This is a genomic window from Ruegeria sp. AA6 (assembly GCF_056542865.1).
Window position 1 is genome coordinate 1 of the sequence record NZ_JBQGAN010000009.1, and the last position, 56,544, is coordinate 56,544.

The 56,544-nt window shown below is 56.8% G+C and carries 55 protein-coding genes (1 of these 55 only partly in view); 33 read left to right on the plus strand and 22 right to left on the minus strand.

The genetic code is table 11. The features are described from left to right. Window positions 1–167 precede the first annotated feature (167 nt). Window positions 168–1,112 carry a PDR/VanB family oxidoreductase gene (locus ACR0LN_RS12340; protein ID WP_480430015.1) on the minus strand — a complete coding sequence of 315 codons (945 nt, stop codon included), beginning with the start codon at window positions 1,110–1,112 and terminating at the stop codon, window positions 168–170. 262 nt (window positions 1,113–1,374) lie between these two features. On the opposite strand from ACR0LN_RS12340, the gene ACR0LN_RS12345 reads away from it, so the two are divergent. From ACR0LN_RS12345 to ACR0LN_RS12360, 4 genes are all read left to right on the plus strand, one after another. Beyond that, window positions 1,375–2,280 (plus strand): LysR substrate-binding domain-containing protein, encoded by a 906-nt coding sequence (locus tag ACR0LN_RS12345; RefSeq protein ID WP_480430016.1) that lies wholly within the window; start codon window positions 1,375–1,377, stop codon window positions 2,278–2,280. Between the two features lie 102 nt (window positions 2,281–2,382). Beyond that, entirely contained in the window at window positions 2,383–3,540 is a 1,158-nt protein-coding gene (locus ACR0LN_RS12350) for an aromatic ring-hydroxylating oxygenase subunit alpha (protein WP_480430017.1), read from the plus strand. After that, window positions 3,537–4,988 (plus strand): aldehyde dehydrogenase family protein, encoded by a 1,452-nt coding sequence (locus ACR0LN_RS12355; RefSeq protein WP_480430018.1) that lies wholly within the window; start codon window positions 3,537–3,539, stop codon window positions 4,986–4,988. Before ACR0LN_RS12350 ends, ACR0LN_RS12355 begins: the two co-directional genes overlap by 4 nt. Window positions 4,989–4,990: 2 nt before the next feature. After that, window positions 4,991–5,230, plus strand: coding sequence for a hypothetical protein (locus tag ACR0LN_RS12360; RefSeq protein ID WP_480430019.1), 240 nt, complete (start codon window positions 4,991–4,993; stop codon window positions 5,228–5,230). 187 nt (window positions 5,231–5,417) lie between these two features. Here the strand turns inward: ACR0LN_RS12360 and ACR0LN_RS12365 are convergent, their stop codons facing one another. Together ACR0LN_RS12365 and ACR0LN_RS12370 are read right to left on the minus strand one after the other, a co-directional pair. Next, on the minus strand, window positions 5,418–5,750 hold the full coding sequence (locus ACR0LN_RS12365; RefSeq protein ID WP_480430020.1) for a hypothetical protein: 333 nt from the start codon (window positions 5,748–5,750) through the stop codon (window positions 5,418–5,420). A 189-nt stretch (window positions 5,751–5,939) separates the two neighbouring features. Next, complete coding sequence (locus ACR0LN_RS12370; RefSeq protein ID WP_480430152.1) at window positions 5,940–6,095, minus strand: hypothetical protein; 156 nt, start codon at window positions 6,093–6,095, stop codon at window positions 5,940–5,942. On the opposite strand from ACR0LN_RS12370, the gene ACR0LN_RS12375 reads away from it, so the two are divergent. Continuing rightward, window positions 6,036–6,428 (plus strand): hypothetical protein, encoded by a 393-nt coding sequence (locus ACR0LN_RS12375; protein ID WP_480430159.1) that lies wholly within the window; start codon window positions 6,036–6,038, stop codon window positions 6,426–6,428. The two genes, ACR0LN_RS12370 and ACR0LN_RS12375, sit on opposite strands and share 60 nt — an antisense overlap. Before the next feature lie 882 nt (window positions 6,429–7,310). Beyond that, window positions 7,311–9,731 (plus strand): GcvT family protein, encoded by a 2,421-nt coding sequence (locus ACR0LN_RS12380; RefSeq protein WP_480430021.1) that lies wholly within the window; start codon window positions 7,311–7,313, stop codon window positions 9,729–9,731. 871 nt (window positions 9,732–10,602) lie between these two features. Here ACR0LN_RS12380 and ACR0LN_RS12385 read toward each other — a convergent pair. The 3 genes from ACR0LN_RS12385 to ACR0LN_RS12395 form a co-directional block, all read right to left on the minus strand. Continuing rightward, the gene (locus ACR0LN_RS12385) at window positions 10,603–11,097 is read right to left on the minus strand and encodes a lactoylglutathione lyase family protein (protein ID WP_480430022.1); all 495 of its coding nucleotides are present in this window, start codon (window positions 11,095–11,097) and stop codon (window positions 10,603–10,605) included. A gap of 578 nt (window positions 11,098–11,675) precedes the next feature. Continuing rightward, window positions 11,676–12,230: an ActR/PrrA/RegA family redox response regulator transcription factor gene (locus ACR0LN_RS12390; RefSeq protein ID WP_480430023.1), complete on the minus strand. Its 555-nt coding sequence runs from the start codon at window positions 12,228–12,230 to the stop codon at window positions 11,676–11,678. A 76-nt stretch (window positions 12,231–12,306) separates the two neighbouring features. Then, complete coding sequence (locus tag ACR0LN_RS12395) at window positions 12,307–12,927, minus strand: SCO family protein (RefSeq protein WP_480430024.1); 621 nt, start codon at window positions 12,925–12,927, stop codon at window positions 12,307–12,309. 92 nt (window positions 12,928–13,019) lie between these two features. On the opposite strand from ACR0LN_RS12395, the gene regB reads away from it, so the two are divergent. From regB to trxA, 8 genes are all read left to right on the plus strand, one after another. Beyond that, on the plus strand, window positions 13,020–14,417 hold the full coding sequence (gene regB, locus ACR0LN_RS12400; protein WP_480430025.1) for a sensor histidine kinase RegB: 1,398 nt from the start codon (window positions 13,020–13,022) through the stop codon (window positions 14,415–14,417). A 64-nt stretch (window positions 14,418–14,481) separates the two neighbouring features. Next, window positions 14,482–15,987: a PAS-domain containing protein gene (locus tag ACR0LN_RS12405; protein WP_480430026.1), complete on the plus strand. Its 1,506-nt coding sequence runs from the start codon at window positions 14,482–14,484 to the stop codon at window positions 15,985–15,987. Window positions 15,988–16,028: 41 nt separating this feature from the next. Then, window positions 16,029–16,502, plus strand: a complete 474-nt coding sequence (tsaE, locus tag ACR0LN_RS12410) for a tRNA (adenosine(37)-N6)-threonylcarbamoyltransferase complex ATPase subunit type 1 TsaE (RefSeq protein ID WP_480430027.1) — start codon at window positions 16,029–16,031, stop codon at window positions 16,500–16,502. Then, window positions 16,499–17,503, plus strand: coding sequence for an aminoglycoside phosphotransferase family protein (locus ACR0LN_RS12415; RefSeq protein ID WP_480430028.1), 1,005 nt, complete (start codon window positions 16,499–16,501; stop codon window positions 17,501–17,503). Before tsaE ends, ACR0LN_RS12415 begins: the two co-directional genes overlap by 4 nt. Then, window positions 17,500–18,186, plus strand: coding sequence for a nucleotidyltransferase family protein (locus tag ACR0LN_RS12420; RefSeq protein ID WP_480430029.1), 687 nt, complete (start codon window positions 17,500–17,502; stop codon window positions 18,184–18,186). The genes ACR0LN_RS12415 and ACR0LN_RS12420 overlap by 4 nt, the downstream gene beginning before the upstream one ends. Then, the gene (addB, locus tag ACR0LN_RS12425) at window positions 18,179–21,106 is read left to right on the plus strand and encodes a double-strand break repair protein AddB (protein ID WP_480430030.1); all 2,928 of its coding nucleotides are present in this window, start codon (window positions 18,179–18,181) and stop codon (window positions 21,104–21,106) included. Before ACR0LN_RS12420 ends, addB begins: the two co-directional genes overlap by 8 nt. Further along, window positions 21,103–24,462 (plus strand): double-strand break repair helicase AddA, encoded by a 3,360-nt coding sequence (gene addA / locus ACR0LN_RS12430; protein WP_480430031.1) that lies wholly within the window; start codon window positions 21,103–21,105, stop codon window positions 24,460–24,462. The genes addB and addA overlap by 4 nt, the downstream gene beginning before the upstream one ends. 60 nt (window positions 24,463–24,522) lie before the next feature. After that, a complete protein-coding gene (gene trxA, locus ACR0LN_RS12435) occupies window positions 24,523–24,843 on the plus strand; it encodes a thioredoxin (RefSeq protein WP_068339912.1) in 321 nt (106 codons plus the stop codon). Window positions 24,844–24,941: 98 nt separating this feature from the next. Here the strand turns inward: trxA and ACR0LN_RS12440 are convergent, their stop codons facing one another. Next, window positions 24,942–25,298: a hypothetical protein gene (locus ACR0LN_RS12440; protein WP_480430032.1), complete on the minus strand. Its 357-nt coding sequence runs from the start codon at window positions 25,296–25,298 to the stop codon at window positions 24,942–24,944. A 185-nt stretch (window positions 25,299–25,483) separates the two neighbouring features. Here ACR0LN_RS12440 and ACR0LN_RS12445 point away from each other — a divergent pair, with 185 nt between their 5' ends. Beyond that, entirely contained in the window at window positions 25,484–25,834 is a 351-nt protein-coding gene (locus ACR0LN_RS12445; RefSeq protein WP_480430033.1) for a Lin0512 family protein, read from the plus strand. After that, window positions 25,831–26,193, plus strand: coding sequence for a Lin0512 family protein (locus tag ACR0LN_RS12450; RefSeq protein ID WP_480430034.1), 363 nt, complete (start codon window positions 25,831–25,833; stop codon window positions 26,191–26,193). Before ACR0LN_RS12445 ends, ACR0LN_RS12450 begins: the two co-directional genes overlap by 4 nt. 56 nt (window positions 26,194–26,249) lie before the next feature. Here the strand turns inward: ACR0LN_RS12450 and ACR0LN_RS12455 are convergent, their stop codons facing one another. Further along, window positions 26,250–26,444, minus strand: coding sequence for a DUF1127 domain-containing protein (locus tag ACR0LN_RS12455; protein ID WP_480430035.1), 195 nt, complete (start codon window positions 26,442–26,444; stop codon window positions 26,250–26,252). Window positions 26,445–26,641: 197 nt separating this feature from the next. Between ACR0LN_RS12455 and hslV the strand changes: the two genes are divergently transcribed. Next, complete coding sequence (hslV, locus tag ACR0LN_RS12460; protein ID WP_170334334.1) at window positions 26,642–27,199, plus strand: ATP-dependent protease subunit HslV; 558 nt, start codon at window positions 26,642–26,644, stop codon at window positions 27,197–27,199. On the opposite strand, the gene ACR0LN_RS12465 is transcribed toward hslV, so the two are convergent. Together ACR0LN_RS12465 and ACR0LN_RS12470 are read right to left on the minus strand one after the other, a co-directional pair. After that, window positions 27,191–28,432, minus strand: a complete 1,242-nt coding sequence (locus ACR0LN_RS12465) for an MFS transporter (protein WP_480430036.1) — start codon at window positions 28,430–28,432, stop codon at window positions 27,191–27,193. The two genes, hslV and ACR0LN_RS12465, sit on opposite strands and share 9 nt — an antisense overlap. 106 nt (window positions 28,433–28,538) lie before the next feature. Next, window positions 28,539–28,940, minus strand: coding sequence for a DM13 domain-containing protein (locus tag ACR0LN_RS12470; protein ID WP_480430037.1), 402 nt, complete (start codon window positions 28,938–28,940; stop codon window positions 28,539–28,541). A 201-nt stretch (window positions 28,941–29,141) separates the two neighbouring features. On the opposite strand from ACR0LN_RS12470, the gene hslU reads away from it, so the two are divergent. The 3 genes from hslU (at window position 29,142) to ACR0LN_RS12485 (ending at window position 32,872) form a co-directional block, all read left to right on the plus strand. After that, entirely contained in the window at window positions 29,142–30,449 is a 1,308-nt protein-coding gene (gene hslU / locus ACR0LN_RS12475; protein ID WP_480430038.1) for an ATP-dependent protease ATPase subunit HslU, read from the plus strand. A gap of 99 nt (window positions 30,450–30,548) precedes the next feature. Continuing rightward, window positions 30,549–31,655 carry an alpha/beta hydrolase gene (locus tag ACR0LN_RS12480; protein WP_480430039.1) on the plus strand — a complete coding sequence of 369 codons (1,107 nt, stop codon included), beginning with the start codon at window positions 30,549–30,551 and terminating at the stop codon, window positions 31,653–31,655. Then, on the plus strand, window positions 31,652–32,872 hold the full coding sequence (locus tag ACR0LN_RS12485; protein WP_480430040.1) for an MFS transporter: 1,221 nt from the start codon (window positions 31,652–31,654) through the stop codon (window positions 32,870–32,872). The genes ACR0LN_RS12480 and ACR0LN_RS12485 overlap by 4 nt, the downstream gene beginning before the upstream one ends. Here the strand turns inward: ACR0LN_RS12485 and ACR0LN_RS12490 are convergent. Genes ACR0LN_RS12490 through ACR0LN_RS12500 form a run of 3 tightly spaced genes read right to left on the minus strand, consistent with a single transcriptional unit; the run spans window position 32,869 to window position 35,152 of the window. Beyond that, window positions 32,869–33,456, minus strand: coding sequence for a Smr/MutS family protein (locus ACR0LN_RS12490; RefSeq protein WP_480430041.1), 588 nt, complete (start codon window positions 33,454–33,456; stop codon window positions 32,869–32,871). The two genes, ACR0LN_RS12485 and ACR0LN_RS12490, sit on opposite strands and share 4 nt — an antisense overlap. Then, window positions 33,456–34,496: a murein transglycosylase A gene (gene mltA, locus ACR0LN_RS12495; RefSeq protein WP_480430042.1), complete on the minus strand. Its 1,041-nt coding sequence runs from the start codon at window positions 34,494–34,496 to the stop codon at window positions 33,456–33,458. Before mltA ends, ACR0LN_RS12490 begins: the two co-directional genes overlap by 1 nt. Beyond that, window positions 34,493–35,152, minus strand: a complete 660-nt coding sequence (locus ACR0LN_RS12500; protein WP_480430043.1) for a Tim44/TimA family putative adaptor protein — start codon at window positions 35,150–35,152, stop codon at window positions 34,493–34,495. The genes mltA and ACR0LN_RS12500 overlap by 4 nt, the downstream gene beginning before the upstream one ends. A 107-nt stretch (window positions 35,153–35,259) precedes the next feature. Here ACR0LN_RS12500 and ACR0LN_RS12505 point away from each other — a divergent pair, with 107 nt between their 5' ends. Together ACR0LN_RS12505 and secB are read left to right on the plus strand one after the other, a co-directional pair. After that, a complete protein-coding gene (locus ACR0LN_RS12505) occupies window positions 35,260–35,757 on the plus strand; it encodes an FxsA family protein (protein WP_480430044.1) in 498 nt (165 codons plus the stop codon). A gap of 53 nt (window positions 35,758–35,810) precedes the next feature. Beyond that, window positions 35,811–36,308, plus strand: coding sequence for a protein-export chaperone SecB (secB, locus tag ACR0LN_RS12510; protein WP_480430045.1), 498 nt, complete (start codon window positions 35,811–35,813; stop codon window positions 36,306–36,308). A gap of 27 nt (window positions 36,309–36,335) precedes the next feature. Here secB and dnaQ read toward each other — a convergent pair whose 3' ends face one another. The 4 genes from dnaQ to ACR0LN_RS12530 are packed head-to-tail and all read right to left on the minus strand — an operon-like array spanning window position 36,336 to window position 39,070. Beyond that, window positions 36,336–37,058: a DNA polymerase III subunit epsilon gene (gene dnaQ / locus ACR0LN_RS12515; RefSeq protein WP_480430046.1), complete on the minus strand. Its 723-nt coding sequence runs from the start codon at window positions 37,056–37,058 to the stop codon at window positions 36,336–36,338. After that, window positions 37,051–37,644, minus strand: coding sequence for a dephospho-CoA kinase (coaE, locus tag ACR0LN_RS12520; protein ID WP_480430047.1), 594 nt, complete (start codon window positions 37,642–37,644; stop codon window positions 37,051–37,053). Before coaE ends, dnaQ begins: the two co-directional genes overlap by 8 nt. Continuing rightward, window positions 37,641–38,474, minus strand: coding sequence for a shikimate dehydrogenase (locus tag ACR0LN_RS12525; protein WP_480430048.1), 834 nt, complete (start codon window positions 38,472–38,474; stop codon window positions 37,641–37,643). The genes coaE and ACR0LN_RS12525 overlap by 4 nt, the downstream gene beginning before the upstream one ends. Next, window positions 38,471–39,070 (minus strand): Maf family protein, encoded by a 600-nt coding sequence (locus tag ACR0LN_RS12530; protein WP_480430049.1) that lies wholly within the window; start codon window positions 39,068–39,070, stop codon window positions 38,471–38,473. The genes ACR0LN_RS12525 and ACR0LN_RS12530 overlap by 4 nt, the downstream gene beginning before the upstream one ends. 404 nt (window positions 39,071–39,474) lie before the next feature. Between ACR0LN_RS12530 and ACR0LN_RS12535 the strand changes: the two genes are divergently transcribed. The 7 genes from ACR0LN_RS12535 (at window position 39,475) to ACR0LN_RS12565 (ending at window position 46,838) form a co-directional block, all read left to right on the plus strand. Then, on the plus strand, window positions 39,475–39,924 hold the full coding sequence (locus tag ACR0LN_RS12535) for a CopD family protein (protein WP_480430050.1): 450 nt from the start codon (window positions 39,475–39,477) through the stop codon (window positions 39,922–39,924). Between the two features lie 122 nt (window positions 39,925–40,046). Next, a complete protein-coding gene (rho, locus tag ACR0LN_RS12540; RefSeq protein WP_480430051.1) occupies window positions 40,047–41,318 on the plus strand; it encodes a transcription termination factor Rho in 1,272 nt (423 codons plus the stop codon). Window positions 41,319–41,349: 31 nt separating this feature from the next. Then, on the plus strand, window positions 41,350–42,636 hold the full coding sequence (gene mnmE, locus ACR0LN_RS12545; RefSeq protein ID WP_480430052.1) for a tRNA uridine-5-carboxymethylaminomethyl(34) synthesis GTPase MnmE: 1,287 nt from the start codon (window positions 41,350–41,352) through the stop codon (window positions 42,634–42,636). A 3-nt stretch (window positions 42,637–42,639) separates the two neighbouring features. Further along, complete coding sequence (gene mnmG / locus ACR0LN_RS12550) at window positions 42,640–44,517, plus strand: tRNA uridine-5-carboxymethylaminomethyl(34) synthesis enzyme MnmG (RefSeq protein WP_480430053.1); 1,878 nt, start codon at window positions 42,640–42,642, stop codon at window positions 44,515–44,517. Continuing rightward, the gene (gene rsmG / locus ACR0LN_RS12555; RefSeq protein WP_480430054.1) at window positions 44,514–45,128 is read left to right on the plus strand and encodes a 16S rRNA (guanine(527)-N(7))-methyltransferase RsmG; all 615 of its coding nucleotides are present in this window, start codon (window positions 44,514–44,516) and stop codon (window positions 45,126–45,128) included. Before mnmG ends, rsmG begins: the two co-directional genes overlap by 4 nt. After that, window positions 45,121–45,924: a ParA family protein gene (locus tag ACR0LN_RS12560; protein WP_480430055.1), complete on the plus strand. Its 804-nt coding sequence runs from the start codon at window positions 45,121–45,123 to the stop codon at window positions 45,922–45,924. Before rsmG ends, ACR0LN_RS12560 begins: the two co-directional genes overlap by 8 nt. 20 nt (window positions 45,925–45,944) lie before the next feature. Beyond that, window positions 45,945–46,838, plus strand: coding sequence for a ParB/RepB/Spo0J family partition protein (locus ACR0LN_RS12565; protein ID WP_480430056.1), 894 nt, complete (start codon window positions 45,945–45,947; stop codon window positions 46,836–46,838). Here the strand turns inward: ACR0LN_RS12565 and ACR0LN_RS12570 are convergent. Genes ACR0LN_RS12570 through rph form a run of 4 tightly spaced genes read right to left on the minus strand, consistent with a single transcriptional unit; the run spans window position 46,828 to window position 49,653 of the window. Continuing rightward, the gene (locus ACR0LN_RS12570; protein WP_480430153.1) at window positions 46,828–47,181 is read right to left on the minus strand and encodes a YbaN family protein; all 354 of its coding nucleotides are present in this window, start codon (window positions 47,179–47,181) and stop codon (window positions 46,828–46,830) included. The two genes, ACR0LN_RS12565 and ACR0LN_RS12570, sit on opposite strands and share 11 nt — an antisense overlap. A 3-nt stretch (window positions 47,182–47,184) precedes the next feature. Then, window positions 47,185–48,339, minus strand: a complete 1,155-nt coding sequence (hemW, locus tag ACR0LN_RS12575; protein ID WP_480430057.1) for a radical SAM family heme chaperone HemW — start codon at window positions 48,337–48,339, stop codon at window positions 47,185–47,187. After that, complete coding sequence (gene rdgB, locus ACR0LN_RS12580; RefSeq protein WP_480430058.1) at window positions 48,329–48,943, minus strand: RdgB/HAM1 family non-canonical purine NTP pyrophosphatase; 615 nt, start codon at window positions 48,941–48,943, stop codon at window positions 48,329–48,331. The genes hemW and rdgB overlap by 11 nt, the downstream gene beginning before the upstream one ends. Beyond that, window positions 48,940–49,653 carry a ribonuclease PH gene (rph, locus tag ACR0LN_RS12585; RefSeq protein WP_480430059.1) on the minus strand — a complete coding sequence of 238 codons (714 nt, stop codon included), beginning with the start codon at window positions 49,651–49,653 and terminating at the stop codon, window positions 48,940–48,942. The genes rdgB and rph overlap by 4 nt, the downstream gene beginning before the upstream one ends. 112 nt (window positions 49,654–49,765) lie before the next feature. On the opposite strand from rph, the gene hrcA reads away from it, so the two are divergent. Next, window positions 49,766–50,830, plus strand: coding sequence for a heat-inducible transcriptional repressor HrcA (gene hrcA, locus ACR0LN_RS12590; protein WP_480430060.1), 1,065 nt, complete (start codon window positions 49,766–49,768; stop codon window positions 50,828–50,830). Between the two features lie 10 nt (window positions 50,831–50,840). After that, window positions 50,841–51,404, plus strand: coding sequence for a nucleotide exchange factor GrpE (locus ACR0LN_RS12595; protein ID WP_480430061.1), 564 nt, complete (start codon window positions 50,841–50,843; stop codon window positions 51,402–51,404). Window positions 51,405–51,435: 31 nt separating this feature from the next. Here ACR0LN_RS12595 and mutS read toward each other — a convergent pair whose 3' ends face one another. Next, window positions 51,436–54,051, minus strand: coding sequence for a DNA mismatch repair protein MutS (gene mutS / locus ACR0LN_RS12600; RefSeq protein ID WP_480430155.1), 2,616 nt, complete (start codon window positions 54,049–54,051; stop codon window positions 51,436–51,438). Window positions 54,052–54,213: 162 nt separating this feature from the next. On the opposite strand from mutS, the gene ACR0LN_RS12605 reads away from it, so the two are divergent. Both ACR0LN_RS12605 and ACR0LN_RS12610 read left to right on the plus strand, forming a co-directional pair. Next, the gene (locus ACR0LN_RS12605; RefSeq protein WP_480430062.1) at window positions 54,214–56,478 is read left to right on the plus strand and encodes an NADP-dependent malic enzyme; all 2,265 of its coding nucleotides are present in this window, start codon (window positions 54,214–54,216) and stop codon (window positions 56,476–56,478) included. Continuing rightward, on the plus strand, window positions 56,475–56,544 hold the start of the coding sequence (locus ACR0LN_RS12610; protein ID WP_480430063.1) for a ribokinase. 800 nt of this gene lie beyond the right edge of the window; 70 of the gene's 870 nt are visible here — the first part of the coding sequence; it begins with the start codon at window positions 56,475–56,477; its stop codon lies off the right edge, out of view. Before ACR0LN_RS12605 ends, ACR0LN_RS12610 begins: the two co-directional genes overlap by 4 nt.

The following is a 56,544-nucleotide window of genomic DNA, read 5'->3' on the forward strand; positions in this document are numbered from 1 at the left end:
AACGCTGTAGTTTTCATAGAAACCGGCATCCGCCGTTTCTATCTCTACATCCGTAAAGGGTTCGGGTACCGACATTCTTTCCTCCGTGTTGGGATTTTTGTTGCGCCACGGTTTAAAAAACACGCGTGTTTGCACCGGAACGCATTGGGTTGGCACAAACCGTGCGATTATAGCGCCAGAACCAAACGGTCAGACTTGGCGCGTGAGACGCACGTACACATGTAGCTGTTGGAGGCTTGCTCTTCGGGTGTCAGAATACCGTCTCGATGATCCACCTCACCTTCCAAGACATCGACCATGCACGATCCGCACAGACCTTCCGAACAGCCGAAATCGACGTGCACGCCATTGCTCTTGAGAACTTCGAGAATGGTTTCATCTTTTGCGACCGTATAAACTGCACCAGTCGATTGAACTTCAATTTCGAAGCTGTCATTGGGCGCGTGTTCGATATCCGATGCAGCCGCGAAACGTTCAAAGTGAATTGAGCCGCCGCGCAGGGCAGCGCCCGCTTCCAGTACAGCATTCAACATTGGTTCGGGACCGCAGGTATACACGTCCGCACCCATCGGCATGGATTGCATAACCGCCGACAAATTGAACTGACCGTCTGTTTCATCGCAGTGTAGATGATACCATTCGTCCAGACCCAAGGCGCGAAATTTGTCGTCCATTGCCGCCAGATCCTTCGAACGGACGAGATAATAAACCCGAAAATCCTGCCCGCGGTTCAGTAACTCTCTTGCCATGGCGACCATCGGGGTCGCGCCGATTCCGCCAGCGATTAGCGTTACGTGGCGGTCATGGCTTTCCAACTTGAAATGATTGCGTGGCCCCCCAATGGACACCTGGGCACCTTCCTGCAGCTCATGCATCGCCACAGATCCGCCGCGTCCGTCGGGTTCACGTTTGACCGCAACATTGAGCGTTCGGCCATCCTGGCTCCAACTCCACAAGGAATATTGGCGAACCAGATCGTCGCTGAGGTGCACATCCACATGGGCTCCGGGCTCAAGACCAGTAAATCGGCCGTCAGCAATCTCAAAACAGAAATCCGAAGTGTCCGGGCTAAGTTCAGTTTTCCTGACCAGACGCGCAATCTGTGTGTTCATCGGATCTCTCATTTTTTTTGCTCATGACTTAACGCGCCGAAGAGTGCGGGGTTTAAGTCGACTTTGGCGTTTACCTTTGCCCGGCCTAAACCAGGTTGAGTCCCGAATGGACGATGCTGAATAACTGCCGTTGGTATAGTTGATGTGGGGCAAGTTCTCAGCCGGTGCCAAACCTGCAGAAAAAAAGATAGATTTCAATTGCAATTTTTTTCACACTCAGATGAAGTGAGCTCAAGTTAGCCAGCGAAGCCACACAACACTCATGTCCCGACGCCACTATAACCTTCCGCCGCTTGCGACTCTTTCTTCCTTTGAAGCCGCAGCGCGCCATCTCAGTTTTAAAGAGGCTGCGAGTGAATTGTCGGTTACGCCCGGAGCAGTAAGCCATCAGATCAAAGCGCTAGAGACTGAGCTATCTGTCGCCCTTTTCATCCGAAAACATCGTGGTGTTGAACTGACCGATGAAGGAAACGCACTTTACGAAGCCTTGGGTCACGCATTCATGACAGTATCCAGAGTGCTGGAACAGATTCGCAGCGGCGACTCGGAGAACCAGGTAACTGTCGGATCCACCACGGCGGTTGCAGCTTTGTGGTTGTCCCCTTCCGTCATTCGGTTCTGGCAGGACTACCCACATGTCAAGGTCAACCAAATGGCGCAGGATACCTCATTTTCTGATCGCTCGGATGTTGATTTTTACATTCGCTATGGGAAGGATTCAAACACGTCGCTTCCTCATACGAAACTCTATCGCGACACTCTGACCCCAGTTTGCAGCCCCGAGCTTGCATTTGAGCTTAGGGGAGCCAGCCTGGAAGACCTGACGCAACATCGCCTGATCCATCTGGACAGCAAGGACAACACTTGGACAACCTGGCCAGACTGGTTTCAAACGCTTGGGTATACTAAAAGTATTCCGGTTCAGTCGCGGGTGAATAGCTACGCTCTGGCCTTGCAAGTTGCCCGCAAGGGGGCTGGTCTGGCCTTGGGCTGGAGACGCCTGATACAACCGATGCTTAACTCAGGTAAACTTGTCGCTCTTGAAGAGTACAGCGTACCCGCGCCGAACAATTTTTATCTGGTAGGGAAGCAGGACGAGAAGCTGTCTGATGGAGCGCTGGCTCTCAAGAACTGGCTTATAGACGAAGTTCAAGAGCATTCGGTTTAGTCAAGCTCATCCACCGGTTAGGTTTTTTAGTATTGAAGACAGACCACTCGCCCTGCCATCTGAGCCCAAGCCAATTGCCATTCAAAAGCTTAGGAGTGACTGATGAACAAGCACACACCGCTCTCGTCCGTTCTGACCCCGGTAAACACTGCAAACGGGCTGCCGAACGCGCACTATATTGACCCCGAGGTTTTTGCCGAAGAACGTGAGTCGGTTCTGTTTGCGAACTGGTCCGGTATTGGCTTTGGCAAAGATGTGCCCGAGGCCGGCGACGCAAAACCTGTCGATTTTCTGGGCGTACCCCTTTTGATGGTGCGTGATCGGACGGGCGAAATCGGCGTGTTTCAGAACACCTGCCGCCACCGTGGCATGATTTTGGTAGACAAACCGCAGAAGATCCGCGGCGCGATCCGCTGCCCGTACCATAGCTGGTGCTATGGTCTGAATGGCGAACTGCGTACGGCGCCGCATGTTGGCGGCCCGGGTCAGAATACGCACGAAGATCTGGATTTCTCCGAATTGGGCCTGATCCGCATTCGCTCTTACGTCTGGCGTGATGTGGTCTTTGTCAACATGGATGGCAATGCTCCGGAATTTCAAGAAGTGCATGGTGAACTGATGGAGCGCTGGAAAGAGTTCGAGCAGCCCATGTACCATGGCGGCTCGGGCGCGTCGGTTCTGCTTGAACTAGATTCCAACTGGAAACTTGCAGTTGAGAATTTCTGCGAAAGCTATCACCTTCCCTGGGTTCACCCTGGTCTGAACAGCTATTCGCGTCTTGAGGACCACTACAACATCAACGAACTGGGCAAATATTCGGGTCAGGGGACGCTGGTGTATCGCCAGTTTGAAAGCGAGACCGGCGAAAAGCTCAAAGACTTTGACGGTCTGAGCAGCAAATGGGCTGAGGGCGCAGAGTATATCGTGGTCTACCCAAACGTGATGTTGGGCGTGCAGCGTGACCACGGCTTTGCCTTTATTCTTGAGCCCGTCAGCTGCGAAAAAACCCGTGAGCACATCGAACTCTACTATGCTGAAAAACCGGAAGACTCACCGCAACATGAGGAGTTGCGACAAAAGAACGCCGAACTCTGGGGCGACGTTTTCCAAGAAGACGTGTTTGTCGTGGAGGGCATGCAAAAAGGCCGCCATGGCGTCAAATTCGACGGTGGGCGCTTCTCGCCTGCTATGGATGGCCCCACCCACTGCTTCCACCACTGGGTAGCAACACAAATTGAAAAGGGCCGTGCTGAGGCATGAGCGAATTTATCAAGGACGGGCTGGCCAGAAACTTTCTGGCCGGCGCTTGGGTCGAAGGTGATGGCGGCGCGGTTGTAGCGGTTGAAGATCCCGGCAAAGCCGAACACGTTGCGGACTGCGCGCGCGCAGGTGAGGAATCTCTGGCTAAGGCTTTGGATGCGGCCCGTGCCTCTTTTGAACGGGGTGATCTTGCGGATATGAAACCGGACGCACGCGCGCGTCTGATGTACCGTATAGCGAAAGAAATCCGCAATATCGCGGATGAAGGTGCCGTATTGCTGTGTCGCGAAAGCGGCAAGTCGCTGGACGCTGCGCGGGACGAGTTCATCGAAGCCGCGCAGTATTTTGAATACTACGGCGGCGTGGCTGACAAGATCGAAGGCAAATCCATTCCTCTGGGGCCAGACTACGCGGACTATACCGTATACGAACCCTTTGGGGTGTCTGCCCAGATCGTTCCGTGGAATTTCCCTGTCTCAATCGCAGGCAGGTCCCTTGCGCCTTCGATGGCGGCGGGAAATTCGACGATCATCAAATCACCCGAGCTGGATCCGATCGGGCTTGCCCTGCTGGGCGTTGCGTTGGAACGGGCCGAGGTTCCGGCAGGATCGGTCTCCATCCTGAACGGCACCGGATCAGATATTGGCGCAAAACTGGTCGCCAGTTCTCAGGTAGACCAGATCGTTTTCACCGGATCTGTGCCCACCGGCCAACGCATCCTGCGGTCGGCCGCCGACAACGTGATACCGTCTCTGATGGAACTGGGTGGAAAATCCGCCGCCGTAGCTTTTGAAGACGCGGATCTGGACACGCTCATGTCCAGCCTGCAAAGCGGCATTTTCTACAACGCTGGCCAGGTTTGCTCTGCTATGGCGCGGGTGCTGGTCCACCGCTCGATCTATGAGTTCGCTATCGAACGCGCAGCTGAATTGGCAAATGGTTTGCGCGTTGGTCACGGGCTGGATAACCCCGAGCACACACCTGTGATTTCAGCCAATCAGCTGGATCAGGTAGAGGCGCTGACCTCGACCGCGCGACAGGATGGGGCACGGATTGCCGCTGGTGGCACCCGTCTGGATCGAAAAGGCTACTTCATGGCGCCGACCATTTTGGCAGATGTCGACCCTTCCAGTCGTGTTGCACAAGAAGAGATCTTTGGACCCGTCGCTTGCTTCACTCCGTTCGACACCGAAGCCGAAGCGATCGCCATTGCCAATGGTACGGAATTCGGACTCGTAGCAGGGGTGTTCACTCGGGATCTGGCACGTGCGCATCGCGTATCGCGCAGACTGCGTGCGGGTCAAGTGTTTGTGAACGAATGGTTTGCAGGTGGCATTTCAACCCCGTTCGGGGGTGTCGGAAAGTCCGGCTTTGGTCGCGAAAAGGGACTTGAGGCTCTCTATAACTATGTGCGCACAAAGAACATTGCGATCTCGCTGAAAGGCTGACCATGGATCTGGAAGATCTAGATAAACAACTGTTGCAGGCACATGCTGAACATGATGTGCCTGCGTTGATCCGCCTGTATCGTGAGGCGGCCAATCAGGCTGAGCAACGTCAAGATCATGACGCGGCCTGTTTCTATCTGACCCATGCCTTTGTGTTCGCGCTGGAGTACGGCGCGCCCGAAGCTGACGCCCTAAACCTCATGCTTTATGAGCGCGGGCGGGCGCACCGCTTGGCCTTTTGAGTCCAACGCGACTTCGGGGGACTATCCCAAAAAGCGGGCGAAAAATGACACATTTCGCCTTCTTATATTCGAAAGTTTTCCTGGTTGCCGCGCTGTCTACGGCGAGCGGTTCAAACCATTGCGAGCAGCCAGGCTGGTGGCGTGTCAGCGGAACGTTGGCGTTTCAGCCTTCGAACGACCGCAGATCTCAAGCTGCTGCGACTGGCCGTTGACCATCTGCAGCGTGACAGATTTCAACCCCGGACGAGCCGGTGTCCGTAGCCGGCACACCTGCCATCACATCGCACTCGGCAATCCGGGGGATTGTTGCGCGGGTAGTCCACGACGATAACCTCGAACCCTCACAATCGGTGATCAGAAACCCACCCATCTGGTTTTCCTTACCCGCAAGAATGACGTTTGCGTCGGACCGTGTTGCGCTCAGGGCCACAATCGGACCTGACGGCCCTGCACATATAATCAACACATCACAAGGCAGATATCGTTTACCGTAAATGTCCGGGTCCGCCTCTTTGGTCACGCTTCCCAACCTGGCGGCATTTCAGATCATATGCCCTTAAAGTTTTTTTCAGAACACAGTCGTCCGCATGAAGTCTTGTAGTAGAACTTCGCGGTCAGAAACGGCGACACCAGGTCGTTGATTGAACGCGCGTCAGAAGCGAGTGAAGGCCATCGTTTCTGCGATGTAGCGGCCAGACCATCACACAGCTCAACTGTCGTCGCTCGAGTGTTGGGGTATTTCCGATTGCCCGCGCGTAACTGAACCAGCGTATTTGGCTCTTCCGAACCCAACGTCAGAACACCGATGGTATTGGAAGCTGCGACCTACCAGACGCACATTGTTGGCCAGCGGTGCCGGGGCCAGCGTATCGCCCTGGTGGCCCTCATAGAGTTTTCTGTCGAAGGAAAAGGTCATCTTTTTCAAGCGATTAATCAGGCCGCGCTGCTATCGATTGGTCTGAAACACTTTTCCCGCACGACATCCGGAGCTAACAATCCCGCCCGATCATCTGCAGCAAGGACATACCGGCTTGGGCCACGACTCGACCACCGGAAGATTGGCGCGTTGCGCATGGGTGTTGTAGCAATCGATATCGTCACCGAAGACCAAACCTCCTTTGTCGGATTGGCTGACGTAGAAATGTCCCGCACCATAGGTGATCACGCCGTCCAGCATCGGCTTCAATCCTTTGGTTAAAAAAGCCTGCAGAACGTTTTGATGGGCAGGCACTTACCGCCTTTGGTGCACAAACCCGTCACTTCGCAATTCCGGATTATACCGGCTCCGCGCTGGTCACCGGTGAAGGCATAGCCCAAGTCGCTGTATTTTGTCGGACTGTATCGCCCCGGCGATGTAACAACCCGCCTCTGATCGGGAACAGCGCATTATCAAAGTTCGGGAAGAGATATATCGCCCGCGCGCCAACTATATCCAAACGCTCTGCCCCGGGCCCGTTGAAGAGAATAGTATTGCCCCGACGGCGATATGTATCACGCTGCGCATCCATATGGCACAGGTTCAAAATTCCGCGCTTGCTGACCATCGCGTATTGTTCAGCCCTTTTTCGAGGTTCTCCCACAGGTTCAGGGACAGCTCAAAAAGGGACTGGTTACCATCTAGCAGATAACTTGCCCGAATAATCGTTGTGTTGGGGCTAACATTGCCACCTCCGATCCCGCCCTTTCCAGAGCGGAAATTTTCGCAGTCTGGTACGCTTTGGCCAGAAAATTAGCGGTAACCAATCCGTGGTCGCCGCCACCAAGTACCAAGAAATTATAGTCCGATTGCAATTCAGGAATTCGCCAGACCGGAGCCCACCCCGGTGCCCATTCAGAACTTGCCACAATATCGTCAGTGCCGAATACCGCTTGTGGATACTTCCTTGTCTCGCACAGCGCCATGACACATGCGCCAGCGGTGCTCCACAGACCCGTTGGACGCCGCAATTCGTAAGATCTACTTCGACAAAATCCGAACTGGGTTTAGTACATCTAACTTATCCATGAATTTTGTGGGCATTGTCGACGTGGCGGAATTCGTGAAAAAAGTGCCTCGGGAAAAAACGCGCGAGATAGCAAAATGCGAACAGAAGCTCAGGCCGTCGTTATTGGTGGCGGTGTAATCGGGTGCTCGATTCTTTACCATTTAACCAAATTGGGGTGGTCGGATGTGGTTCTGCTGGAACGGGATGAGTTGACCTCTGGCTCAACTTGGCACGCTGCAGCTAATATTCACGGCCTGCACGACAGCACCAATATCAGTCGCATCCAGCACTATACGATGAATTTGTATAACGCGCTGGAAGAGGAAACCGGCCAAAGCTGTGGCGTATTCCAACCAGGCTCGTTGTATCTTGCACAAACCGAGGAGCGCGAGCATCAGCTCAAGCTGCAGGCGGCAAAGGCCAAGCTCTACAGCATGAACTTCTATGAGATCAGCATCGAAGAAGCGCAGAAGTTGAACCCGCTGGTCAATTACGACGGTATCCGCTGCGTGATGTTCGAACCCGATGGCGGCAATGTGGACCCGTCAGGTGTTACCAATGCCTATGCAGTTGGTGCGCGTCAACGCGGGGCAGAAATTCACCGCTTTACTCCGGTCACCGCAACGGAACAACAAGAGGACGGTAGCTGGATCGTCAAAACACCCAAGGGCGACATTAAAACGCCATGGGTTGTCAACGCTGCCGGGCTTTGGGGGCGCGAAGTGGCCAAACTCGCCGGGATCGAGTTGCCACTGCAGCCGACAGAGCACCAGTATTTTGTCACCGAAACCATGACGGATGTGGAAAGCCACGGCACCCGTCTACCGTCTGTGTCGGATCGCGACGGCGAGTATTACCTGCGCCAGGAAGGCCAGGGGTTATTGGTCGGGGCTTATGAAAAGGACATGAAGTTTTGGGCCGAAGAAGGCACCCCGCTGGATTTCGCTCATGACCTGTTCCCCGACGATCTGGAACGGATCGAAGAAAACATGATGAACGCTATCGAGCGCCTTCCCGCCGTTGGCGAGGCCGGGATCAAACGCGTCATCAATGGACCTATGATCTGGTCACCGGATTCCAACGTGCTGATGGGTCCGGTCCCGGAAGTTGAGGGCTATTTCTGCTGCAACGGTATTATCCCCGGTTTCTCCCAATCCGGTGGTATGGGCTTGATGGCCGCGCAGTGGATCATCGAAGGTGAGACCGAATACGATATGTTCGCCTGGGATATGGCGCGATTCGACAGCTGGGCGACCAAAGAGTTCACCAAGGCTCGGGTTCAGGATCAATACGCGCACCGTTTTGCCATCCATTTCCCGAATGAGGAACGCAGCGCAGGCCGCCCGGCCCGTGTTCGTCCGATCTACGAGACACAGAAGGAAATGGGCGCCGTATTTGGCCTCAACGCTGGATGGGAACATCCGCTGTGGTTCGCAGATGTACCAGGGACCGTGGACACTAACGGGTTCACCCGCCAGAACTGGTGGGGCCCGGTAGGCGAAGAATGCAAAATGCTGCGCGACCGTGCCGGGATCATCGATATTTCGAACTTCGCGAAATATGTCTGCAAGGGCCCGGGCGCGGCTGATTGGTTGAACGCTGTCTTTGCCAACAACATGCCTAAATCCGTGGGCCGCTCCTGCCTGACGCCGTTGATATCAAAACGCGGGGGCATCGCAGGTGACTTCACTGTGACACGCGTGGCCGAGGATGAATTCTGGATCATCGGTTCGGGTATGGCTGAACGCTATCACAAGCGGTTCTTCAAACAGGTTCCGTTACCGGAAGGCACTACCTTCGAAAGTAAAACCGAAGCGATGTGCGGCTTTAATGTGGCCGGCCCCAAATCACGTGAGATTTTACAGCGTTTGACAAACACGTCACTGGCGACCGCAGATTTCCCCTTCATGCGCTCGGCCAAGGTTGAGCTGGCAGGCGTCGAGGTTCTGGCCCTGCGCGTTTCCTTCACTGGCGATTTGGGGTGGGAGCTGCACTGCGCCACCGAAGATCAGACGCGCCTTTACGCGGCCTTGGTTCAAGCTGGCAGAGAATTTGACGCCGGCCCCGTTGGCAGCCGTGCGCTGATGTCGATGCGTGTCGAAAAGGGCTATGGTTCATGGAGCCGTGAATACAGCCCCGAATACTGGCCGCATGAGGTGGGGCTGGACCGTCTGTGCAAGTTCGAAAAGAGTTTCCTCAATAAGGAAGCCGCACAAAATGTTCTGGATACTCCAGCACGCGAGCAACTGGTACTGCTGCATCTGGACAAGGCCGATGTCACCGCCTCGAACGCAGATGCAACCGGAGGCGAACCTATCTTTAAGGATGGGCAAGGCATCGGCCGAGTAACCTCAGGCACATATGGTTATACCGTTGGTATGTCACTTGCCTTGGGCTACGTGAAAAATGCCCAGCCGGGAGACGAGGTTGAAGTCATGGTGCTTGGGCGCCCGCATAAAGCAACGATCCTGAAAGAGCCTCCCTTTGACGCAGCGGGTAAAGTTCTAAGGTTCTAGTGTGAGAGATGCCTAGACCGCTCCCCCCTATCCGCATTTTGGGTAGGGGGTGCCCCATCGGATGTGTTGCAGGCATTGGGCTCAGCTAAATCGGAAATGGGTTCCGACTTTGTTCGTGGGATTACTTAAACTACTGATTTAAAAATATTTTACTGTGAATTCCGGGGGATGAGCGCTTGGAAGCTGAAATATTACTGGTTCGCTACACGACGTCATACATTCCAATCAAGAGGTCATAACCTCGCGCAATGTTTAGCTTAACCACGCGACCCGCAATATTTGGGTCGAAAAAATTCGCGTCGCTGACAGAGGCGCAAGCCCTATTGAATAAGCGCTGCACTCTTGGGTAGTGGTATATCGACGAATTCGACAACCTATACACGGGAATCGAATGCCTCTTTCTGAGCTGGCAAAAAAGCAGAAAACACTCTTGATTACATACAGTTCGAGCAAATACTGATCCCGCTGCGCGCAGGTTCTTTGCCAAGGCGCTTTCGTCAAACGGGATTCCCAGAAAATCCGTGATCGAAACAAGCAGTGCCAAAGCTGCAAGCCGGAAGGCCATCAACACAATGCCGAGGAGATTCGGCTGCCCGATACCAATCGCGATGCTGAAGCGGAAACACTTGGAATAATATCATCGAACAGGATCGACGGTTCGCCAAACGGCGAACTCGCTCAATGCTGGGTTTCAAATCCTTAATCTCTGATGAATCGACTTTAGAAGGTCTCGAAGTGGCCAACATGATCTGCAAGGGGCAACTCAAGCTCAAACATTGTTAGTTACTTTGCACAATTCTCTGAACTGGTTGCCTGAGCACGATCCCATCGCAGGAATGGACCGTCACGTTAAAAACTTCGCAACAGATCCCTATTGGTAGGCACCGGCGGAATAGGTCAGCTCATACGAGTGGCTATAAAGCTCGAACACATTCCCGAACGGGTCTTCCATGTAAACCATGCGATACGGTTTTTCGCCGGGATAGTATTTGCGAACCTGATTCATTCGCTGCTTTCCACCCAGTACTTCGATGATTTTGACCCGCTCTTCCAGATTTTCATCCTGCACACAGAAGTGAAACAGGCCGCGGCGCCAATATTCGAAAGGCCGTTCTTCTTCGACCGTTTTGGGGAACTCGAACAATTCGATACCGACGCCATCGCGCATCGATAGGTGGGCAATGCGGAACGACCCCCATCCCTCGCCAAATACATCATCGCACATCTGACCGATGGCGCTGTCGTCTTGATGGATCTCGGTGGGCTCCATCAGAACGTAGAGACCAAAGGCCTTGGAATAGAACTCGACGGCTTTTTCAAGGTCAGGAACGGTGATGCCGATATGGGAAAATGTAAGGGCGGACATAGTGTTTCTCCTAGGGGATTTGCTCTGAATATAGCGGAATTCCCGGGCGTGACATGAGCCGCTGAAAGCATAGGCGGTATGCAACGAGCTTGATGCTCGGTCAGGCATTCACTTTTCTGGGCACAAATTTGCAGGCTGAAAATCGAAGAGACTACAGGCGAATTATGTTGGAAGTTTAGCGTGTTGCCCAATAGAGGATGTAGAAAGGCAGTACCAAGACCACTGCCCAACCAGCCATCCGATATATGAATTTGAATTCCTCGGCCTTCCGCATCGCGAAACTAAAATGTCCAGTGGATTGTCCAATAGGAGTTTTCCGAAAGCGTCCGGGCAGGACGCTGATCAACCAATGCAGAATTCCCATGGCGGCCGTAACACCGCAGAACACCAAACCAAACACGCTTGCGAAAAACCCAAACGGGGTCCAGGCACCATCCCACGCCTGGTGGATTACCGCGATAATGATCGTAAAAGGTAACAAGCCGGACAAACCGAGAAACAACGCACCAACACGTTGGACAAAGGTCTCCGGTACAGAACTGTAAAGGAATTTCAACGGCCTTGCGGTGACCCGCGCCCTAACGCGGGCTGCGCTTCGCCAATATCCGCTGCAACGTCCTGCGGTGCATGTTCAGGCGGCGAGCGGTTTCGCTTACATTCCGGTCACACAGCTCATAGACCCGCTGGATATGCTCCCAACGCACGCGATCCGCACTCATTGGGTTTTCCGGCGGTGGCGGCAGCTCATCATCCTTGGCCAGCAATGCGCTGGTGATGTCTGTGGCGTCGGCAGGTTTTGACAGATAGTCGGTCGCACCGATCTTAACGGCAGCAACTGCGGTGGCAATCGCGCCATATCCGGTCAGAACCACAACCCGGCTGTCGGGGCGTTTTTCGCGCAGAACTTCAACAACATCCAGCCCGTTGCCATCCTCAAGCCGCAGGTCGACCACGGCGTAGGCAGGCGGCCGGGCGGTGGAAATGGCGCGCCCCGCGGCGACAGAGCCAGCGGTCTCAACCTCGAACCCACGTTTTTCCATGGCCTTGGCCAGACGCCTCAGAAACGGCTCATCATCATCTACCAGAAGCAGGGATTTATCGGGGCCGATATCGAGGTCAGAGCTGTCCGCCATGTTCTGTTCTTTCCGCTATTTCACGCTATTGGCTTAATTATGAGTAATAGCAGCGCCATTTCAAAGGTCAAACAACTCAGAGCTTATCCAGAAAACATCCGACCTTGTCCGCCATCTGCTCGGGCGTGTCATCGCGGTTGAAAAACTCAAGGAAACCATGCTCGGGCGTCACCAGGTAGGTAAAGGTTGAGTGGTCGACCAGATAAAACTCATCGCTTTTGTCGTGGGCCTTATAATAGGTCTTATAGGCCTGGCTGGCGGCCTTGACCTGTTCGGTTGAACCAGTCAACGCGATGGTCTTGCCACCAAGGTTAAAGGCATAGTCATCGACTACCTCGGGCGTGTCGCGATCCGGGTCGATCGAGATGAACAACGGCGTCACAGACTGGCCACGCTCGGCCAGAATATCCACAGCTTCGGCGTTGCGGGACATATCAAAAGGGCAGACATCAGGGCAGAAGGTATAGCCAAAATAAACCAGCGTCGGTTCAGTGATCACGTCCTTGTCGGTGACCGTCTCGCCCTTGCCGTTGATCAGTTCGAACGGGCCACCGATGGCAGCGGACCCACCCGCAATCTGGCTGGAGCGGCATTGCGCGAACTGATCGTCCGAGCGCCCTCCCATCGTCAACAGCCACATGGCGCCTAGACCGACGGCCAGAACAACAGTTGCAAGGATGGCGTAAAGACGGACCATGTCATCTATCCTGAGACAAGAGGGGTTGTTGATCGTTTCGGCCGGGACACCTATCAAGATGATCAGCCGATGCAACAGGACATAATAGACCGATGGCAAATTCCAACATCACATTATGGAGCGGCCAAGAAGGCAGCAACTGGATTCGGCTGCGCACGCTGATCCTGTTGCGCTGGGTGGCCATCATAGGCCAGTTCACGGCCATCACCGTGGCGCAACAGTACTATCATATGCAGTTGGAAATCGCGCTGTGCTACCTGGCGATCGGTGTCTCGGTCATGGGCAACATGACGGCCATCCTCCTGTTCCCGCAGAACAAGCGCCTGACCGAGTTCGAGAACTTTCTGATGGTTCTGTTTGATCTGATGCAGTTGGCCGTCCTGCTGTACCTGACCGGCGGTCTGAACAACCCGTTTGCGCTGCTGCTGTTGGGTCCGGTGACCATCTCGGCCAATGTGATGAGCACGCGTTCCACTCTGATCGTGGGCGGTGCGGCGATTATCCTGACCACGTTGTTGGCCGAGTTTCATATTCCCTTACGCACAGAACAGGGCCAGATGCTGGAAATCCCTGACATGCTGGTGTTCGGAAACTGGGCAGCGATTGTCATCGCGATTGTCTTTATCGGGGCCTATTCCCACCGTGTCAGCGCCGAAGTCCGGTCCATGTCCGAGGCGCTTTCCGCAACGCATATGGCCTTGGCGCGCGAACAGAAACTGACCGATCTGGGTGGTGTCGTCGCTGCTGCGGCGCATGAACTGGGCACACCACTGGCCACCATCAAGCTAACCAGTTCCGAGTTGATTGAAGAGTTGGACGACCGCCCGGATCTGAAGGAGGACGCCGCCCTGATCCGCGAACAGGCCAATCGCTGCCGCGATATCCTGCGCGACATGGGGCGTGCCGGCAAAGACGACCTGCATCTGCGGCAGGCACCGCTGTCAACTGTTATTCATGAGGCAGCCGAGCCGCATATCCACCGAGGTAAAACCGTGCATTTTGACGAAGGCCCGGCCGGTGATGGCGATCTGCAGCAGCCTTCGATTCTGCGCAAACCTGAAATCATCCACGGGCTGCGCAACCTGATCCAGAACGCAGTGGACTTTGCCAGCGCCAATGTCTGGGTCGAGGCCGAGTGGACCACCGATCAGATTACCATCGACATCATGGACGACGGGCGCGGCTATCCCGCCCAAATGATCGGCCGGATCGGAGATCCCTTCATGCGGCGTCGACGGGCCGAGACTGATCAGCGAGCCCGCCCGGAATATGAAGGCATGGGTTTGGGCCTGTTCATTGCCAAAACCTTGCTGGAGCGCAGTGGCGCAGAGTTGCATTTCGCCAACGGGTCGGACCCCTATCAAAACCTCTGCGACGACCCGGAACGTCGGGGCGCCATCGTGCGGGTTTCGTGGCCACGTAAACTGGTCGACGCACAAACCGGCGACACCCCTGTTCCTTCGGGCGCAAATCAACGTATCCAGGTCTGAATTAAGACCCCGTTAACCATTCCGGCACATAGTCCCGTTTTGTGGTGTCAGCCCCGAGGAACGTATGGTCGACTGGATCATTCTAGCCGCTATCAGCTTGGTATCAGCCAGTCTGGCAGTACAATGGCTTTTGCCCCGTCGCCGGCAAGCCGGAGACAACTTTGGCTTGTCCGCCCCCGCATCCCTGTTCAACGCCGTTTTTCTGTTCGACGCGGACCGGTTGATCAGCCATTCCGACATTGCGCTGGAAGGCTTTGAATCCGTCCGCGACTGGTCTGATCTGAGCCGTCTGCTGCAACGGGATTTTCCTGCCTTTCCGGAAACGCCCGAACCTGTTCGGCGTGCGGGCACAATGATCATCCCCCCTATCGACTGCACCATCGAACGGGACATTTTGTGCGAGTGGATTGACGGCATCGTTCGCGTACAACTACGCGACAGCATAGACCGCCCCAGCGCCGTTCAGCGCGATGCGCAGGACCCGATCCGCCTGGCGATGGAGCAGGCACCCTATCCCGTCTGGTTGATGGATCATCAAAGCAACGTACGATGGTGCAATGCCGCCTATGTTTCGCTGGTGCGCAAAGTGCGCGGTCAGGATACCGACCTTACAGCGCCACTTTTTCCCGGTGCTCGTGGCGATACAAGGCTGGACACAAAGACTCGCATTTCGATTTCATCTGATGACCGAGAAAACAAGCTCTGGTTCGATCTGAGCCTCGTCGACCACCCCGAAGGTCACCTGTGCTATGCCGTCGATATCAACGCCATCGTCGCTGCAGAAACGACCCAACGCAAATTCGTCCAGACCATGACGAAAACCTTTGCCCAATTGTCGATCGGACTGGCCATTTTCGACCGTAACCGCCAACTGGCCCTGTTCAACCCGGCCCTGATCGACCTGACCACCCTGCCCCCGGATTTCCTCAGCTGTCGCCCCAGCCTGTCCAGCTTTTTTGACCGCTTGCGCGATCAGCACATGATGCCGGAACCCAAAAACTACCGCAGTTGGCGCAGCCAGATGAACGATCTGCTCGAGGCAGCCGAAGACGGCAACTATCAAGAGACATGGTCGCTGTCCTCGGGTTCGGTCTATTCGGTTAGCGGACGGCCCCACCCAGATGGCGCTGTGGCCTTTCTGTTTGAAGACATTACCGCCGAGATCACCCTGACACGCCGGTTCCGTTCAGAGATGGACCTGATGCAATCGGTTCTGGATAAGCTGGCCGATGCCATCGCGGTGTTTGGTGGCGACGGAACGCTGGCTTTCACCAACCGCGCCTATCAACAACTGTGGGGCGATAGCGGAGAGACCGGATTCGAGCCGGATTCCGTGCTGGACGTGACGCGCAGCTGGCAGGAACACTGCGCCGCCACGCCAATCCTTGGTGAAATCCGTGATTTCGTTGAAATGCGGGACGCTCGTGCTGAGTGGTCCAGCGCGCTGAGGCTGCGAAATGGTACCAATCTGACATGCACGGTCAGCCCCATGCAAAACGGCGCCACAATTGTTCGGTTCGCAACAGAGGACTCACCAAAAGCTCTGCCGATACCAAAAATCAGCGCTTGAACCGGGTTGCAGCCGACCGGGCGTAAGGCCATTGTGGCGCCATGACGCCGCACTCACGTTCGATCACCCTGAATTCGCCCGAAGAAACCGCAGAACTGGCCGCCCGGTTGGGTGCAGAATTGCGGCCCGGCGATATCGTATTGCTCGAGGGCGAAATTGGCACAGGCAAGACCCATTTCGCCCGCAGCCTGATCCAGTCACTGATGATCGTGCCCGAAGATGTCCCATCCCCCACCTTCACGCTGGTGCAGGCTTATGACACGCCATCCGGCGAAATCTGGCATTGCGATCTGTACCGGTTGAGTGCTGTGGAGGAGATCGAGGAACTGGGTCTGACCGAGGCGTTCGATACCGCAATCTGTCTGGTCGAATGGCCCGATAAACTGGGGCCGCTTACGCCCGGCTCGGCCCTGACATTGCGCTTAAAAACAGACCCTAGTTCAATGGAATCACGCCAGTTGACCATAAGTTGGTCCGACCCAAAATGGCCTCATAAACTGGAGAACGCCGCATGACAAACCGGGCTGTTCTGGCCGAAGCCCTTATAGCACAAACACCTTGGTCCAACGCAACGCGCGCGCCGCTGGCCGGTGATGCTTCTAACCGCAGGTACGAGCGTTTGACCGATCCCGGCACCGGGCGCACGGCGGTATTGATGGACTCTCCTCCGGGCAAGGCCGAACCGGTCGAGGCATTTGTCCGCATGGCAGAGTATCTGAGGGAAATCGGTCTTAGCGCCCCTGAGATTTACGCCGAGGATACTGAGTTCGGCTTTCTGCTTCTGGAAGACCTGGGCGACGACCTGTTCGCCCGCGTTCTGGAGCGGAACCCAGAGATGGAGCGCGCGCTATATGAGGCCGCAACCGATGTGCTGATCCAGTTGCACGAGGCGCGCACATTGTCGCTGCCTTCCTACGATCCAACCCTGATGACCGAATTGGCAGTTCTGGCCTTCACCAAATACGCGCAGTCAGTTCTTGGTGAACACGATACGGATGCGCGGACCCGGTTCGAGCAGCGCTTCGCGGACATTCTGCATCGCGAAACCTCGGGCAGCAAAGTGGTCGTGCAGCGCGACTATCATGCGGAAAACATGATCTGGCTGCCGGATCGTGTCGGGGTGAAACGGGTGGGCCTTCTGGATTTTCAGACCGCCATGCTGGGGCATCCGGCTTATGATCTTGTCTCGATGCTGCAGGATGTGCGCCGCGATGTCGCCCTTGGCACTGAAATGCGAATGGTAAACCGCTATATCGCCGCGACCGGAGTGAATGATCACGACTTCCGAACTGCCTACGCCGTTCTGGGCGTGCAACGAAACCTGCGGATTCTGGGGGTGTTTGCCCGTCTGGCAACGGAATATGGCAAACCTCATTACGTTGACCTGATCCCGGCCACCTGGGCGCATCTGATGCGCGATCTCAACCACCCGTCGCTGGTCACGGTCGCTGATTTGCTGCGAGAGGCCCTGCCCGACCCGACCCCGGAAAACCTGAACAGGCTCAAACATACATGACCCGACAACCCGACGCCGTTATGCTTTTTGCCGCCGGGTTCGGAACCCGTATGGGCGCGCTGACCAAGGACCGGCCCAAACCGCTGATCAAGGTCGCAGGTCGCCCCTTGATCGACCACGCGCTGGATTTGGTCGACGATTTGCACCCAGCGCGGGTCGTGGCCAACCTCCATTACCTGCCTGAAAAGCTTGAGGCGCATCTAACCCCCAAGGGCGTGCTGCTGTCCCGCGAAGAGCCCGAAATTCTGGAAACAGGCGGCGGATTGCGCGCCGCATTGCCTATATTAGGGTCTGATCAAGTGTTTACGCTGAACACGGATGCAATTTGGTCCGGGCCGAATCCGCTGACCCTTTTGCGGGACGCCTGGGACCCTGACAGAATGGACGCTCTTCTGATGTGCGTGCCAATTGCCCAGACCATCGGTCATACCGGCGCGGGCGATTTCACCGCTGATGCGGATGGCCGGATCACGCGTGGCCCAGGTTTAGTGTACGGCGGTGCGCAGATCATGAAAACCGAAGGGTTGATGGAAATATCCGAGAAAGCGTTTTCGCTGAATGTCCTCTGGGATCAGATGCACAAGCGCGATCGTCTGTTCGCCGCCGTCTATCCCGGTCGTTGGTGTGACGTCGGGCGTCCCGAAGGGATCGCTTTGGCCGAGGGCCTGATCGCCGATGTTTGAGCCCAGTGCCACGCCCCGTGTTTTTGCCGTTCCGCCCGGAGCTGACTTTCCCAAGGCTCTGGTCGACGGGTTGCGACGGCGCAGCGCCAACCGTCCGCCCGAAGCACTGGCGCGCGTGCAACTTGTGGTCAACACCCGCCGCATGGCCCGCCGCGTGCGCGACCTGTTCGATCAAGGCCCGGCTTGCCTATTGCCGCGCCTGTCACTGGTGACCGATCTGGGCGAAAGCGTCGATCTGGCGCAAATCCCACCGGCCATTCCACCGCTGCGACGCAGGTTGGAGCTGACGCAATTGATCGCCAAGCTATTGGAACAACAACCGGATCTGGCCGCGCGATCTTCATTGTTCGATCTGTCCGACAGTCTGGCGGCACTGATTGATGAAATGCAGGGCGAAGGCGTTTCCCCAGATGCAATCCGGCAACTGGATGTCAGCGATATGTCCGGTCACTGGGCGCGCGCGCAGGCGTTTTTCGGGATTGCCGATCACTTTATCGACTCCGGCCCCGATGCGCTGGACGCGCAGGCGCGGCAACGACAGGTGGTGGAAAACCTGATCGACCGTTGGCGGGTTGCACCGCCGCAACACCCGGTGATCCTTGCAGGTTCAACCGGATCGCGTGGCACGACGCTGATGCTGATGGAGGCCGTCGCTCGCCTGCCACAAGGCGCGCTGATCCTGCCCGGCTACGACTTCGATCAACCGGATTACGTCTGGCAGGGATTGGACGACGCGCTAACCTCGGAAGACCACCCGCAGTACCGGTTCCGCCAGCTGATGACCCGGCTTGAGGTGCAGCCGGGTCAGATCGAACCCTGGACAGATGATCCTGCCCCGTCCCTAACCCGTAACCATCTGATTTCTCTTGCGTTACGCCCTGCCCCGATCACCGATGCCTGGATGTCCGAAGGCCCGCAACTCTCCGATCTGGACGGCGCCACCAATGATCTGACGCTGGTCGAAGCGCAATCTCCGCGGGCTGAGGCGTTGGCTATTGCGCTGCGCCTGCGCGAGGCGGCGGAAACCGGCCAGACCGCCGCGCTGATCACGCCCGACAGAATGCTGACCCGTCAGGTCAGCGCAGCGCTGGATCGCTGGAACATCCTGCCCGATGACAGCGCGGGCCTGCCGCTGCAACTTTCACCTCCGGGCCGGTTCCTGCGCCATGTGGCAGGGCTGTTTGCCCGGCGGCTAGAGGGTGAGGCGATGCTGACCTTGCTGAAACACCCGCTGTGCCACGGTGGCGGCGATCGCGGCGCACATCTGTTGCACACGCGCGATCTGGAACTGGATTTGCGGCGCTACGGCCCTCCGTTCCCCGACAGCGCCAGCCTGACCGCCTTTGCCATCCGCAAAGACGTGCCCGAGGGCTGGATGCGCTGGCTAATCACCCATTTCTGCGACCAGCATGTCACAGGTGAACTGCCTTTGTCCGAGTGGGTCAGCCGCCTGCGGTCATTGGCCGAGGCGATCTCGACCGGAAGCGAGGGCGAGGCCGGGCCGCTCTGGGAAAAGAATGCGGGCCAAAAGGCACTGTCGGTTTTGACCGCGCTCGAGGATGAAGCCCAGCATGGCGGGCCGATAACGGCTCATGATTTCGCCGATCTGCTGGGCGCTTTGCTGGCCGGGGAAGAGGTCCGCGACCGCGACGCGCCACATCCGCGCATCATGATCTGGGGTACGCTTGAAGCGCGGGTGCAGGGGGCTGACCTGCTGATCTTGGGCGGCCTGAACGAGGGCAGTTGGCCCGAGGCCGCAGCACCTGACCCTTGGCTGAACCGTCAGATGCGTGACAAGGCTGGGCTCTTGCTGCCCGAACGCCGGATCGGCCTGTCAGCCCATGATTTTCAACAGGCCGTCGGCGCCCCCGAGGTTTGGCTGACCCGCGCCGTCCGATCCGATGACGCCGAAACCGTACCCTCACGCTGGCTGAACCGGATGACAAACCTGCTGCAAGGTTTGCCGGGGCAGGGCGGCCCCATGGCCCTTTCGGCGATGCGCGCCCGCGGTCAGGAATACCTGCGCTGGTCGGAACAGTTAGAGGCCGCACCTCGGATCGAGCCCGCTCGTCGCCCGTCTCCACGGCCTCCGGCCGCTGCACGTCCAAACCGTCTGAGTGTTACCGAGATCAAGCGCCTGATCCGCGACCCATACGCGATCTATGCCAAACATGTGCTGAAGTTGCGGCCGCTGGACCCGTTGGTACAGGTCCCGGATGCCTTGCTGCGCGGTATTGTCATCCATGAAATCCTTGAACATTTCATCAAGGACAGCGTTCTCGATACCGCCTTGCTGACCCGTGAGAATTTCCTGAAACGCGCCGCGACCCTTCTGGATCAGCATGTCGCTTGGCCCACCGCCCGTAAATTGTGGCTGGCAAGGCTAGAGCGGATTGCCGATGATTTCCTGAACGCGGAAACCGCCCGGCGCGGTGATGGCGGGCCGGTGGCCTTTGAGGCGGCGATGAAACTGGTGCTGTCGCCACTGGATGTCACCATCGCAGGCCGGGCGGATCGGATCGACCACAACAGCCGCGGCGCACTTCGGATTGTGGATTACAAGACCGGCACGCCTCCGACGGAAAGCCAGCAGGCCAAGTTCGACAAACAGTTGCTGATTGAGGCGGCGATGGCCGAGCAGGGCGCTATTGAAGGAGTCGATCCTCTCCCCGTGGCAGAAGCAGTCTTTATCGGCATGGGAGGCACGTACAAAGAGGTTGCGGCGCCTCTGACAAAGGAGCCTCCCGACAAGGTTCTGGCCGAGCTGAAAGAGTTGATTTCTGCCTATTTAGAGCCAGAACAAGGCTTCACGTCGCGCCGAATGCTGCACAAGGACACGGACATTGGCGACTATGACCATCTGGCGCGTTTTGGTGAGTGGGACCGCACCAGCGACTCCGACCCCGAGGTGCTGAAATGAATGCGCGCAACGACGCGACTGAGCGGCAGGTACAGGCGGCGCGGCCCGATGCCTCGACGTGGTTGGCGGCCAACGCAGGATCAGGCAAGACGCGGGTTCTGACCGACCGCGTGGCGCGATTGCTGCTGGGCGGGGTGCAACCGCAGCACATCTTGTGCCTGACCTATACCAAGGCCGCCGCCAGTGAGATGCAGAACCGGCTGTTTAAACGGCTTGGTAAGTGGGCAATGCTGGATAACAACGAGCTAAAAAGCGAGTTGGTCGAACTTGGCGTGACGGGCGCAATTGATCCCGAACGTTTGGCCCAAGCGCGTACGCTGTTTGCCCGCGCCATTGAGACGCCGGGTGGGTTGAAAATCCAGACGATCCATTCGTTCTGCGCCTCACTGCTGCGGCGCTTTCCTCTGGAGGCCGGGGTCAGCCCGCAGTTTTCCGAGATGGAGGACCGCGCTGCCGCCCTGTTGCGCGAAGAAATTGTCGAGGATTTTGCCGAAGGCCCGCAGGCCGCACTGATCGAGGACGTCGCACGTTTCGTCACCGATACGGGCTTTGAAAACCTTACGGCTGCGATCACGCATAAGCGTAACCTGTTTGCCCAGTCTCTGGGCTGGTCTGATCTGTTGCAGAAATTCGATCTGCCTAGCGGGTTTGACGAAGACACCCTACTGGCGCGCGTGTTTTTGGGGGGAGAGGTCGATCTGATCCGCTCGATCCTGCCTGCGTTAGTAGAAAGCGGAGGCAACAACGCCAAGGCGGCCACCAAATTGGCGGCCTTCACCGAGGCGCGGATTGGCAGCCTGCCGGTATTGGAAGGCGTGTTCCTGACCGGCAAATCCGCCAAAGAGCCCTTCACCGCCAAAATCAACAGCTTCCCGACCAAGGCCCTGCGCGAAGGTGCGTTGGCCGCGCAGATGCCGCAACTGGAATCCTTCATGCTCCGCATCGAGGCCGCGCGGGAACAGCGGCTGGCGCTGGTCGCTGCGCGCAAGACGCATGTGTTGCACCGCTTTGCCGCCGCCTTCCTGCCGGAATATGAACGCCGCAAGCAGTTGCGCGGCTGGCTGGACTTTGACGATCTGATCCTGCGCGCGCGGCAGGTGCTGAACGACCCCGCTGTGGCCGAATGGGTGCTGTACCGTCTGGATGGCGGCATTGACCACATTCTGGTCGATGAAGCGCAGGACACCAGCCCTGACCAATGGGATGTGGTCGAGAAGCTGGCGCAGGAATTCACCAGCGGTGAGGGTGCCCGGTCGGGGGTCGAGCGTACGATTTTCGTGGTCGGCGACAAAAAGCAATCGATTTATTCCTTCCAGGGCGCCGACCCGCAAGCCTTTGACCGAATGCAGCAGGAATTTGGTCGCAGACTGGAAGAATCAGGCTCTAAACTGTGGGATTCGACGCTGGAATATTCGTTCCGGTCCTCAAGCGCGATCTTGTCTCTGGTCGATATGCTGTTTGAAAACCGCACTGAGGCCGGGTTTCACAAAGACAGTTTGCACCGCGCCTTCAAGGCCGATCTACCCGGTCGGGTTGATCTGTGGCCGGTGGTTGAAAAGGTAGACGAGGACCAAGACGGAGACTGGACCGACCCGGTAGATCGTCCCGGCGCGCAGCATCACACTGTTATTCTGGCCGAAAAGGTGGCCCGTTCGATCAAGGATATGATCGACCGCGGTGAGACGATCCCCGAGGATGGCAAAACGCCCGGCACATTTGTACGCCGCAAGGTGCAGCCGGGGGATTTCCTGATCCTCGTGCAACGCCGATCCGACCTGTTTGCCGAGATCATCCGCGCGTGCAAGGCCCTGCGCCTGCCAATCGCCGGGGCCGACCGCCTGAAAGTGGGTGCGGAATTGGCGGTGAAGGATCTGGCCGCGCTGCTGAGCTTTCTGGCCACGCCGGAAGACAGCCTGTCGCTGGCGACCGTGCTGAAATCGCCTTTGTTCGGTTGGAGCGAGCAACAATTGTTCGATCTGGCACACAGGCGGCAGGAACAGTTCCTGTGGGCCGCCCTGCGTCAGCGGGCAGACGAGTTTCCCGAAACCTTGGCGATTCTCAACGATCTTCGGGGCCAGATCGACTTTTTGCGCCCTTACGACCTGATTGAACGAATCCTCACGCGTCATGATGGGCGGCGCAAACTGCTGGGCCGTTTGGGGGCCGAGGCCGAGGATGGGATCAACGCGCTGCTGTCGCAGGCTTTGGCCTATGAGCGCACGGATATCCCCAGCCTGACTGGGTTCCTGGTCTGGATGCAGACCGACGATCTGGAAATCAAACGGCAGATGAGCGGCGTCGGCAACATGATCCGGGTGATGACGGTACACGGCTCAAAGGGGCTGGAAGCACCGATCGTGATCCTGCCGGATACCGGCAAACGGCAAGCCCCGCGCGATGCCGAGATCATGGTAGGTGAGGGGGCGCCACTGTGGAAAGTGCCCGCCGATGCTTCTCCGACGTTGATCGCACAGGCACGGGCCGAGGCACGGGCACGAGAAGAGAATGAGCGCCTGAGATTGCTATATGTGGCTCTAACACGGGCCGAAAAGTGGTTGATCGTCGGAGCAGCGGGGGATGTCGGTAAAGACGGCACAAGCTGGTATCAGATGGTTGAGGCGGCAATGGCGCGGGCAGGGGCGGTACAATTGCCGGGGTCGGAAACCCTCCGCCTGTCACATGCGGATTGGGACGCGCTGCCGCTTGTTGAGCACATTGAGACCGAAGTGGTCAGGACCCAGCTACCTGACCAATTTCTGAAATCGGCGACTGCACCGGATCCCGAGCCAGACACACTCAGCCCGTCTGATCTGGGTGGAGCCAAAGCCTTGCCCGGCGAAACCGGTCAGGATGAAGAGGCCGCCAAGCTGCGCGGGACACGCCTTCATCTGTTGTTGGAGCATTTGCCTGCAATCGCGCAAGACCATTGGCCGCAGCTTTGCGCCCGGGTTCTGCCCGATATGCAGGACGCGGAACGGCACGACTTGTTAAAAGAGGCGAAAACCGTCCTGACGACCGATCATCTGCAATCCGTGTTTGCCCCCGATACGCTGGCCGAAGTTCCCGTCACTGCTGATCTAAACGGGCGACGCATGCATGGTGTGATAGATCGGCTGATCGTGACGGAAACCGAGGTGCAGGTGATTGATTTCAAATCAAATGCGACGGTTCCCGACAGCCCGGCCGCGTGCCCCGAAGGCTTGCTACGGCAGATGGGGGCCTATGCCCAGGCGCTGGCGCAGATCTATCCGGGCCGACAAATCCGTACGGCGATCCTGTGGACGCGCACGGCGGACCTCATGTGGTTGCCACACGATCTAGTGACAGATGCATTGGGCCGCACCCAGATATCTTGACCTTGGACGGCGGCGACCCTACGTTCAGTTCCCGAGTTTACCCCATTCAGGAGACAGAATATGTCGACCGTAGCCGTAACCGACGATACCTTTGACGCCGAGGTCAAGAATTCCGACATCCCCGTAGTTGTCGATTTCTGGGCTGAATGGTGTGGCCCTTGTAAGCAGATCGGCCCCGCTCTGGAAGAGCTGGCCGCTGAGTACGGTGACAAGATCAAAATCGCCAAGGTCGACGTGGACAGCAATCCGAACTCCGCCGCCGCCATGGGCGTGCGCGGCATCCCGGCGCTGTTCATCTTCAAGGACGGTCAGGTTGTTTCGAACCGCGCGGGTGCGGCCCCCAAGGCAGCGCTGCAAAGCTGGATCGACGAATCCATCTGACGCTCCCTTGAATGCGGATTTGAAAGGGTGTCCCACGGGGCACCCTTTTTTTGAGGATTCAGCGACCAGCGGAAATGGAGCTTACAAAATGGCAAGTTTCACTCGATTCGCCAGCTTACCGAAATCCCGCCACCCTCTTTGTGGGTGAAAGTGACAATACCGTCCGCGATTGAAACCGTCTGACAGTCATGGGGCAGGGGGATGTCGTCGATCACAAGATCGCGGCAATAGAATTTGCCCTTCCAATCCCATGAGCCGTTTATGTCTCCGCCCTCGGGGCCTTTGCCCTCAACCATCCCGTCCTTTAGAATACGCACCCAAGCCTCACCTTCGACGAGCTTTTTGCCAACCACCCGTTCCACAAACTGGTGTTTGCTCTCTATTTCTTTGGCTGATGCTTGTGTCATCGCAAAGCCTACCAGCGCCACCAATACCAACAGTTGAAACAACTTCATCGCGGCAATCCCTTTTAAGGCCACACAGCTCAATACCGTCGATATTAACCGATATGGCCCGCATGAAAAACACACACCGGGATTCGGAATTTTTGACATTTGGCCAGATACACACTGCTGTTTTGGTTCTTTCCATAAGCTGACAGCCGTGCAGGGTGTCTTGGACACAAAAAACAGGAGGCGACATGCCCAAAACACGGGTTCTCGTAGAGTTCGGCATGGGAACGTCCTTGCGCCGCGAAGATTACACCGAAGCGGCGCTGCGGGCGGTTAAAGACGCGCTTTGGCACAACTCGGTCAACATGGCCGAGCTGTTCGGCTTTCCAAAGGAAGCGATGATCATAGATGCCGAGATCGGGGTTCAGAAACCCGATGAGGTGGATGTAACAGCGCTGACCGCAATTTTCCCCTATGGCCAGCCAAATATCACCATCACGCAGGGCGGGCTGGATATTGAAAAACCACATACCGAAGGCCGCACTGTGATTGCCAATGCGGCTGTCATCGTCTCATTCGATATGGAGCCCGTGGCATGACCGAGAAACGTATCATTCTGGAAATGGGCACCGGCAACGATCTGTATGGACAGGACTATACCAAGGCCGCGCGCCGGGCGGTGCAGGATGCGCTGCACCATTCGTCAATCACTTTGTTTTCAAAGCTGGGCATCGACCACGTCGAAATGCGCGTGCGGGTCACGATTGGCGTGCAGAACCCGGGCAGCGTGAATTGCGATCTGGTCGCCTCCGATCTGCCGCGTGGTCGTGCAGAGGTGCGGGCCGTGAAAGGCGGGTTGGATATAGAAGACGTCGAGGCGGGTACAAAACACGTGATCGCGACTGCCGCGATTGAGGCCTTCCTGCCGGATCTGTCGGGGCAATACAAACTGTCCTGACAAAGAAAAAGCCGCTCGGATGAGCGGCTTGCATTCTTCGTCGTACTGGTCGCGGATCAGACGTTTTTGATGTCCGCGCGGCACAGGCCGATATCGTCCAACTGTGCGTCGCTCAACTCCGACAGGACCTTATGGGTTTTACGGGTTTCATTCCACTCAACGGCTTTTTCGAAAGCTGTGGTGAACGCGTCCACTACGTGCAGGATGGTAGCTGCTCCGAGCGGCGCATGGATATTTGCTGTGGTTGCCATTTGCGCATTCCTTTGAACTGAAACAGCCGACCGTTCGTCGGTTGTGAGCCTCATGTAGGATTTTCGCCTGAGTCTCACAATTGCTCGTTCAGCAGTCCCGATCTGCAATTCTTGCATATCTTTTAAGCAGTTTGTGAACTGTTGCGCTGCGGGCGGGTCCGGCCCATATAGGACGGCAAACGAGAACGGAGGCATTCATGGCGGACAGCGATTTTCCCGGTTGGCATGGCACAACGATCATTGGCGTCAAAAAGGGCGGTCAGGTGGTGATTGCCGGTGACGGACAGGTCAGCCTGGGCCAGACCGTGATCAAGGGCACCGCCCGCAAGGTGCGCCGCCTGTCGCCTGGCGGGTTCGAGGTCGTTGCCGGTTTTGCCGGATCGACTGCCGACGCGTTCACTCTGCTGGAACGGCTGGAAGCCAAGCTTGAGGCAACACCCGGCCAACTGGCCCGCGCCTCGGTCGAACTGGCCAAGGACTGGCGCACTGACAAATACCTGCAAAAGCTTGAGGCGATGCTGATCGTCACTGATGGTAAGGACCTGCTGGTCATCACCGGGGCAGGGGATGTGCTGGAGCCTGAACACAACGTGGCCGCGATCGGCTCGGGGGGGAACTTTGCCCTGGCTGCTGCGCGCGCGATGATGGACAGCGACAAAGAGGCCGAGCAAGTGGCCCGTGAGGCGATGGCGATTGCCGCCGATATCTGCGTCTATACCAATGGCAATCTGACGGTGGAAACCATTTCAGGCTAACAGCGCTTTTATTTCTTTGCCTTTCCAACGGCGGTGCATGCCGATTAGACCGCAGATCGCAGCGATGATCACGATGTAGTAGGGAACGCGGATGTCGATGCTCATCAGTCCGCCGCCGATCAGCGACATCACTCCGCCAGCCAAACAGAAGACTGCGGTCGTCACACCCATGACCCAGCCCTGATCCGTTTCGCTGACGGCGGATGAAAACAAACCAAGCAAGGTTGGGTAGGCGACGCCGAACAGGAAATAGAACAAAAAGACTGGGATATAGATAAGTATCCCGCTCGGACTGAACGCAAAGGCAAATCCACAAACGACCATCGTCACAAGCGAGGTAAATATGATGGTTTGTTTGCTGAACCTCTCCTGCGCAGGTTTGACAAGGAAGGTACTGGAAAAGGCCAGTGCAACGCCGATAACCACCATCGCCACGCTGCCTCCGATCACACCGTAGCCGAATTTACTGGTCAGGAAATTGTCAACAAACACGTAGAAGGTGACGTTGGCGATCATGAAAAAGGAATAGACCGGCAGGATTTTCAGAACGGTCGGATGCCCGCGCACCGCGATCAGGCTGTCGGTTATATCGCGCGGACGAAACACAAATGCCGCGCGTTCGGTTCGGGTATCCTTGAAGAAAAACAGCACCAGGAAAATGGCAATCAGGACTAGGATGAAAGCACCATAAAATGGCGTTTTCAGCGTGGCCACATTGCCCAGCAGGGAAGAGTCGGACAGGACCGCTCCGATAATCGGGCCGCCGACAAGGCCAAAGCTGACGCCGGTGACGATGTACCCCATGTTGCGGTCGCGGTCGGCGGCATCGGTACTGCCGTCGATCATCGCCGCCTGCGCGATGGGTTGGTTACCAGCGGTGAAGCCGGTGATCGAACGGCCAATGATCAGCAGCAGCAGGCTGTTCATATAAAGCGACGCAATGGTCAGTGCGTACCCGATAAGCGCGCCGCCCAGACAGACCAGCAGGGCATTCTTGCGCCCGATGGAATCCGAGACTTTCGAGACATAGACAACCCCCAGAAACCAGGACAAGAAAAAACACCCGATCACCAGCCCATAGTAGAAATGACGCCGACCCACGGGTGTGCTGTCCGGCAGGAACCCGGATTTCGTCTCCATGATCAGCGAATTGATAATTGGAAAGACCAGCCCTTGCCCGATCAGGTCCACAAATACCACAAACAGCAAGGTGATTTTGGCAATCTTGGTCATAAAAACGCCCCCGGTTCCAATACCTTGGGGCGAGTGTAACAGAGTAATGCCCTGTCACCTAACAGCGTGTCAGAGGCCGTGGGGGTGCGGCCTCTGACATTTGCGTTTACTTCAGAGAAGCAACGCCCAGTGGTACTCCGGCAACCTCGCACCAGATGTACACTTCGTTGTAGCCGGACACATCCATGGTTGGCGGCACAGCGTAAGACTGCTTGCCGGTCAGGTGCAGCAAAGCACCCAGTTTGCTATCGGGGGCATAGGTGCCGTCCTTACCAAACGCCACGCGAGGGTCGGGGCCGTTGTCCAGCGAAAAGTCGTCGCCCAGCTCAACGATGTAACGGTCGCCGTCCTTGACCAGTTTCACCGAGCCGGTGGTTACGTGGTTCGAGCGGCCCTCGAACGAGCCTTTCTTTTTGGCGCCACCGGCCACAGCAGCTGTGGTGCCGGCCAGGGTCAGAGCCGCGCCGGTGGCAGCAGCTTTCACAAAAAGCGAACGACGAGTCATCATGATGAGGTATCTCCAATAAGATTGATGCGGGCTGGGGTGCCCGTCGTCGAAGGTTATGCCGCAGGCCGTGCTCACAAGGCGATTCACATCACCACGAATTTCCGTGTGCTGCCCGTGAGTTGGCGTGATGTTTTCGTGATCGGCTTGTGTTTTCGCACGGTATGATTAGGTTCCGCTGCGAAACAGACGGATAGATTTGACATGACCGACCTGACCCCGCGCGAAATCGTCTCGGAACTGGACCGCTTTATCATCGGGCAGAAAGACGCCAAACGCGCCGTGGCCGTGGCGCTGCGCAACCGCTGGCGGCGCAAGCAACTGGCCGATGACATCCGGGATGAGGTCTATCCCAAGAACATCCTGATGATCGGCCCCACCGGTGTCGGCAAGACCGAGATCAGCCGCCGTCTGGCCAAACTGGCCCGCGCGCCCTTTATCAAAGTCGAAGCCACAAAATTCACTGAGGTTGGTTACGTCGGTCGTGACGTCGAACAGATCGTACGCGATCTGGCCGACGCCGCCATCATCCAAACCCGTGAATACATGCGCGAAGACGTCAAGGCGCGCGCGCATCAGGCTGCCGAGGATCGCGTGATCGAAGCCATTGCAGGCACCGACGCACGTGAAGGCACGCGCGAGATGTTTCGCAAGAAACTAAAGGCTGGTGAGTTGGACGATACAGAGATCGAACTGGAACTCTCTGACACCTCGAATCCGATGCCAATGTTCGACATTCCAGGCCAACCGGGCGGTCAGATGGGCATGATGAATCTTGGCGATATCTTCGGCAAAGCCTTTGGCGGGCGTACCGTCAAGAAACGGATGACCGTCGCCGAAAGCTATGACGCGCTGATCGGGGAAGAGGCTGACAAGCTGCTGGACGACGAAACCGTCAACCGCGTGGCATTGGAGTCAGTGGAACAGAACGGCATCGTCTTTTTGGATGAGATCGACAAGGTTTGCGCCCGTACAGACGCGCGCGGCGGCGATGTCAGCCGCGAAGGGGTGCAGCGCGATCTGCTGCCGTTAATCGAAGGCACGACGGTTTCCACCAAACACGGGCCTGTCAAAACCGACCACATCCTGTTCATCGCCTCGGGTGCGTTCCACATCGCCAAACCATCGGACTTGTTGCCCGAACTTCAGGGCCGTCTGCCAATCCGCGTTGAGTTGCGTGCGCTGACCGAAGAAGATTTCGTCCGCATCCTGACCGAGACCGACAACGCACTGACCCGTCAGTACACTGCCCTGATGGGCACCGAAGAAGTCACCGTCAGCTTTACCGATGACGGCATCGCCGCGCTGGCGCGTATCGCGGCCGACGTGAACCAAAGCGTCGAAAACATTGGCGCTCGGCGATTGTACACGGTGATGGAACGTGTGTTCGAGGAACTGTCCTTCACCGCACCCGATCAGGCCGGGGCCGAAATCACGGTAAACGCGCAGTTTGTTGAAGACAATCTGGGTGAGTTGACCAGCTCGACGGACCTGAGCCGTTACGTCTTGTAATCTTTTTAGCCGAAAATCGCCGTTGCTCTTGCCCCATGTCGCTAGACGTGGGGCCAAAAAACGGTAGCGTAGCGCAAAAGGCCCCAAGGACCCTATGAAATGCGCTATCTGACAATTCTGATCGTGTCTCTTTTACTGAGCGCTTGTGTGGACAGAACAGTATCCGAGATTGTGCCCTCGGCTGCGTCTGTCGGCACACCGAAGACGGTCTTTGCCTCAACAACCCGTGCGCGCGAACCGGATGGCGGATATGGGTTTGAACGCGGCGATACCTTAAAATTCCTGGAAATGACCGTGTCGATCCCGCCGTCACACACACCGGGCGAGCTGGACTTCTCATACGCCAATCCCAAGCCGGAACGGGAGTTCGTACTGGCAAACGTCACCGAATTTGACTCGGTTCAGGACTTTGGGCAGCAGTTGCGCGACGAAAACGGCAAGAGCATCGAAGAGGTGATAATCTTTGTCCACGGCTACAATTCCACCCAGACCGAGACTGCCTTTCGTGCTGCGCAACTGACCCATGATGTCGGTATCCCTGGGGCCACCATGATTTATTCCTGGCCCAGCCGCGCGCAGGCGTATGGATATGCCTACGACATTGACAGCATGCTGTTTGCGCGCGACGGGCTTGAGAAAACCATCCGGGCTCTGAAAGCGATGGGGGTCAAGCGGATCATATTGCTGGCACATTCCATGGGATCTGCCTTGTCCATGGAAATGATGCGACAGGCCGATCTGCGCGAGCCCGGCTGGGCAGACAGAACGTTGGACGGTGTAATGCTTATCTCGCCTGATCTGGATGTGGATGTCTTCCGCTCGCAAATGGAAAGTATCTCGGCCCTTCCCAAGCCCTTTGTCATCATGGTTTCACAAAAGGACAAAGCCCTGAACTTTTCGGCCCGCTTGCGTGGAACGTCAAAAGGCGACCGGTTGGGCAGCATTGACTCGATCGACGCCATCGCCGATCTGCCGGTGGATGTAATCGATACCACCGCTTTCAACAGAGATGCCCAGTCTTCGCACTTCGTGGCGGCCACGTCTCCGGCGATGCTCAGTATTCTTGGGTCGCTGCGTGAGGTCAGCAACACGTTCGGGCCAGAAAGAGGCATGGATGCACTGATTCCAGTGGGTGCGCGCAACCAAACAGGCGCGAACGAAGTTGTCCTGACTGGCACCGGCACGGCCGAAGTCAATCCAGAGTGACACGGTCCAGCTTAGCGCAGTTTCTTAGGCAAAACGTCTCATGGCTAAGCGCAGGCGTTTTGCTGACCTTCCTGTCCAGTTTTGGCCAGACCTTCTTTATCTCGGTTTTCGCCGGTGAAATCCGCGCAGAGTACGGTTTGAGTCACGGATCATGGGGCGCCATGTATTCGCTGGGCACCACGGCGGCGGCGGTGGTGATGATTTGGGCCGGCGCGCTGACCGACATTTTTCGCGTACGCGTACTTGGCCCTGTTGTTTTGGCCGGTTTGGTATTGGCCACACTGGCTATGGCTCTGAACAGTTGGGTGTTGCTGTTGCCAATGGTGGTCTTTCTGCTGCGCTTTTTCGGGCAGGGGATGAGCACTCACCTCGCTCTGGTTGCAATGGCGCGTTGGTTCACTACGACCCGCGGCAAAGCACTGTCGATTGCCTCGATCGGATATGCGGCGGGCGAAGCGCTGCTTCCGCTGATTTTTGTTGCCGCGATGGGGTTTGTGGACTGGCGCTTGTTGTGGGTTGTGGCCGCAGTGATTACCGCGTTGGGCATACCCGTCCTGATCAGGTTGTTGCGACAAGAAAGAACACCGCAGAGCCTTGCGTCCGAGTATTCAGCAGCTGGCATGCAGAACCGCCATTGGACGCGACGCGACGCTGTGTTGCATCCTTTGTTCTGGTGCATGGTTCCTGCAGTTCTGGGACCATCGGCCTTTATCACTGCTTTTTTCTTCCATCAGGTTCATCTGGCCGAGGTCAAGGGCTGGCAACATATCCAACTGGTGGCCTTGTTCCCCGTCTTTACAGGCGTTTCCCTGCTTTCGATGTTCGCGGCCGGATGGGCTTTGGACAAGTGGGGAACGGCGCGCCTGATGCCGTTCTATCAACTGCCCATCGCGATCGGCTTTACCATCCTGGCCATGTCGTCATCTGTCAGCGGCGCTTTGGTCGGACTTGTTTTTCTGGGAATGACCGTAGGCGCCAACAGCACCTTACCCAGCGCCTTTTGGGCCGAGTTCTACGGCACGCAACACATCGGCGCGATCAAGGCGCTGGCCACTGCGGTCATGGTTCTGGGATCGGCCATTGGGCCAGGGCTGACCGGTGTCTTGATAGATTTTGGGGTTACGCTTGATAGGCAATTTCTATGGATCGCCGGGTTTTTTGTCGGCGTCTGCATACTAGTCGGGTTCGGGATATCCCGCGCCGACCGCAGCCCTTAGCGAAAACGTCTGAGGTAAACGTAGTATGCGCCGTCGCCACCGTGGCTAATATGGGCGGGCGTCACCTGCATCACCGCCTGAGCCAATGGAGGGATCGATAACCAATGCGGCACCTGATTGCGCAGGACGCCGCGCGGGGTGGGGATCGGGCCGGGCTCGTCGCGGTCTTTGCCTTTGCCCGTGACCACAAGAACCAACCGTTTACCCTGCGCCTGGGATGTCAGAACAAAGCGGATCAAAGCCGGGTGGGCCGTATCCACCCGCATCCCGTGCAGGTCCAACTTACCCTCGGGTTTCAGTTTCCCTCGCTTCATCCGGCCAAAGGCTTTGCTATCCATCTGAACCGGTGCTTTGCGAAGCGCGTCCGTGACAGTTGGCTTGAGGTCGTTGGGTTTTTGTGTTTGCTGAGGGTTCAGACCCAAATTGAACACCTCAAACCGAGGTTTGGGCGATTTTTTGGGCGTGGGTTTGGGCAGTGAGGTCGGGTGCACCGTCTGCGGGATTTCCGGGTGCATGCGCTCGGCCTGTTTGGCGACCTTGCGCCACAGCTCGATCTCTTCAGCGGTCAGCTTTCGGCGCGACATCAGAACTCATCCGGGATCAGGGCATAGGCGCGTTGGATCGGCAGCAGAACTACCATACGGCCTGGGTCTTTCAAACGCCCTGCGGCCTGACCAGCGTCATCACCGGTACCAAAGAAAATATCCGCCCGCTGCGCACCCTTGATGGCAGCGCCCGTATCCTGCGCGATCATCAGACGGCGCAATGGCTTCTTGCCATCCTTTTCTACCCAGACCGGCGCTCCCAGCGGCGTATAAGCCGGGTCCGCCGCGATACTACGCATCGTGGTGACAGATCGGTTCATTGCGCCCAGTGGTCCAAGTTCGGGCGCCACGCGGGTTACCTCACGAAAGAACACGTAAGATGGGTTATGAAACAGCAGTTCGGCACCGGCCTCGGGGTTCTTGCGCACCCAGGCGCGGATCATCTGAGCGCTGACCTCATGCGCGCCCAAAGCACCCTGCCGGATCAACTCGGCCCCGATCGAACGATAGGGATGCCCGTTCGCACCGCCATAGCCTACTCGCAAGGCACCCCCGTCTGGTAGGCGAATACGACCCGATCCCTGTATCTGCAGAAAGAACAACTCAACCGGGTCATCGACCCAGGCAATTTCCAAATCCCGGCCTGACATCGCGTTGCCGGTCAGGATTTCACGACGGCTGAGCCACGGTCCTTCCGCTCGCGCCTCTGGCGGCATTTTGTAGATCGGGTATTTGAAGCGGTCAGTTGGGGTGCGCGACCCGTCCAGTTCGGGTTCGAAATAGCCGGTGAACAGCGCATCCTTGCCGTCTTCAACCAGAACCGGGCGAAAGAACAGCTCAAAGAAGGCTCGCGCCGCGTCGACCTCATAGGTCCGGGCCACGCCACACAAGGCACGCCAGTCGGGGTCCTTCAGGTCGCCGCAAGTGTTCAGAAAAACCGAAAGGGCCGCCCCGTGATCGTCAGCAGCCCAGCCTTCAAGGTCGTCAAAAGACAGGATCAAGCGCGTCGCCTCTGCTCCGGCGGCGCTTGCAGTGGTCATCGCGCCCACCAGTAAGAGCGACCGGAGTGTGGCAATCATGCGTCCGTGGCAACAAGCAGCCAGTTCGGATCGTCCGAGCCCATGACACGGGCAAAGGTCCAGCTGTCCTTTTGGCGTTTGACGGTATTCGGGTTGCCTTCAATGATGTCGCCACCGCGATCCCGCACGACCGAGGTCAACTCACCCACGAATTTCATGGTGATCTCGGCCTGATTGGTGTCTTTGTCGAACTTCACATCGGCCAACGAGGTTTCGCGGACGCCGATAAACTCGGCCTCGATGGTCAGACCTTTGTCTTCCCGATCGGCGACGACGGAAACGAAGGTATCAAACACCTCTTCGGACAGGAAAGGCTGGATTTCATCCAGGTTGCCCTTTTCGAACCCCATAACGATCATCTCATAGGCGCCACGCGCGCCCTGCACGAATTCGCTGACCGAAAAGCTGGGCTCAACCCGCTTCATCGCGGCCAGGGTCTGTGCCTGTTCGCTGTCTTCGGCGACATGGTCTGTGATGTCGTGATCCGGGCCACCGTCGATCACCTCGAACCCGCGGCGGGCACTGTTTGTATCAGGCTGTTGTTGAACGGGAGGTTTCTCAAAACCTTCACGCGTGCCCAGCACACTTTTCAGGCGCAGGATCAGGAAAACGGCAATTCCGGCCAGGACCAGCAACTGGATCATCGGTTCGTTCATTTCATCCTCTTTTCAGGCCGCGACTTTGTATACACGGCCTCATGCCACTATGTAGGTGACAGTTCGTGGCAAGTCCACCGCCCGGCCTTATGTAAAGGATAACGCAAATGTACCTGTTCTTGGCATTTTTATTGGTCCCCATCATCGAGATCGCCCTGTTCATTCAGGTCGGCGGCCTGATCGGCCTGTGGCCAACACTGGCAATCGTGGTGCTGACAGCCGTTTTGGGCACCGCATTGGTCAGGACACAAGGTCGCATGGCGCTGGCCAACCTGCAGCGATCCTTCGCCGAACTGGACGACCCGACCGAACCGCTGGCCCACGGCGCCATGATCCTGCTGTCGGGTGTGCTGCTGCTTACGCCTGGATTTTTCACCGATGCGGTTGGCTTTGCACTGCTTGTTCCAGGCATCCGGGTGGCAGTGTTCCGCTATCTCAAGTCGAAAGTGCAGATCACGCAATTTCAGATGGGCACCGGCGCACAGTTCCGGTCGGGACCGCAGCGGTTCGACGATGACGTGATCGACGGCGAATTTACCGAGGTTCGCCCCCGTCAGAAACCCGCCAAGCCTTCACAATGGGTTGAAGGCCCGCACCAGCATTGAGGTGCAGCGCCCAACTTGCTAAGCAGTGATGGATTTCTTTTTTGGAGTAGACCATGGCCGAAGAAAAAGCTGCAGAAAACACTGCGGCCCAAGCAGCCCCTCAGGTTCAGATGCGTGTTCTGGGACAGTTCATTCGCGATCTTTCCTTTGAAAACGTGATGGCGCAAAAGGGCGTGTCCGGTGACGTTCAGCCCGAAATTGCCGTTCAGGTGAATCTGGATGCAAAAAAGCGTCAGGCAGAGCATCAGTACGAAGTTTCGATCAAGCTGAAACTGACGTCCAAAGCCAAAGGCATGGAAGACGTCCTGTTCCTGTGCGAGATCGACTATTGCGGTATGTTCCACGTGGAAGGCATTGCAGAAGATCAGCTGCACCCGTTCCTGCTGATCGAATGCCCGCGCATGCTGTTCCCGTTCCTGCGCCGCATCGTCAGCGACGTCACGCGTGATGGTGGCTATCCGCCGGTGAACCTGGACAATATCGATTTCGTCGCGTTGTACCGCAACGAGTTGATGCGGCGTCAGGCCGAAGCGCAAAAAGCCGAAGCCTAATTGGTTTGACCCGCGCCGGGTTGAACCTCAGGCGCGGGTCCACAGGGCGTTATCGCCCAGCTTCTCAACAAATGCTTCATGCGCCGCGCGTTCTTCGTCGGTGATTTTTGATGCCAGCGGTGTCGGGCGCGCCGACGGGCGCCAATCCTTTTGGCCGCCAGTACCTGAAGAGGCCGACGTAGACAGACCGAAGTCCGGCTGCCGCCCACCAATCAGTTCCAGATAAACCTCAGCCAGAATTTCCGAGTCGAGCAACGCCCCGTGCAGCACACGGTTGGTGTTATCAATGTTGAACCTGCGGCATAGCGCATCCAGCGATGCGGGCGACCCCGGGAACCGCTTGCGCGCAATCGCCAGCGTATCCAGTGCCTGATCCATCGGGATCTGCGGCAATCCCATCCATCTAAGTTCCGCATTCAGGAACTTCATGTCGAAGGATGCGTTGTGGATCACCAGCTTTGAATCCTGAACGAAATCAAGAAAGCCCTGGCCGACCTTGGCAAAGACCGGCTTGTCCTTCAGCGTGACCTCACCCTTTTCCGGCGGACGCGGGTTTTCCAGAATGTCGGGACCGATGCCATGCACGCCGAACGCCTCATCGGGCATCGAACGCTCGGGGTTGATATAGACGTGATAGGTCTCACCCGTTGCCACATGATTCCACAGCTCAACCGCGCCGATCTCGACAATCCGGTCGCCGCTTTCAGGATCAAACCCCGTGGTTTCGGTATCAAGTACAATCTCACGCATTTACCATCCCCGCCCGTATCTGCCTGACGACATCCTGCACCTGCGCGCGGGCGTGGTCCAGCGTATCCGTTACGATCACAAAGTCCGACCGCGCGCATTTTTCGTCATTCGGCATCTGCTTGGCGCGGATCTGCTCGAACTGCGCCTCAGTCATCGTGCCACGCTCCATCACGCGGCGCTTTTGTACGTCAGCCGGAATCGAGACACAGGCAACAGCATCCATCGCCGCTTCACCGCCGGTTTCAAACAGCAAGGGGATGTCGAATACGAGAATATCCACCTTTGTCTGCTCGCGGAATGCAGCTCGATCTGCGGTGACCAAAGGATGCACAATCGCCTCGATCTGTTTCAATTCGGACGGGTCCTGCGCGATGATCCGTTTCAGCGCATCACGGCTGACAGCATCGTCTACAATAGCTTCGGGAAACGCGGCCTGCATTGGCTTAACTGCCGCTCCGCCCCTTGAATAGAGTCTATGTACGGCCGCATCCGCATCCCACAAGGCGCATCCTTCGTCGACGAACATCTGCGCCGTGGTGCTTTTGCCCATGCCGATCGAGCCCGTCAGGCCAAGCGCAAAACTCATCCCAAAACCGCCGCGCGTAGGTCATCTGTTACCTCGGGGCGGATACCGAACCAGCGTTCGAACCCCGGTACGCCCTGATGCAACAGCATTCCCAACCCGTCGACGACCGTGCAGCCCGCCGTTTCTGCCTGTTCCAAGAGGTAAGTCTTCAACGGCGCATAAACCAGATCGGTCACAACCATGCCGGGTTTCAATCCATCCATCGGCACCCGTAATTCGGGCTGCCCCAGCATCCCCAATGAGGTGGTGTTTACCACCAAGGCGGCCTCTTCGACAAAATTACCCGCCTGCACCCAATCCACAACGGTGATGCGAGGACCAAATTCCTCTTTCAATTGGTCTGCCCGGGCGCGAGTGCGGTTTGTCAGCAGAATCTGGGGCACGCCTGCCTCCAACAATCCTTGCAGAACAGCCCTTGCGGCACCGCCTGCACCCAGCACTAAAGCCGGACCAGCCGGGGGAACCCAATTCGGAGCGCGGTTGCGCAAATTCTCCATAAATCCATAGCCATCGGTGTTGTCGGCGTGGATCGTACCATCTTCCCGAAACACCAGTGTATTCGCAGCGCCAATCAGCTTGGCCCGGTCAGAGACATGGTCCGCAATGCGCAGCGCAGCCTCTTTATGGGGAACGGTCACATTGGCACCAACAAAGCCGGCTTTGGGCAGCGTGCGTAAAACCGCCTCAAGATCCGAAGGCGCGACGTCCATAGGAATATAGTGCCCAGCCAGCCCATAGGTCTTCAGCCAATGCCCATGCAGCTGAGGCGATTTAGAATGCGCAACCGGATGCCCGATCACCCCAGCCAATGGAATTCGGTTATGCGTCATTGGTCGATCACCCCTTTGACAGCCAAATAATTGAGCAGTTCCAATAGGGGCATACCCAAGACATTAAAATAGTCGCCGTCAATGGTAGCGAACAGGCGAACGCCTTCCTCTTCCAGCTTATAAGCCCCGACTGCATGGCGAATGCTGTCCCAGTTCCGGTCGACATAGCCGCGCAGATAAGCGTCCGAACTCATTCGCATCCGCAGGCGCACTTGCCCGACATGGCGCCAGATCGGTTCCCCATCCTGATAGATCACCGCCGCGGACAAGAGCATGTGCCGCTTGCCTCGCATCGCCTTCAACTGCGCCAGCGCGTCTGTAGGCGTTTCAGGTTTGGACAACAACTGCCCGTCAAAATCCAGCACCTGATCACAGCCCAGAACCATTGCGCCTGGGTTCTTATCACTGACTTTGCGCGCTTTCATCTCGGCCAACGCATCGGCGATGTCCCGGGGCGGGGCATCTTCGGCCAGCAATGCGCGCTTCATGGTATCCTCGTCCACGCGCGCAACCTGAACGGAAAACGGCACGCCTGCCTTTTGCAACAGCTGCGCGCGAATGGATGAGCCTGAGGCCAGGATGATGGGGACAGACATGTGGAAAACCCCGTGTGCAAATCGTTGAGCGTTCTGGGACGGTTTGTATGGTTTTCCGATTGACACGCAACCCCGGGATTTTCGTGCGAAACTTCCCCGAGTCGCTCAAACGCTGTCCATCCGGGACAAGGATAAGTCAGACTACATGGATAACCATGTATTCCCGAATTACCCAACAAGTTATCCTCAGAAAAATCCAAAGATCAAACATTCAACTTATTGTTTTTTAAAACTTATTTTTGAAACTCACAGAATTACCTGAAACGCGTTCCCTTTTTTCCACCTGGGGAAAACACATGTGTAAAAAAGTAATCCACGGATTTTGTTCACCCTACAAAACCATCTTCCTTTTTCTTTTCTTATTTTTTTATTAGGGAGAGTTCCGAGCAACGCCCGGAGCCAGAATGACCGATCTTCTTTTCACGATTTACCCGTGGGTGAAGTCTTTACACATTATGGCCGTGATCTCGTGGATGGCCGGGTTGTTCTATCTGCCCAGACTGTTCGTCTATCACGTGGAAAAGGCGCAAAGTGTCGACGGTGCTGAAACCATCTTCTTTGAAATGGAAGAGAAGTTGCTGCGCGTAATCATGCGCCCTGCGATGATCGTGGCTTGGGTTTGCGGACTGATCATGGTGTTCACGCCAGGTATCGTCGGATGGGATTTTGCGTGGCCCTGGGTTAAGGGTGCGGCTGTGATTGGCATGACTTGGTTCCATCACTGGCTGATGGCACGGCGCAAGGACTTCTTAGAGGGCCAAAATAAGCTCACTGGGCGGCAGTATCGCATGATGAACGAGGTTCCGACCATTCTGATGGTTGCCATCGTTCTGGCGGTCGTTCTGAAGTTCTGAGGGGCCATTTGACTCCAAACGTGGTCGCGCTTATGTAGGGATCAACACGCCCGTCCGGGCGGCGTATCTTCCGTACTGAAATTCCACTTCGTGCCGCGCTGGCAGCGGTGAAGGTATTTATGATGACAAATGAAGCCCTGAATCTGGCCGATCTAAAGGCCAAAAGCCCCAAAGACCTTCTGGCGATGGCCGAAGAGCTGGAGATCGAAAACGCCTCGACCATGCGTAAAGGCGAGATGATGTTCCAGATCCTGCGCGAACGCGCGGACGAAGGCTGGACCGTTGGTGGCGATGGTGTGCTTGAGGTGCTGCAAGACGGCTTCGGCTTTTTGCGCTCGCCCGAGGCGAACTATTTGCCCGGCCCCGATGACATCTATGTCTCGCCCGACATGATCCGTCTGCATTCGCTGCGCACCGGTGATACGGTTGAAGGTGAGATCAAAGCGCCGGACGAGAATGAGCGGTACTTTGCGCTGACCAAGGTCACGAAGATCAACTTTGAAGACCCCGAGAAGGCCAAGCACAAAATCCTGTTCGACAACCTGACGCCTCTGTACCCGGATGAGCGTTTGAAGATGGAGATCGAGGACCCCACCATCAAGGACAAGTCGGCCCGTGTGATCGATCTGGTCGCACCCATCGGTAAAGGTCAGCGGTCGCTGATCGTGGCGCCTCCGCGGACTGGTAAAACGGTGATCCTGCAGAACATCGCGCATTCGATCGAACAGAACCACCCTGAGTGTTATCTGATCGTTCTGCTGATCGACGAACGCCCGGAAGAGGTGACCGACATGCAGCGCTCGGTGAAGGGTGAGGTTGTGTCCTCGACCTTTGACGAACCTGCAACACGCCACGTCGCTGTATCCGAGATGGTGATCGAAAAAGCCAAGCGTTTGGTCGAACATAAACGAGATGTTGTTATTCTTCTCGACTCGATAACAAGACTTGGTAGGGCGTTTAACACTGTGGTCCCATCCTCGGGTAAAGTTCTGACCGGTGGTGTCGACGCAAACGCGCTGCAACGCCCCAAGCGTTTCTTTGGTGCCGCGCGGAACATTGAAGAGGGTGGTTCGCTGACCATTATCGCGACCGCGCTGATCGACACCGGCAGCCGGATGGATGAAGTGATCTTTGAAGAATTCAAAGGCACCGGTAACTCGGAAATCGTTCTGGATCGCAAGATTGCAGACAAGCGGGTATTCCCAGCGATTGACATCCTCAAGTCCGGCACCCGAAAAGAGGACCTGTTGGTCGACAAGGGTGATCTGGCCAAGACCTTCGTTCTGCGCCGCATCCTCAACCCGATGGGCACGACCGATGCGATCGAGTTCCTGTTGTCGAAGTTGAAACAGACCATGACGAATGGCGAGTTCTTCGATTCGATGAACACCTGACACAGGTCTTAGACCCAAGCGAGGCCTTCGAATGGATACGATATTCGCCTTGGCCAGCGCGCAAGGCAAAGCCGGGGTGGCGGTTATCCGCCTCTCTGGCCCTTTGGCGCATTCCGCTGCGGCCGACCTGACCGGCAGCCCGCTGCCGTCTCGTGGCATGCGGGTGCGGACCCTGCATGCCGCTGATGGGTCACGCCTAGATGACGGGCTGGTTCTGACGTTTCAAGCCCCGGCCAGTTTCACAGGCGAAGACGTGGCCGAATTGCAGATTCATGGCAGCACCGCTGCGGTCAACGCTGTGATGAGGACCCTATCCGACAAGGACGGACTAAGGTTAGCCGAGCCTGGAGAGTTCACGCGGCGCGCGCTGGAAAACGGCAAGATGGATTTAACGCAGGTCGAAGGGCTGGCTGATCTGATCGATGCAGAAACCGAAGCGCAGCGAAAACAAGCCCAGACCATTCTGGCTGGAGAGCTTGGCAATCTGGCTGAACGGTGGCGCCGAGATCTGATCCGGGCTGCATCTTTGTTGGAAGCCGTGATCGACTTTGCCGATGAAGAAGTTCCGACTGACGTTACACCCGAAGTTAGAACATTGGTGACAGGCGTACTGCAGGACCTAAAGCGCGAAGCCGAGGGTGTGAAAATCGCCGAACGCATCCGAACCGGATTTGAAGTCGCCATCGTCGGGTTACCGAACGCGGGTAAGTCCACATTGTTGAATGCTTTGGCGGGGCGAGAGGCCGCGATTACCTCGGAATACGCAGGCACAACCCGCGATATTATCGAGGTTCGAATGGATCTTGCCGGGTTGCCAGTTACACTTTTGGATACGGCCGGGTTACGCGAAACCGAGGATCACGTTGAAAGCCTTGGGATCGAATTAGCCCGGAAGCGTGCAGAAGCGGCTGATCTGCGCGTATTTCTGACTGAAAATCCGAAAGAGTTGGGTGTTTCCAAGGTGGATGGAGATATTCAGCTTTTGCCGAAATCAGATCTTCGTGGGGACACCACAGATGGGATTTCTGGGAAAACTGGGTTCGGAATTGATCGTCTAATTTCCCATATATCGCGTGTTCTCGGGAAACGCTCTACCAGTCATGGTATAGCAACGCGGGAGCGTCATCGGATCGCGCTGAATGATGCCAGTGCATCACTGTCGGCTGCAATGACGGTTCTGGAATCAGGACCGGACTTGTATGATATTGCAGCAGAGGAACTACGTACGGCGATCCGCTCTCTTGAAACGTTGGTTGGTAGAATAGGGGTCGAGGACCTGCTGGATGAGATTTTCTCCAGTTTCTGCCTTGGAAAGTAAGGAGTGTTTCACGTGAAACATTCAAAATTTGATGTGGTAGTTATTGGTGCCGGCCACGCAGGTACCGAAGCCGCGCACGCAGCCGCACGGATGGGTGTTGAAACTGCTTTGGTGACTCTGTCTGCCCAGGACATAGGAGTCATGTCCTGTAACCCTGCTATTGGAGGCTTGGGCAAAGGGCATTTGGTACGTGAAATCGATGCGTTGGATGGCGTCATGGGACGGGTCGCTGACCAAGCTGGCATTCAATTTCGGCTATTGAACCGTCGAAAAGGCCCCGCGGTTCAAGGACCGAGAACCCAGGCGGACCGCGTATTGTATCGCGCTGCCATGCAGAAAGAGACAGCAGAGCAGGAACATCTATCTGTCATTGTCGGAGAAGTTGTTGATTTTCTGATGGACGGACCGAAAGTTGCTGGAATCAAACTGGCGGACGGTTCTGAGGTTCATGCTGGTGCCGTCATACTTACGTCTGGTACCTTTTTGCGTGGTGTCATTCACATTGGCGACGTTTCTAAACCAGGTGGTCGAATGGGCGACCGTCCTTCGGTAAAGCTGGCGGAACGTCTGGACAGTTTTGATTTACCTTTAGGACGTTTGAAAACCGGGACGCCACCCAGGTTGGATGGGCGGACGATAGATTGGTCAGACCTTGAACGTCAGCACGGAGATGATGATCCGACGTTGTTTTCTTTTCTGTCAACTTCGGTCACTGCACCACAAATCTCGTGTGGAATTACGCATACAAATGCTCAAACCCACGAGATAATTGAAAAAAACCTGTCTAGGTCTGCCATGTACGGCGGACATATAGATGGCGTAGGCCCCCGCTATTGCCCATCCATCGAAGACAAGATCGTTCGCTTTGCAGACAAGGAATCTCATCAGATTTTCCTGGAGCCCGAGGGTGTTAACGACCATACGATTTATCCCAACGGGATTTCGACGTCACTGCCTCAAGATGTGCAACAAGATTATGTCCGCTCCATTAAAGGGCTGGAAAACGCCGAGATCCTGCAACCCGGCTACGCAATCGAATATGATTACGTTGACCCGCGGGTTTTAACTTCGTTTTTGTCATTGCCAGAGGTGCCTGGTCTATATCTTGCAGGTCAGATCAACGGCACGACGGGTTACGAGGAAGCCGCTGCGCAAGGTCTTGTTGCAGGTTTGAATGCCGCCCTCGCTGTTTTGAAGCGGGATCCTGTGCATTTCACCCGTGCTGACAGCTATATTGGTGTAATGATCGACGATTTAACCACGCGCGGAGTGGCTGAACCCTACCGCATGTTCACCTCGCGCGCGGAATTCCGACTGTCTCTGCGGGCTGACAATGCAGATCAGCGGTTAACGCCAGTGGGTATTGATCTTGGTTGCGTCAAGGACGCCCGGGAAGCACATTTCCTTGAAAAAATGGAAAAGTTAAGGGTGGCCAAATCAAAATTGACGGACCGAACATATACTCCGAAAGAGGTTCGCGCCGTTGGGATTAACGTTAATCAGGACGGAAATCGCCGGGATGGCATGGCGCTGTTGGCATTTCCAGATGTATCCTTTGATGACCTTCTGCCACTAGTGCCGGGACTAGATGATACGGCTGCGGAAATACGCCTTCAAGTCGAACGAGATGCGCTTTATGCGAACTATATCGAGCGGCAGAAAAAAGACGTCGAAGCCATGAAACGTGATGAATCGTATGAGATTCCACGTGATTTTGATTATTCTATCTTGGATGGACTGTCATCTGAAATGAAGCAAAAGCTGACGCGTGCGAGACCATTGAACATTGCTCAGGCTTCGCGTGTAGAGGGGGTGACACCGGCCGCACTGACATTGTTGCTGGCTAAGTTGCGGCGGGACCAGAAGGTGCGCAAGGCATGAGTTCCGAAGTATTGGCCGGAATGGATGTTTCACGTGAAACATTGGACCGGCTCGAAACTTATGTAGGGTTGGTTCAGCGCTGGAATCCAAAGATAAATTTGGTTTCCCGGAACAGTTTGAAAGAAATATGGCCACGCCATATTCTGGATTCCGTGCAGGTGTTCCGTTGCGCAGCCGGATTTCAGACCTGGGTCGATTTGGGAAGCGGTGGGGGGTTTCCTGGTATGGTTTGTGCTATCATGGCCGCCGATGAAGCGCCGGATGCTCAATTTACGCTCATTGAAAGTGATCAACGAAAATCAGCGTTCTTGCGTAACGTCGCACGAGAGTGTGGTGTGCGGTGTACTGTCATTTCCAAGCGTATAGAGGATGTATCCTCATTAAATGCCGATGTCCTTTCCGCGCGCGCTTTGGCTGAATTGAGAATATTATTGTCCTTTTGCGACAGACATTTGGGAAAACAGGGCACAGCCCTGTTGCCCAAAGGCGCAAACTGGAAAAAAGAGCTGGAAGGCGCACAGGAGGAATGGAATTTCGAATGCGAGCCCATTACAAGTTTAACTGAGCCCCAAGCTGTTATTCTAAGGATTAAAGGAGTATCGCGTGGTTGATCTGTCTCGTCCCTCTGGGCCCCGGATTATTGCGGTTGCCAATCAAAAGGGAGGGGTAGGAAAAACGACGACAGCGATAAATCTTGCTGCGGGCCTTGCTGAAGCGGGGTGCAGAGTGCTGGTGGTCGACCTTGATCCCCAGGGGAACGCATCAACCGGCTTGGGTGTGGAAGATCGGGATTGGACCACCTACGATCTGATACTTGATGAAGCTCCGCTTGAGGCGGTCTTGCAAGAGACAAGTATTGAAGGGCTTTTCGTCGTACCCGCAACTGTTGATCTGAGTTCTGCCGATATTGAGCTGATTTCCAACGAAAAACGCAGCTATTTACTGCATGACGCTCTGCGCCAAACGGCGATTGATAAATTTGAACTGGATTTTGTTCTCATAGACTGTCCTCCTTCACTGAATCTTTTAACTGTGAACGCTATGGTGGCAGCCCATTCCGTTCTGGTTCCGTTGCAAAGCGAGTTCTTTGCGCTGGAAGGTCTTTCACAGCTTATGCTGACGATCCGTGAGGTTCGCCAAACTGCGAATCCGGACCTCAGAATCGAAGGTGTTGTGTTGACCATGTATGATAACCGCAACAACTTGTCCCGTCAGGTCGAGCAGGATGCGCGTGACAATCTGGGTGAGATGGTATTTAAAACCAAAATACCCAGAAATGTGCGGGTCAGTGAGGCGCCGTCGTACGCCTTGCCGGTTCTACAATATGACTCAGGGTCGTTGGGGGCGATGGCATATCGGCACCTCGCGCGTGAAGTCATACACAAGAATAAGAATATCGCCGCCTAAGCGGTAGTGAGGAGGGCTCAGTGGTCGCCAAAAAATCGAAACCCCGAGGTTTGGGTCGGGGATTGTCTGCCCTGATGGCTGATGTCACGCAGGAAGCCGAAGGACTGGTGCTGGCCGAGCCACGTCGGCCGGATATGAAAGTTCCAATAGAAAAGCTGCGGGCAAACCCAAATCAGCCACGCAGAACCTTTTCGACGGATCAACTGGATGAGCTGGCTGCATCGGTTAAAGAAAAAGGCATCATTCAACCGCTTATCGTGCGCGAGATTTCTGGCGGAGAATACGAAATCGTCGCTGGTGAACGCCGCTGGCGTGCGGCTCAGATGGCTCAGTTGCATGATATTCCGGTTATTGTGCGTGAATTCGACGATACCGAAGTGCTCGAAGTTGCAATCATCGAGAATATTCAACGTGCTGACTTGAATGCCGTTGAGGAAGCAGCAGGGTACAAGCAATTGATGGATCGTTTCGGTCATACCCAGGAAAAGCTGGCCGAAGCATTGGGAAAAAGCCGAAGTCATATTGCCAATCTTCTGCGCTTACTGTCGTTGCCGTTGGATGTGCAGACACTTGTGATCGAAGGCAAGTTATCAGCCGGTCATGCGCGGGCGTTGATTACGGCAGAAAATCCCTCTGAACTGGCGAAGATCGTTGTAAAGGATGGGCTTTCGGTGCGCGCAACCGAGGCGCTTGTTAAGAAACAGCAGGCTGATCCGGTGAAAGCAGCGCCGCGTTCGCGCAATCTGGATGCGGGCAAGGATGCTGATACGCGAGCATTGGAAAAAGATCTCTCGGCGATTCTGGCGATGAAAGTTGTGATCAATCACAAGGCCGGAACGGAAACGGGGCAGGTTGTTTTAACCTATGAGAACCTAGATCAGTTAGACGATCTCTGTGCGAAACTCAGCCGTTAGGCCGGGTCCAGATAAAAATCATCACGCAGCTCAGAACCACAGCCTGAACGATCAGAACGTGGGATGGCAAAGTGAGCAGAACAGATAAGCCAAACACGGCGGCGATCGAAAGGGTGGCCGCCTTTTTTGCGCTTGGGCGTATAGCACCAGAGGTTTGCCAGTCCACGATCAACGGGCCAAAAGTCTGATGTGAGATCAGCCAATTGTGTAGGCGCGAGGAGGATCGGGCAAAGAAAAACGCGGCCAACAGCAGGAAGGGAACCGTCGGCAAAAGGGGCAGGGCGATCCCTATTGCGGCAAGTCCTACACAGATCAATCCCAAAGCGGCCCAGAGATATTGCATCATTTACCCCAGCAATTCCCGGATCACCGCATTCAGAACGGCGCGCCCGTCCTTGGTGGCGATCAGATGTTCGTCGGTTTGTTCAATCATGCCGAACTCAATCAGGTCGGCCAGCTTGTCTTGCGGCAGAGAGCGCCCGTTCAATTCATTGAATCTTTCTATATCTAGGCCCTCTATGATCCTCAGCCCCATCATAAGGTATTCATTGGCCTGATCTTGCGGTGAAAGCAGTGTCCGTTCTTTTTCTCCGTTTCCATCTGAAACCGCAGAAAGCCAAGCATTCGGAGACAGATAGGTTTCTGTCGCCAGTTTTCGACCATTCAGCGTGATCCGCCCATGCGCTCCGGGTCCGATGCCGACATAGTCTCCATACCGCCAATAGACGAGGTTATGTTGCGATTCCGCACCGGGGCGGGCGTGGTTTGAGACCTCATAAGCCGGCAGGCCATGCGCTTCGCAGATCTCTTGGGTGGCCAGATACATGTCGGCAGCGCTGTCATCCTCGGGCAGGCCGCGCAACTTGCCGATGGCATAACGGTCGCCGAAGGCGGTGCCGTCTTCGATGGTCAACTGGTACAGGGACAGGTGATCGACGGCCATCGACAAAGCTTCGGTCAACTCTGTGCGCCAAGCTTCTGGGGTTTGATGCTGGCGAGCGTAGATCAGGTCGAAACTGACGCGATCAAAGCAATTTCGGGCAATGTCGAAGGCAGCACGCGCTTCGGCCACTGTATGAATGCGGCCCAAGCGGCGCAGGTCTTCGTCATTCAGCGCCTGAACACCCATCGAGATGCGGTTCACCCCGGCATCACGATAGGCGGCAAACCGTCCCGCCTCGACCGAGCCAGGATTTGCCTCAAGCGTTATTTCCATGTCATTGGCAGGACGCCAGTGCGCGCGGGCCTCATCAATCACGGCGGCGACGGTGTCTGGGTCCATCAAGGAGGGCGTGCCGCCGCCGAAGAAGATCGTGTTTAGGACGCGGTCGGGTGTCTCAGAGGCCGAGCGGAACAATTCGCTCAGATACGCGTCAAGCCATTGTTTTTTATTGATATTTTTGGAAACATGGCTGTTGAAGTCGCAATAAGGGCATTTGGCCTCGCAAAAAGGCCAATGTACATACAGGCCAAAGCCCCCGTTGCGCCAATCATCCGCCAAAGCAGCCCTTCACGAACATCTCCACCGCGCGGCCGCGATGGCTGATCTTGTTCTTTTCCCAGCGATCCATCTCGGCAAAGGTAATGTCGTGTCCGTCTGGGACAAACATTGGATCATAACCGAACCCATCTTTGCCGCGGATTGGCCAGACCAGATGGCCCGGGGCAATACCCTCGAACACTTCATCATGCCCGTCGGGCCAGGCCAGAACCAGTGTACAGCGAAACTGCGCGGTGCGGGGATGCGCAGCGCCTTTCGCCTCCAGCTCGTTATGGGCACGTGTCATCGCCATCAGGAAATCGCGGCCATTGCCGGTTTCGGCCCAATCGGCGGTGTATACACCCGGCGCACCGTCCAGTGCGTCGATGGTGATCCCGGAATCGTCCGACAGGGCAGGCAGGCCGGTGGTTTTGGCAGCGGCGTGCGCCTTGATCCGGGCATTGCCGACGAACGTGTCCTCGGTTTCATCCGGTTCAGGCAGGTTCATATCGCCAGCGCCGATAACGGTCACGCCAAATGGTTCAAGCAGATGCGCCATCTCCTCGAGCTTGCCTTTGTTATGCGTGGCGACCAATAACCGATCCCCGTCGAACTTGCGGGTCATGCGGTGGCGGCCTTCTGGGCGGCAGCGAGTTCACTAACGCCTTTTTCAGCCAGATCCATCAGCTGATCCATCTGCGCGCGGCTAAAGACCGAGCCTTCTGCGCTCATCTGCACTTCGATCAGTTTACCCGAGCCGGTCATGATGAAGTTACCATCCACGCCCGCTTCGCTGTCTTCGGGGTAGTCCAGATCCAGCACCGGCTGGCCGGCGTAAATACCGCACGAAACGGCAGCAACAGGGTCTACTAAGGGGTCTGAGATCACATCACCGGCCTTCATCAGCTTGTTCACAGCCAAGCGCAGCGCCACCCAACCGCCGGTGATCGAGGCGCAGCGGGTGCCGCCATCGGCCTGGATCACATCGCAGTCGACGGTGATCTGACGTTCGCCCAGTGCGACCCGGTCCACGCCAGCGCGCAGGGCGCGGCCAATCAGGCGCTGAATCTCGACAGTGCGACCACCTTGCTTGCCCGACGCTGCTTCGCGGCGCATCCGGGTGTTAGTGGCGCGGGGCAGCATGCCGTATTCGGCGGTGACCCAGCCCAGGCCTGATCCCTTGATAAAGGGCGGCACGCGATCCTCGATCGTGGCGGTACACAGCACATGGGTATCGCCCATTTTGATCAGGCAGGAACCTTCGGCATGTTTGGTAAAGCCTGTTTCGATTGAAACGGCGCGCATTTCGTTTAGATCACGTCCTGAGGGTCGCATGGAAAATCCTTTGTTTGCTGGGTTGGGGATAACGCCCCGTGGCGTTACGATGCAACCCCGATTGACCTTTCATTTACCTGCGATTTAATGACGATCAAGCAGGGGACCGCTGATGAGCGAAGCAAGCAGAATTCTGGACGAGATGAATGACCGGTCGCGCGAGGTGTTCCGGTTGATCGTCGAAAGCTATCTGGACAGCGGCGAGCCGGTTGGCAGTCGCACCTTGACCCGGACATTGTCCGAAAAGGTCAGTGCCGCGACCGTGCGTAACGTGATGCAGGATCTTGAGTTTCTGGGCCTGCTGGACAGCCCGCATGTCTCAGCGGGCCGAATTCCAACGCAGCAAGGGTTGAGGATGTTTGTCGATGGGCTGCTTGAGGTTGGTGATCTGGGCGCGGATGATCGGCAGAAGCTGGACCATACATTAGGCTCTAACGCAGGCGATGTGGGTGGAATGCTGGACCGTGTCGGATCGGCATTGTCACACGTGACACATGGCGCATCGCTGGTTCTGACGCCCAAGCACGAATCCGAGATCAAGCATATTGAGTTTGTTTCTTTGGCGCATGATCGTGCGTTGGTCGTGCTGGTCTTTGCCGATGGTCACGTAGAAAACCGCTTGTTCACTCCGCCACCTGGACAAACACCCAGCTCGATGCGCGAGGCTGCGAATTTCTTGAATGCACTGATCGAGGGGCGCACCTTGAGCGAAGTGCGCCGTCAGATGCAGACTCAGATCGACGCGCGAAAACAAGAAATCGACGTTTTGGCGCGTGAGATGGTAGAGAGTGGCATGGCGGCCTGGGATGGTGACGGGGGCGACTCGGCCCGTCTGATCGTGCGTGGGCGGGCGAATCTGTTGGGCGAATCCGGTGAGGCCGAGGAACTGGACCGCATTCGCACGCTGTTTGACGATCTGGAGCGCAAGCGGGACATCGCGGAATTCCTTGAATTGACCGAAGAAGGCGAGGGTGTACGCATTTTTATCGGGTCTGAGAACAAACTTTTCTCACTTTCGGGTTCCTCTTTGGTGGTGTCTCCATATATGAACGCTGATCGAAAGATAATCGGTGCGGTCGGGGTCATCGGACCCACGCGTCTGAATTATGGACGGATCGTGCCGATCGTGGATTATACGGCGCAACTGGTCGGCAAGCTGATATCCGACCGGAGCTAGAGGGTAAGAGATGGCAGAGCCCAAAGACGAAGAATTTCTGGACGATATCATGGCCGCTGAAGCGGAAGAGCTGGCCGAGGAATTTGCTGAGATCAGCGATGAAGCGCTGGAGCTAGATGAGCTGCGCGCCGAGCGTGATGACTACAAAGACAAGTTCATGCGCGCGCTGGCAGATGCGGAAAATGCACGCAAGCGGGGTGACAAGGCGCGTCGGGACGCGGAACAGTATGGTGGGTCGAAACTGGCTCGTGACATGTTGCCGGTCTACGACAACATGAAGCGCGCGCTTGAGGCCGCGACCGATGAGCAGAAAGAGGTTGCCGCCGGTCTACTGGAAGGGGTCGAACTGACCATGCGCGCCCTGAAGGATGTGTTCCAGAAACATGGGATCGAGGTGATCACGCCTGAAGTTGGCGATCGGTTTGATCCGAATATTCACGAAGCAATGTTCGAAGCTCCTGTTCCCGGCACACGCGCTGGCGACATCATTCAGGTTTCGGCTGAAGGCTTCATGCTGCACGATCGCCTGCTGCGTCCGGCGCAGGTTGGTGTGTCTTCGATGCCTGCAAGCTAAGCCGCTTTAAATCTGAAAAGTGTTGAGGCGGTCAGGTTCTGGCCGCCTCTTTCAGTTTGTAGATCAGGTCCAATGCCTCGCGCGGGGTCAGCTCATCCGGCAGGATGTCATCCAACATATCCGTGACAGGTGAGGCTTTGGCCGCCGGAGGTGGTGGTGGCGGAGCAGCAGAGAACAGCGGCAGGTCATCGATCAGGGCTTTTTGTTTGCCACCTTCGCGCTCGGTTTTCTCCAGTTGGTCCAGAACTACGCGGGCACGTTCAACGACTGAAGCGGGCAGGCCGGCCAGCTGCGCGACCTGAACACCATAGGACCGGTCTGCGGCACCTTTGTGGACCTCGTGCAGGAAGATCACCTCGCCTTCCCATTCCTTGACCGCAACCGTTGCATTGTCGACACCTTCCAGTTTCCCGGCCAGTGCCGTGAGTTCGTGGTAGTGGGTGGCGAACAGGGCGCGGCATTGATTTGCGGCGTGCAGGTGTTCCAGCGTGGCCCAGGCGATCGACAGACCGTCATAAGTGGCTGTACCGCGGCCGATTTCGTCGAGGATGACTAGCGCGCGGTCGTCGGCCTGGTTCAGGATTGCCGCAGTTTCCACCATTTCGACCATGAAGGTCGAGCGGCCTCGGGCCAGATCGTCGGAGGCTCCGACCCGGCTGAACAGCTGGCTGACGACGCCAACATGGGCTTGCTCGGCGGGGACATAGCTGCCCATCTGGGCCAACAGCGCGATCAGCGCGTTCTGGCGCAGGAAGGTCGATTTACCGGCCATGTTGGGACCGGTCAGCAGCCAGATCGCCGCGCCTTGATCTGCGCTGAGGTCGCAGTCATTGGCAATGAAAGCATCGCCGTTTTGTTGGCGCAGAGCGTGTTCCACAACCGGGTGACGGCCACCTTGAACGTCAAATGTGCGGGAGGTGTCGACCTGTGGGCGGCACCAGTTTTCTCCGCGTGCGAGGTCGGCCAGCGCGGTGGTCAGGTCCAGCTCGGCCAACCCACGGGCGGCTTGGTTGAGGCGGGCCGCGAGGGATAAAATCTCATCAGATAGCCTTTGATAGAGCCGTTTTTCGATCTCAAGCGCCAGATTGCCCGCATTCAGGATGCGGGTTTCGATCTCCGAAAGTTCCACGGTGGTGAACCGCACCTGATTAGCGGTGGTCTGGCGATGGATATAGGTTTCGCTGAACGGCGGGTTCAGCATCTTCTCGGCATGGGTGGCCGTGGTTTCTATGAAATAGCCCAGCACATTGTTGTGCTTGATCTTCAACGAAGTGATGCCGGTATGTCCCGCATATTTCTGTTGAAACCCCGCAATGACCGAGCGGCCTTCGTCCCGCAACGTGCGCGCTTCGTCCAATTCGGTGTCGAAACCGGGAGCGATGAAGCCGCCATCGCGTGTGAGCAGGGGCGGTTCGGCGACAAGCGCCTCGTCCAGCAGGGTCAGCAGATCATCAAAACCGACAAGGTTTTGCAAAGCGGTCGCCAGCAGAACCGGCAGGTCCTGACCTTCGCAAATCCCGGCGATGGCTGTAGCTTGCGTCAACCCGTTGCGGATCGCGGCCAGATCGCGGGGTCCGCCACGCTCCAGCGACAGGCGGGATAAGGCGCGGTCCAGATCGGGTGTCTTGCGCAGCGCTTCGCGCATGTCCGAGGCGGTCAGGCTGTCTTCGGTCGCAAATGTCACTGCGTCCAGCCGGGCATGGATCACGTCCAGATTGCGGGATGGGCTGGATAGGCGCTGGTCCAGCAATCGTGCGCCGCCCGGCGTGACGGTTCGGTCAACCACCGACAGCAGCGATCCGGCGCGGCCGCCGGATAGGGCTCGGGTCAGTTCAAGATTGCGGCGTGTGGCGGCGTCGATCTGGACAACGCGGTCCTCGGATTCCTTCAGGGGTGTTTGCAGCAGGGGCAGTTTGCCCTTCTGCGTAATCTCCAGATAGTCGATCAATGCACCCATGGCGGAGACTTCGGCGCGGCCAAACGACCCGAAGGCGTCCAGCGCGCCAACGTGAAACAAACCGCAGATACGTTTTTCCGCCGCGGTGCTGTCGAAACTGGCGCGTCCGATGGGGGTCAGTGAAATCCCCAGATCACGAACCGGTTCCTGCAAATGTTGGTCTGACCCATCAGCCACGATCAGTTCGGACGGGGCCAGCCGCGCCAGTTCGGGGCTGAGGCGGACCGAGGTCAAAGGCATCACGTGAAACGCCCCCGTTGAGATATCGGCCCAGGCCAAAGCAGCCTCATCGCGCACCTCGGCATAAGCGGCAAGAAAGTTGTGGCGGCGGGCTTCCAAAAGCGCGTCCTCAGTCAGCGTACCGGGCGTCACCAGACGCACGACATCGCGCTTTACCACTGATTTAGAGCCTCTTTTCTTTGCCTCAGCTGGGCTTTCCATCTGTTCGCAAACGGCCACGCGAAAGCCTTTGCGGATCAGGGTCAGCAGGTAACCTTCGGCTGAATGCACCGGCACGCCGCACATCGGAATATCGGCACCGTTGTGCTTGCCGCGTTTGGTCAGGGCGATGTCCAGCGCCTCGGCGGCGTTGACGGCGTCTTCGAAGAACATCTCGTAGAAATCGCCCATGCGATAGAACAGCAGGGCATCGGCGTGGGCCTCTTTGATCTCGAGATATTGCGCCATCATCGGCGTGACTGTGGACAAGGCGGCCCCCTTCTGGCGTGTTCCGGGCGCGACCTTACAAATCCCGCATCTTCTGTAAAAGCCGAAAACTCATTCTCGTTGAGGCGCGCCTTTGCCTGCGCTATGACGCAAAGGTCCAACAGATGTAAGGAAACGACATTTCCGATGCCCAAAACGAAGATCACCAAAGAAGAGGCGCTGGCCTTTCACCTGGACCCGACCCCCGGCAAATGGGAGGTGCAGGCCACCGTCCCCATGACAACACAGCGCGACCTGTCGCTGGCCTATAGCCCAGGCGTTGCTGTTCCATGTGAAGCCATCGCCGAAGCGCCCGAGACCGCGTATGACTACACCAACAAGGGCAATCTGGTGGCCGTGATCTCGAACGGGACCGCCGTGTTGGGTCTTGGGAACCTTGGGGCGTTGGGCTCGAAACCGGTGATGGAAGGGAAATCGGTCCTGTTCAAACGCTTCGCCGACGTGAACTCGATTGATATCGAACTGGATACGGAAGACCCGGATGAATTCTGCCGCGCGGTCAAACTGATGGGGCCTACCTTTGGTGGCATCAATCTTGAAGACATCAAAGCGCCCGAATGTTTCATCATCGAACAGCGTCTGAAGGAAGAGATGGATATCCCCGTCTTCCACGACGACCAGCATGGTACGGCGGTGATTTGTGCGGCGGGTCTGCTGAACGCACTGCATATATCGGGCAAAAAGATCGAGGATGTGAAAATTGTCCTGAATGGTGCCGGTGCCGCTGGGATCGCCTGTATCGAACTGCTCAAGGCGATGGGGGCCAAGCACGAGAACTGCATCGTCTGCGACACAAAGGGCGTGATCTATCAGGGCCGGACCGAAGGGATGAACCAGTGGAAATCGGCCCACGCGATCACCACAGAGCTGCGCACGCTGGAAGACGCCATGAAGGGCGCGGACGTGTTTCTGGGCGTGTCGGTCAAAGGGGCTGTGACACAAGATATGGTCGCCAGCATGGCCGATAACCCGGTGATCTTTGCTATGGCGAACCCGGACCCGGAAATCACGCCGGAAGAGGCGCACGAGGTTCGGGTGGATGCCATCGTTGCCACCGGGCGCAGCGATTACCCGAACCAGGTGAACAACGTTCTGGGCTTCCCCTACCTGTTCCGTGGCGCACTGGACATCCATGCCCGCGCCATCAATGACGAGATGAAGATTGCCTGCGCCCATGCGCTGGCCAATCTGGCGCGCGAGGATGTGCCGGATGAGGTCGCCATGGCCTATGGAAAATCACTGACCTTTGGCCGCGACTATATCATCCCGACGCCTTTTGATCCGCGTTTGATCCACCGCATTCCACCCGCAGTGGCCAAGGCCGGGATGGACACCGGGGCCGCGCGCCGTCCGATCGTCGACATGGAGGCGTATGAGCTGAGCCTCAAATCTCGCATGGACCCAACCGCCAGCATCCTGCGCGGCCTGAATGCCCGTGCGCGTCAGGCGCAAAGCCGGATGATCTTTGCCGAAGGCGACGATCCCCGTGTGCTGCGCGCGGCGGTGACTTATCAACGCTCGGGTTTCGGCAAGGCATTGGTTGTAGGCCGTCCCGATGATGTGAAAAACAAGCTGGAAGAGGCCGGACTGGGGGACGCCGTGCGCGAGCTTGAAGTGGTCAACGCCGCCAACACCACGCATCTCGAGACATATTCGAATTTCCTGTACCAGCGTCTGCAGCGCAAAGGGTTTGACCGTAAGGATATTCACCGTCTCGCCGCACGTGACCGGCATGTGTTCTCGTCCCTGATGCTGGCACATGGGCATGGTGATGGTCTGGTGACCGGTGCCACACGCAAATCTGCGCATGTGCTGGATCGAATCAATCACGTGTTTGACGCTGACGCGGCCCACGGGGCGGCGGGCGTGACAGCCCTGCTGCATAAGGGGCGGATCGTGCTGATCGGCGATACGCTGGTGCACGAATGGCCGGATGAGAATGATCTGGCCAACATCGCGGAACGCTCGGCTGCCGTCGCCCGCCATATGGGGCTTGAGCCGCGCGTGGCCTTCGTCAGTTTCTCGACTTTCGGGTATCCGGTCTCGGAACGCGCAGAAAAGATGCACCGTGCTCCGGCGGTTCTGGACCAGCGTGGGGTCGATTTCGAATACGAAGGTGAGATGACCGTGGACGTGGCCCTGAACGTGGATCAGCAAGCGGTATATCCGTTCCAGCGTTTGACCGGTCCGGCGAATATCCTGATCGTTCCCGCGCGACATTCGGCGTCAATCTCGACCAAACTGATGCAGGAAATGGGCGGAGCAACCGTGATTGGCCCGATCCTGTCGGGCGTCGACAAACCGATTCAGATCTGTTCCACCGTGTCCACGACAAACGACATCCTGAATATGGCGATACTCGCCTCGTGCGATATCTCAGGTAAACCATGACGATCTGGAATCTCGGTTCGATCAATGCGGACATGATCTATGACGTGCCGCATCTGCCCGGACCGG

Excerpts from the sequence above, each read along its gene's own strand:
- ACR0LN_RS12395 (WP_480430024.1), bottom strand. The coding sequence starts at position 12,927 with ATGGTCCGTCTTTACGCCATCCTTGCAACTGTTGTTCTGGCCGTCGGT.
- coaE (WP_480430047.1), bottom strand. The coding sequence starts at position 37,644 with ATGAGTTTTGCGCTTGGCCTGACGGGCTCGATCGGCATGGGCAAAAGC.
- rho (WP_480430051.1), top strand. The coding sequence starts at position 40,047 with ATGACAAATGAAGCCCTGAATCTGGCCGATCTAAAGGCCAAAAGCCCC.
- rdgB (WP_480430058.1), bottom strand. The coding sequence starts at position 48,943 with ATGACCCGCAAGTTCGACGGGGATCGGTTATTGGTCGCCACGCATAAC.
- mltA (WP_480430042.1), bottom strand. The coding sequence starts at position 34,496 with ATGATTGCCACACTCCGGTCGCTCTTACTGGTGGGCGCGATGACCACT.
- ACR0LN_RS12360 (WP_480430019.1), top strand. The coding sequence starts at position 4,991 with ATGGATCTGGAAGATCTAGATAAACAACTGTTGCAGGCACATGCTGAA.
- ACR0LN_RS12500 (WP_480430043.1), bottom strand. The coding sequence starts at position 35,152 with ATGAACGAACCGATGATCCAGTTGCTGGTCCTGGCCGGAATTGCCGTT.
- ACR0LN_RS12350 (WP_480430017.1), top strand. The coding sequence starts at position 2,383 with ATGAACAAGCACACACCGCTCTCGTCCGTTCTGACCCCGGTAAACACT.
- ACR0LN_RS12480 (WP_480430039.1), top strand. The coding sequence starts at position 30,549 with ATGCGCTATCTGACAATTCTGATCGTGTCTCTTTTACTGAGCGCTTGT.
- ACR0LN_RS12380 (WP_480430021.1), top strand. The coding sequence starts at position 7,311 with ATGCGAACAGAAGCTCAGGCCGTCGTTATTGGTGGCGGTGTAATCGGG.
- ACR0LN_RS12535 (WP_480430050.1), top strand. The coding sequence starts at position 39,475 with ATGACCGATCTTCTTTTCACGATTTACCCGTGGGTGAAGTCTTTACAC.
- mnmE (WP_480430052.1), top strand. The coding sequence starts at position 41,350 with ATGGATACGATATTCGCCTTGGCCAGCGCGCAAGGCAAAGCCGGGGTG.
- ACR0LN_RS12405 (WP_480430026.1), top strand. The coding sequence starts at position 14,482 with ATGGTCGACTGGATCATTCTAGCCGCTATCAGCTTGGTATCAGCCAGT.
- regB (WP_480430025.1), top strand. The coding sequence starts at position 13,020 with ATGGCAAATTCCAACATCACATTATGGAGCGGCCAAGAAGGCAGCAAC.
- ACR0LN_RS12390 (WP_480430023.1), bottom strand. The coding sequence starts at position 12,230 with ATGGCGGACAGCTCTGACCTCGATATCGGCCCCGATAAATCCCTGCTT.
- ACR0LN_RS12455 (WP_480430035.1), bottom strand. The coding sequence starts at position 26,444 with ATGGCAACCACAGCAAATATCCATGCGCCGCTCGGAGCAGCTACCATC.
- ACR0LN_RS12465 (WP_480430036.1), bottom strand. The coding sequence starts at position 28,432 with ATGACCAAGATTGCCAAAATCACCTTGCTGTTTGTGGTATTTGTGGAC.
- addB (WP_480430030.1), top strand. The coding sequence starts at position 18,179 with ATGTTTGAGCCCAGTGCCACGCCCCGTGTTTTTGCCGTTCCGCCCGGA.
- ACR0LN_RS12470 (WP_480430037.1), bottom strand. The coding sequence starts at position 28,940 with ATGATGACTCGTCGTTCGCTTTTTGTGAAAGCTGCTGCCACCGGCGCG.
- ACR0LN_RS12440 (WP_480430032.1), bottom strand. The coding sequence starts at position 25,298 with ATGAAGTTGTTTCAACTGTTGGTATTGGTGGCGCTGGTAGGCTTTGCG.
- ACR0LN_RS12375 (WP_480430159.1), top strand. The coding sequence starts at position 6,036 with ATGGTATTGGAAGCTGCGACCTACCAGACGCACATTGTTGGCCAGCGG.
- ACR0LN_RS12345 (WP_480430016.1), top strand. The coding sequence starts at position 1,375 with ATGTCCCGACGCCACTATAACCTTCCGCCGCTTGCGACTCTTTCTTCC.
- ACR0LN_RS12490 (WP_480430041.1), bottom strand. The coding sequence starts at position 33,456 with ATGTCGCGCCGAAAGCTGACCGCTGAAGAGATCGAGCTGTGGCGCAAG.
- hslV (WP_170334334.1), top strand. The coding sequence starts at position 26,642 with ATGGCGGACAGCGATTTTCCCGGTTGGCATGGCACAACGATCATTGGC.
- ACR0LN_RS12415 (WP_480430028.1), top strand. The coding sequence starts at position 16,499 with ATGACAAACCGGGCTGTTCTGGCCGAAGCCCTTATAGCACAAACACCT.
- ACR0LN_RS12450 (WP_480430034.1), top strand. The coding sequence starts at position 25,831 with ATGACCGAGAAACGTATCATTCTGGAAATGGGCACCGGCAACGATCTG.
- ACR0LN_RS12605 (WP_480430062.1), top strand. The coding sequence starts at position 54,214 with ATGCCCAAAACGAAGATCACCAAAGAAGAGGCGCTGGCCTTTCACCTG.
- tsaE (WP_480430027.1), top strand. The coding sequence starts at position 16,029 with ATGACGCCGCACTCACGTTCGATCACCCTGAATTCGCCCGAAGAAACC.
- ACR0LN_RS12570 (WP_480430153.1), bottom strand. The coding sequence starts at position 47,181 with ATGCAATATCTCTGGGCCGCTTTGGGATTGATCTGTGTAGGACTTGCC.
- ACR0LN_RS12530 (WP_480430049.1), bottom strand. The coding sequence starts at position 39,070 with ATGTCTGTCCCCATCATCCTGGCCTCAGGCTCATCCATTCGCGCGCAG.
- ACR0LN_RS12340 (WP_480430015.1), bottom strand. The coding sequence starts at position 1,112 with ATGAACACACAGATTGCGCGTCTGGTCAGGAAAACTGAACTTAGCCCG.
- hslU (WP_480430038.1), top strand. The coding sequence starts at position 29,142 with ATGACCGACCTGACCCCGCGCGAAATCGTCTCGGAACTGGACCGCTTT.
- mutS (WP_480430155.1), bottom strand. The coding sequence starts at position 54,051 with ATGATGGCGCAATATCTCGAGATCAAAGAGGCCCACGCCGATGCCCTG.
- hrcA (WP_480430060.1), top strand. The coding sequence starts at position 49,766 with ATGAGCGAAGCAAGCAGAATTCTGGACGAGATGAATGACCGGTCGCGC.
- dnaQ (WP_480430046.1), bottom strand. The coding sequence starts at position 37,058 with ATGCGTGAGATTGTACTTGATACCGAAACCACGGGGTTTGATCCTGAA.
- ACR0LN_RS12355 (WP_480430018.1), top strand. The coding sequence starts at position 3,537 with ATGAGCGAATTTATCAAGGACGGGCTGGCCAGAAACTTTCTGGCCGGC.
- trxA (WP_068339912.1), top strand. The coding sequence starts at position 24,523 with ATGTCGACCGTAGCCGTAACCGACGATACCTTTGACGCCGAGGTCAAG.
- ACR0LN_RS12595 (WP_480430061.1), top strand. The coding sequence starts at position 50,841 with ATGGCAGAGCCCAAAGACGAAGAATTTCTGGACGATATCATGGCCGCT.
- ACR0LN_RS12420 (WP_480430029.1), top strand. The coding sequence starts at position 17,500 with ATGACCCGACAACCCGACGCCGTTATGCTTTTTGCCGCCGGGTTCGGA.
- secB (WP_480430045.1), top strand. The coding sequence starts at position 35,811 with ATGGCCGAAGAAAAAGCTGCAGAAAACACTGCGGCCCAAGCAGCCCCT.
- ACR0LN_RS12505 (WP_480430044.1), top strand. The coding sequence starts at position 35,260 with ATGTACCTGTTCTTGGCATTTTTATTGGTCCCCATCATCGAGATCGCC.
- ACR0LN_RS12525 (WP_480430048.1), bottom strand. The coding sequence starts at position 38,474 with ATGACGCATAACCGAATTCCATTGGCTGGGGTGATCGGGCATCCGGTT.
- ACR0LN_RS12445 (WP_480430033.1), top strand. The coding sequence starts at position 25,484 with ATGCCCAAAACACGGGTTCTCGTAGAGTTCGGCATGGGAACGTCCTTG.
- rsmG (WP_480430054.1), top strand. The coding sequence starts at position 44,514 with ATGAGTTCCGAAGTATTGGCCGGAATGGATGTTTCACGTGAAACATTG.
- addA (WP_480430031.1), top strand. The coding sequence starts at position 21,103 with ATGAATGCGCGCAACGACGCGACTGAGCGGCAGGTACAGGCGGCGCGG.
- ACR0LN_RS12385 (WP_480430022.1), bottom strand. The coding sequence starts at position 11,097 with ATGTCCGCCCTTACATTTTCCCATATCGGCATCACCGTTCCTGACCTT.
- rph (WP_480430059.1), bottom strand. The coding sequence starts at position 49,653 with ATGCGACCCTCAGGACGTGATCTAAACGAAATGCGCGCCGTTTCAATC.